The following is a 56,671-nucleotide window of genomic DNA, read 5'->3' on the forward strand; positions in this document are numbered from 1 at the left end:
TCTGCGAGTTGGCCGGGTCGTAGCCGCCAGTGTCGGGTGAGGTGTATGTGACGGTCCACTGCGGGACGGCCACCCATTCGGCGAGCGGAGCGCTGCGCAGGGTGTCTGCCGGCGGGGTGATGACGGGGTTGGTGCCGGAGTCTCCGAGGTTGACGGTGTCGGAGTACTGCTGGCTGAGGACCCAGGTGGCGGGGTCGTCGCCGCTGACGGACACCGGCACAATGTTTTCGATGCTGCTCACGTAGTCCACTCGGCGGGAGCCGTCGTAGGCGAAGCCGAGGACCCACAGATCGAACGTCAGGTGACCGAGAATCTCCCCGTTGGCCCTTTTGAGGGTCAGGTTGACGGGCTGGTGCACGCAGGTCTCGAAGCGGCTCTTGACCCAGCCAGTCTGCGAGTTGGCCTCGGGACGGTCGGCACATTCGGTGCGGAGGTCATCGGCTTCGGCAGCCAGCGCGCCAGTCGTCGGCTGCCGCAGCGGAGCGGCCGTCGCCGCTTCTGCTGTCGACGTCGGTCCTAGGATCGCCACGAGGGTGGCGAAGGCGGCTAGGACCGTGGTGATTAATCTTGACCCGTGGGCGAGGCCGGGTGCTCGATCAGCAGACCGGGAAGTGGCGCGACCGTTTGCGTGGAGTCGTATCAGCTGCACATCGTCCCCCAGCAGGCGTCGAGGAGTCGGCCGGTCACTGCCGAGTAGGTGGCTCGGAAGCCGTGGAACAGGCGACCGCGCTGCTCCAGGCCGTGCGTCGAGGACGGGGAATCCACGGTCCAGGTAGCGTCCATGGCGCCGGAACCAGCTGTTGAGAAAGAGGTTGCGGTGCTGTCCGCGGAGGTGACGTCCAACTCTTGGGCGGGCACGTCGAAGGACGCGGCTGCCCGTGCCAGGATCTGCTCGCGGCTGGCGCCGGAGGAGTTGGAAGCCGACGTCCGGGCTGCGTCCGTGTCCTTGGCCGCCAGCGCGGCTGCGTTGCACCGCTGCACGGTCTGGACGCACTGCGCCAGTCCGGGAACGGTGGTCAGGCAGTTGTCCGGGTTCTGCGCCATGCATGCGGCGAGCGCCGTCTGGTCGACCCCGTTATAGGTCCCCTGCGTCGCCAATGGTGTGGTTCCTGCTGCGGATGACTGCCCGCTGGGCACAACCTGTTTGGGGCCGGCGGAGCCGTCAGCTGATTGCAGCGTCGCCGGTCCCGGCTTGGCCACGGCGAGTTGCGTGAAGGTCGTGTTGTCGGTCAGTTGCATGTTGAAGCAGTAGGGCGCGGTGCTGCCCTGACCGCAGAGGCCCAGGGAAGCGACCTGTGCGGTGTTGGCGGTCGCGGCGCGGTACCAGGTCTTGTTCTCGGCCATGTACTGCACGCGGTTGGCGATCTGCGGAACCGTGAGGTACTGAGGGCCCATCACTTCCAGGCCGATGTCGATCCGGTTTGCGTTGCCCCGTGGTACGGCGAGCTGGTCGGTGGTGGAGCCGACCCAGTTGAAGTCGTAGAGCACGTCCCACTGGTCGGTGTTGCCCTGGCGCAGCACCATGTACGTGTGGTTCGTTCCGTCCGGCGTCGAGGGATTGGTGCCGGCCGTGATGGCTTCCGTGCGACCGCCGCTGTCACCCAGCTCGGTCCAACGCGGGCCATAGGTGGATGTCGACGCCCCCGTCTTTTCGGCGTAGAGACCGACCTGGACGTAGTTGGCGAAGAGGCCGCCCTCGGTGTTGGGCGTCATCGTGAGGTAGTTGGCCGCAGACACGGTCGTGTCGCCGGTGGAGCCGCTGGTGAACGTGATGGGTGCGTTTCGCCAGGTGGCGAAGGCGCCGATCACCGGTTCCCCCGGCTGTGTGCAGGCGACACCCCAGAAGATGATCGAGGCTTCGTGCTCAATCTGGCAGCTTGTCGCCGGCGGGCTCGCCGCCGCCGGGGACGCGGTGGTCAGTGGCAGAACAACGGCGGCTATGGCTGCGGACAGGGCGGTGACAAGTCTTCTTCGCACGCGCAACGCTCTTCCATTCGGTGATCGAATAAGCGATCGAGATCCTGTCCGGTGCGTGCATAGACCACACACACGTGTCGGAACATGGCTGAAACCACCGGGACGTGCGCCTCGGCGATCAGGTGCAGATCGTGACCGGGTGTCCATTCACGGACGGCACGGTGGTTCAGGCTTCACCGCGCTGAGACGTTGGAACTCGCCCCATCGCTCGGGATTTCGAAGCCCCGCCGCACAAGTGATCGCCCATCGTTGAAGGCATGGGACAACAAGCGAGCGAGGGCTGAAACCCGTCCCTCGATCTGGCCGGTTCGCGAGCGTGATCAGAAGGGATGCTCGCGTGAGGCGATCGCACACGAAGGCGGGTACGCCCCTGGCTTCAGTCACTCGTGACAAATCACCCGTGCGTCTGCCCTCCGCGATGTCCCAATGACCGTCGCGGAGGTACCTGCTCGCCGCCACAATTGCGAACGCGGCGGCGGCCGTCGGCCACCCCAACCTTCCTGCACCTACCCACACTTCGCCACGTTGCGCGCCGTAGAGGCTCACCGTGGTGCGAATGGATCTTGACAAAACTGATTCCACATAATCGCCAACGCCTACCTCACGGCCCCCGACGGTCGGGTGCGCCTGGGGTACCTCCCCGAGGGCGAGGACGACGGCCTGTGGCGCATCAACGCCTACCGCGACGCCTTCGGCCCGCCGGTCTGGGGCGTCTGCTTCAACGCCGACGCACCGACGGAGTTCGTCACCGCTTTCACCACCGCCCTCGCCGCCGCGTATCGCGACGGCCCGGACCGCTACCTCGCCCGCCCGGTCGTCGGCAGCCTGGAGCGCGACCCGTTCCTCGCCGTCGACCCGCTCATCGCCCACAGCTGGCAGTTCGACCGACCCAACCCGGACACCTTCGCCATCACCTCACCCGACGGCCTCGCCACCCTGGAGTACGCCATTGGCCCCCTCGACGCGAAGAGCGAGCTGGACTCACGCAGCGCCCGCTGGCACCTGTGGTCCGGCACCAACGTCGACCGGCCCTTCTGGTACGCGACCGCCAGCACCGACACCCCGGCCGCCCTCCTGCGCGCCGTCACCGAGTCCGTAGCCGACCCCGCGCCGCTGCTGCGGTGGCGGCAGGCGACCCACAGCTACGTCAAGGGCCGCGCCCAGCTCACCCCCGTCCTCCCGCCCCGCCGAGTCCGACTCCGCTCGATGTCCAGCGGGCCCTCGGCGCTCGCCGTCCGACCGTGGTGCCGACGGCCAGCGTCCCGCGCTGGAGCACCACCAGCCGACCCGCCCGGCCGCCGCCGCTGACACGCCCACCCGCCGGAGTCCACCATGTCCCTCCAGGCTCCCGAGTTCTTCGCCGAGCTCTGCCTTCCCTTCGCCGACCACGCAGTTGTCGGCAACACCTATTACGCCGCCCCGACCCCGGGGAGCCCCCTGCGGCTGCGCATCGACTTCAAGGGCGCTCTCTACGCCGGCACCTACGGCGGCCTGCGCCTGGCGGTCCTCCACCCCGACCGCGGCAAGATCGACGCCGTCGTCCTCAGCTTTCTCGACCACGGCACCTTCCACCGCCGCGACGAAGCCCACGGCACCCGGCCAGGCACCTCGCGGTACGCCACCTTCGACGGGCACCACCAACCCGGACGCCCTCCCTGGGACGGCGCCGTCACCACCGGGCTGCGCGACGCCATCGAGCAGTACACCGCCGTCTGGTTCCCCGGCGCCCGGACCGCGAACAAGCCCCGCCGCACTACGGGCCGCACCGCGCAGCCCGCTCCGGCCGAGCCGGTTGCCCGCAACAGCTCGCGCAACCGCTGAGCCCTGCTCCTGTCCGCCTCGATGCCCTGGCCACATCCGACGAACGCCCTCATTCCCGCCCCTAGGAGCCTCTTCCTCGTGCACGCACGCCTCATCCGATCCGCTGCTGCTGTCGCCTTCGCGGCGGCCGGCACCCTGACCTGGGCACCGGCCGCCAGCGCCGAGCCCGCCGAACCGACCCCCTCGGCCTCCGCCGCTCCCACCGAGACCCCGGCTCCGGACGCGGGCAGCGTCGAGATCATCGCGAAGGACGCGGCCGGAGACGCCCTTCCCGCCGCCACGTTCCTGCTGCTCGACTCCGCCGGCCAGGAAGCCGGACGCGGACAGACTGACGCTCAAGGGAAGGTGACCTTCTCCGACGTCGCACCGGGGGTCTACCGGCTCAAGCAGACGACGACCGGCAGCCCGCTCCACGAGGTCGTCGCCGACCAGGACGTCATCGTCACCCCGGGCGCGACCACCCGGCTGACGATCACCGACCCGTTCAAGGCCGCCAAGGTCCTCCTGCAGGCCAAGGACGACAAGACCGGCAAGCTCCTGCCCGGCGCGACCGTGAACATCGGCACCGACACCTCCACGCTGCTCACCCTGACCACGGGCGCCCAGGGCACCGCCTCCGGTGAGCTGCCCGTGTCGAGCCGAAGCACGGAGTTCTGGGTCAAGGAGATCAAGGCGCCAACCGGTTACGACCTCTACAAGCCGACGAAGACGTTCACCGCGGGCCCCGGCGCCCCGGTCACCGTGACCGTCACCAAAACGCACACCGACCCGAAGCCCGACCCCTCAGACAAGCCGACGCGCAAGCCCACCCCTTCCCCGTCCAGCCCCGGCAAGCCGAGCAGCGGCAACGGAGGGACGGCCCCCTTGGCCGGAGACAGGCCCACGCCGGAAGCCGACTCCTCGCCTGACGCCGACCCTTCGTTCGTGGCCGCGGCCCCGGTCAAGAACTCCACGCCGAAGGCGCCGACGGGATCCCTCGCTTACACAGGAGCCGACGCCACGCCGTGGCTGATCGGCGGCGCGACGGCACTGATCGCAGCAGGTGGAGGCGCTCTCCTCCTGACACGCCGCAGCCGCACCGGTAGCCACGCCGACGACTCCACCGAGAGCTGACCCCTCTCCCCACTCCACAACTTCGAGCCCCCGGATTCCACTGACTGGATTCCAGGGGCTTCGTCTTTTACTGCGGCACATGCTGGCGGGCCGACGCTTCACGGCACGGGCCCAGGCCGAGGGGGAGAACGAGCAGTTCGCCGGGGGCAGACAGGAAAGATCGCGGAAGGACTGGCCAACGTGCGCGAGGGCATGTCAACGTAGACGATCTCGCAAGAAACCGCAGGTCAGATAGGTGATAGCCCGTGACCGTAGCCCCCATGAGTCCCGGTTTCTCCACCACCGTCGAAGCGCTCCGACTACGGCAGTGGCAGCTCGGTCCCGGCCAGCCGACCCTGGTCATGGACCAGTTCTCCGCCGAGGACTTTCACCTGGTCGTCGATGACCGTGCGGACGTACACGTCAGCAGCAAGGACGGCCGCTTCTACCTCGGCTGGTTCCCGCTCGGCCGTCCCGGCACGGACCGCGAAGGTTGGAAGATCGCGGTCACCGGCACCGCCAAAACGCCCGGTTACCAAGTCTCCTTCGACGTCGAGACGCCGGCCGACATCGTTGCCGCAGCCGTAGCCCGTGTACTGGAGACCTCTCGCCTCCTCTGACCTGCGGGGGCTGCCCGCTCGCATGCCGCCGGCCGAACCGAGTGCCGGCCGCTGTCCCTTCCCTCGTTCTCTCGCCCCAAGGAGGATGCTCGTGACGTCTTCGGAAATGACCGTCGCCGACCTCATCGACCTGCTCGCAGCCTGCGACCCAAGTGCTCCGGTGCGCCAGGCCATGAACCCCTTCTTTCCGATGGCCCATCGCTTGGCACAGGTCCTGCAATCGGTCGACGAGACCGGCCGGACCGTCGTCTACCTCGCCGAAGGACGCGAGGAGGACGCACAGCTCGGTCACCTGCCGCCCGAAGTCGCCATCGAGCTGACGTGGCAGGGCCCCGTCCAGGCGCCCCCGCGCCGCCCCCGCCGCCGCGCCGGCGGCAACTAGAAACGCACCGAGCCTTTGGAGGCGCCCCTGTACTCCCACCTTCAGCCCGACCCGTCGGCCCCACCCGCGTTCTGGGTCGGCCCCCGCCACCTGGCAGGTGACGACGGGCGCCCGTACGACGCCGTGGCCGACGCTCTTGCGGGCCTGGGCTGGACAAGCCTGACGATCGTCCGCGGACGGCTCGAGCCGGACGAGGCGGAGCAGGACCGTCAGGTCCTGCGCAGCACCGTCCTGCACATCAGCCCCGACGGCCTGCGCTGGGCCCAGTGGTGCTTGGCCGACGAGCCGTTCCACCTGGGTGAACTGCCCATCGCCTGGCAGATCTCCGCCCGTGACCGGGCGAACAGCCACGCCTGCTGGTCGGCCTACTTCACTCGCGATGTCCCCGGCGAGGCGGTTGCCGACTTCCTCCTCGCGCTCGACGCCCACGACCAGCCCACTGTGCCTCTGGCTTGCGCCGAGGCCGTCCTGGACGCCGTCGCCGCCCAGGGATGGTTCCGCGACATCGACCAGCCCCAGGCCGCGGCGATGGATCCGACGGGCGCCTCACACATCAGCCTCGGCGAGGTGCCGCCCCTCATCCAGGACGGCGACCCGCGCGTCCTGGTCACCGAATCTGACGAGGTGGGCCCGGCCGGATGGCAGGCATGGTCCGAGCCCGTGCTCGGCGCGCCCTACCTGTGGGTGGCCTCGTTCGCCGCCGGCGTGCCGCACGATCTCGTCGCCGTCTTCGCCGCCTCCCTCAGCTCGACCGCACCGGTCCTGCGCCAGGTACTGCCCGAAGCCACCCAGGAGCGTCTTCTGCGCGCGCCGGCCACCTGACCGTCTCGCCGTTCCGAAACGAAAGAAGCCCGGCTCCCTCCCCGGTGGAGGGCGCCGGGCCTTCTTGCTTCCCGGACACCGTCGTCCCATCTGCCCCGCAAACGCACTGCTGCCTCCGACCTTCCCGGGTCGGAGGCAGCAGTGGGTTACGGGTGCAGATCAAGGCGTTGCGGTGGCCATGGCGAGGGCCCGATCGAGGTGGCGGTCGACGAGGGCCGGAGAGCCGGAGACGACGAGCAGCAGGCTGCCGTCGCGGATCGCGGTCTGCTTGAGGACCGTGCTTCGTCCACCGGCGGTGAACGTCAGGAGCTGGCTCCACTGCTCATCACCGCGGTCCTGGGGTGCAGACAGCTTCTGCGTGGCGATGTCGATCGGGGCGCTGCCCGCGAGGACCTGATAGGTCGGGCAGCCGGTCATGGCGTCGAAGATCCGGTTGGTGCCGTCTGACAGCTTCGTCGGGCTGTCGCTGTAGAGCTCCTCGGAGATCCCCGAGGAGCTGCCGCCGTAGGTGAAGTCGGCCTTCGCCTTGTGCGGGAAGGTGAGCGTGCCACCGGTCGCCACGTCGCCGCCCAGCTCGCTCAGCGCGGGGCAGCCGAGGACGGTGACATCGTCGTGCTGAGCCGTACGCTGCGGCTTGGGCAGGTAGCCGCTGCCGAGGTCAGCCTCGGTGAGCAGGCGTGACGCCAGCGCTGCCGAGGTAAGCGTGGCCGGTTCGCGGTGAGCGTCGGCCAGCCTACCGGTTCGGCTGGAGGAGGCGGTCTGCTGGTCGACTCCGTCGGTCTTGGGGGAGCAGGCGGGCAGGGCGAGGAGGGCGGCGGTGATGCCGAGGGCGGTGGTGGCGACGCGAACGCGCATGACGGAACTGACCCCTTGGTGTTAGGTGACGGGTGGTCAGTGCGGGCCCGGGGGCCCGGTGGGGTCGTAGGGGTGGTGGTCAGTGCCCGAGGTGGCGCAGGCAGTCCTCGAACGTTTCGTGCGTCGCGTCCGCCGGTCCGCTGTTGCGGTTGTACCAAGCGGTGTCCAGGCGGGTCTCCCGCTGCTGGTGGCCGGCCCTGCATCGCAGCCAGATCTGGTCGCGGGTGGAGAGGATGAGCCAGTCCCGGTAAGCCCCGCACTCGGCACAGGCGGTCATCTCGCCGTCGAAGACCAGGGGCTGCTTCCAGGGCATCATCTTGCCCTCGACCTGGTCGTGGCTCGGCACGCGCAGCTCCGGCGGAAGGAAGTCCGGTGCCGCAACGGTCGGCTCGTCGCTCTGCGGTGCGTCCGTCGGCGCCCCGTTCCACGGCGGCATCTGGTGGTGTCGTGCGACCAGCTCGGCGAGCTGCCGCTCCACTTCGCTCGGCCCCTTGGCCCGGCGGCGTATTCGGTGAAACACCCTGGCGTCCTCCTCTGCCTCGTCACCTCGTCCTGCGCGCTTCATGATCGTGCCCCACGCCCCCGCTGGCTTCAATTCACAAAGTCCACAGTCTCCTCCGACCAGGTCAGCAGGGGTGCTTGGGTGCATCGAGCGGGCCTAACGGCCCGGGCGGGCGGCTTCTTCGCCGCTCCGTCGCTTGCCGGGCGCGGGGCGGCTCGTCGCCGTCCCGCGCTTCGTGGACCGGGTGGTTGTGGTGCCGGTCTCGGGCAGACGGGAGGCGTCGGCGGGCAGGTTTGCGGCTCGCCGCATCCGCCACACGAGCACGTCGCTGAGGGACTCCGCGGTGCCGAGTTCACGCCCAGCGGCAACCTCGGGGAGCAGAGCGGCCGGGTCGTAGCCGGCGGCATCGGCTTCCGCGACGGTGGCGGCCAAGGCGTACCAGCCGGGCTCCGCGAGGATCTGCTCGGCCAGATCCGGCAGGGCCTCGCGCAGCAGCGCGGTCTGGTGCTGGAGCATCGGCCGGCTCAGGCGCCGACCGCGCTCGTAGAGAACCCCGAAGGGCTGCGCGGCGGCGGCCTGGTAGGCGGCGCGCAGGTGATGAGCGGCTCGGGTGGCGGCCTCGGCCTGCTGGGCATGGCCCTTGCGAGCATGCCAGTGCGCGGCGGCCGTGATCAGGAAGAACAGCATGTCGATCGCCATCGCCGTGGTGGCTCCGTCCTCACCGCGGCCGAGCGCCGGGCCGCCTTGGACGAGCTCGCGAGCGGCCTGCCGTAGAGCGCGATCGTGGCCCCGTACGGCACGGACGTGGGACCGCGAGGCTCGCTCAAAAGCTGTTGCCGCGTCGCGAAGTTGGCGGCGGGTGTGGGCGGCGGACGTCTTCGCGAGGGCGTCCAGGACCTCACCGGCCGCGGCGATGTGGGCGGCGGCGACCGCGTCCTCGTCGTGCTCGAAGACGAGCACGGCCTGCCACAAGGCCGAGGCCGTTCCGCGGCGTGCAGCGGCCGGACCGTCCGACCCCGGATGGATCGCGTCGTTCTTGGGGGTAGCCAGGGCGTCGGCGGACCAGCGTTCGCGGATGCGGGGCAGCGACAAATCGGGAGCCAGACGGGCGCCAGGGTAGAAGACCGGCTCGCCGTCCTTGTTCAGGTCGTCGGGTAGCGCGACCTTGTATCCGAGCAGGTCGCCGGAGGGTGCGGCGCGCTTTCGGATCAGGAGGCCGGCGGCGGCGAGCCGGTCGAAGAACTCCTCATCGCTGCGCGCGCCGCTCACCGCGCGTCGTACGGCTTCGCGCAGTTCCTCGCGGGCGGTGCGCTCGCGGCCCTGCCGCTCGGCCTTGTGGCGTTCGGCGCTGGTGGGACGCTTCGCTGCGGTGCCGTCGCCGGGGGCGACCTGGTGGAGGCCGAGTTCCTTCTCGATGAGGCGGGCTTCGGCCTGGGCGCGGGCACCGGAGCGAAAGTCGTCGGGGCGGTGGCCGTCCTCGGTGACGAGGGTGGCGACGATGTGGATGTGGTCGTCGGCGTGGCGCACGGCGGCCCAGCGGCAGCCGGACTGTCCCTCACCCGGGTCAATGCCCGTGGCGGCGACGATGCGACGGGCGATGCCGGCCCATTCCTCGTCGGTCAGGATCCGGTCGCCCGGGTCGGCTCGTACAGAGGTGTGCCAGACGTGCTTGGCCAGGCGGGCGTGCCTGGCCAGGGCCATCATCGGCTGGTCCAGGAGCCGCTGGAGGTCGGTGAGGGTGGCGTTTGGGTCGCGGCCGGGGTCCGGGGACATGCCGTCGAAGGAGGCGACGAGGTGGGGATCCGTGTGGTCCTCGTGCTTGCCGGTGTCGTAGAGGTAGTAGAGGAGACCTCGGGTGTCCGCTCCCGACGGGTTGACACTTGGGATCATGAGCCGTGGTGCTCGATCAGACAGGTGGCGGCCTGATGGGCGGTGTCGGCGGCACGCCGTACGGCGGCGATGGCCGCTTCGAGGTGAGGAACGTCCACGCCGGAGTTGAGCGCCTTGACTGCCTGGTTGAGGTTGCTGCCGGCCCAGCCGAGCCGACGCCGGCTGTCGAACAGGGCGGTGATCACCTCGCGTTCGTCGGCGATCTCTGCGCTGGTACGGCTGAGGTCGCGGGCGGCGGCGAGCGCGGAACGGGCGAGGAACCCGGCGACGGACAGATTGCACTGGGCGGCGGCGGACTTGATCAGGGCGTACTCGTCTTCGTTGAATCGTACGTTGGGCTGGTGCAGGCGCTTCTTCTCGGGCGACTGACGCGGACGCTGACGGGCGCGAGGAGCGCGCTGTCGGGGCGCGCGCGGCTCGGTCGGCTTCTCCTCCTGCCCCGGCTTCGATCCGCCCTCGGTCGAAGCCCGAAGGACCTGCGCCCCCCGGTGCAGGTCCTCTCCCGCCCCCTCGGGGGCGGGTTCGGCGGAAGCTACGCTTCCGCCCCAACTTGCTCGCCCCGGGACCGAGTTGCTGTCGCGATCAGGTTCCGGGGTGGTGTCGTACATGCGGGCGTTCGTCATCGAGATGCGGGCCTCTTGGAGCGGGGGGAGTGGTGGATGGTTGCCGCCGGCGCGGTGACGTGAACCGGCCCGTCAGGGCGGTCCTGGACGAGCCACTGCCCGGTCGGTGTACGCAGCGCGCGGACGACGTCCGCCCAGGCATCGGCCTCGGCCACGGTGGGTTCGGAAGAACGGGGTGGACGTGGAGTCACGGCATACCTTCTGAGCAGGGGCGGTGGCCCGACGTGGAGCCGGGCCACCTGTGCTGGTAGGGGCCTTGAGCTGGCGGCCTTCAGGGTCAGCCGCACTCGGGGCAGCGCCCGATGTGGCTGTTGAGCGCGCGGGCCATCCGCTGTTTCGCCGAGGCGGCCTGCTTCGCGCTGGACTTCGCCGCCGGTCGGCCAGCGTGCCGTTCGGAGTGAGCGAGCATGAAGCCGATCTCTCGCTCGTACTCGGCCCGGACGGTGTTGAACTGGTGGCAGGTCTTCATCGGGAGGTGCTCCTCGTCGTGGTGATGTCCGTGTTCCGCAGCTCCTGAAGGACCACCCCGAGGCGGTCGTTGCCGACTCCCGTGAGGCCCTGGCGGCGGATGATCTCGCGCAGCTGCACTCGGGTGATCGCTCCGTTGCCGTCTCGTTCGAGCAGGGCGGGCACGTGAGGGCGTACCTCGCGGACGAGCTGGCGCTCGGGCTCGCCCAGCTCGCGTGCCGGGCGTTCCGTCTGGGGAGAGCGGGACCTGGTGCGCTTGTTCTTCGTCGTCCGGCTGGTCCGCGTCGTCTTCCGGCGGAGAGGGACCTTGTGTCCGCGGTCCTGGGTGGTGTCGGTCCCGGACTCGGGGGTGGTCGGTCCGCGGTCCTGGGTGGTGTCGGTCCCGGACTCGGGGGTGGTCGGTCCGCGGTCCTCGGTGCTCTCGGTCCCGGACTTCGCGACGTCAAGTCCCTGGTGGGAACTTCGGCCCTGAGCTGCTATTTCGCTCGCATTACGCTCGGTCTCAGTGACTTCTGCAGCGGTCCTTTGGACCGCACCGTCTGCCTGCTGCTTGGCCTCCCTCGGCACTCCTGTCTGGGCGCCCCTGGTCCCTGCGCGGACCGCTTCTTCCGGAGCTGCATCGTTGGGGACCGGTCCCCGCGCAGTCCTCGGTCCTCGCTTCGGGACCGGCCTATCGGAGTCATCAGGATCGGAGCCGGGGACCGGAAGGTCCGGGACCAGCTCTGGGGGGATGATGGCCGCCGACGCACTGCTGTGCGCCGAAGACCAGGGAGAAGGAAGCGGGACCGTGGCGAGCGCGAGCGCGTGTCGACGGGCGGCGAGTTGATCAAGCAGCTGTGCCCGCTGGAGGGGGTCGGTCCCGACCGAGGCCCTGCCCACCGCCTTCGACAGGCGTCGAGTCAGACGCCGGCCACGACGGTTTCGCTGCTGCTCGGGTGTGCGCTCGGCGAGGCGGGCAGCGAGGGTGACGGCGCGGGCGGTGGCTCGGTCCCGGGTGATCTGTGCGGCGTCGCGGTCTCGCGCGGCGATGCCCAGACGGGAGAGCAGCCGTTCGCGTACCTCCCGACCCAGGACGGCGACGAGCCCGCTGGAGGCGGCATCGGGGGTGCGCAGGCGCAGCTCGATGCCCATGGCCAGGTGCCACAGCATCGCGGCCATCACGGGGCCGACGAAGGCGCGGACTGTGCCGCCGATGGGGCCGCTCTCGGCGTAGGCGGGGATCACCTGCACCGTGGTGATCACCCAGACCAGCGTGCCCGGCAGTCCGGGGGCGCCCTGGACGGCGAGGTTCTGCCGTGCCATCAGCGCGGTCGCGAAGAGCGCGAGTTCGGCGGCGGCGAACATCCCGGCGCGCTCGGCGGTGCCGGCCATGTCCAGGTAGTCGGCGGCGAAGCGCCAACTCGTGTCGGCGCTGTACGCGGTGCAACCCAGCGCGGCGATGGCGGCGACCTTGACAGCGGGGCTGCCGAGACGTTTCTGCGTTCGAGTTCCCCGGCGTCGGATGGTCCAGGCGGTCAACAGGAGCGCGAGGGTGGCGGGCACGACGGCGGCGAGGAGGAGCGGGAGGTCCGAAGCGGCACCGAAGTGGGTCATGCTGCCTTTCCGAGAGAGGCGGCCGCCGAAGTCGACGCCGCCGGGCGGGCTGCCGGCTGCTGAGCGCTGGGAGCTGCGGGCGCAGGCGTGTTCTTGGAGGTCTTCTTCCGCTTCTTCTTGAAGCGGGGGATGCCGTAGTTGCGGTCGCGGTCGAGGACCTTGTTGGCGGCCTGGCGCAGCAGGTCACGGGCGTGCTTGGGGCTGATCTGCAAGGCTGCGGCAAGACGGTCGGGCAGCCAGCCCCGGACGTAGGCGTGGTCGATGGCAACCTGCCGCTCAGCCTCGGTCAGGTGCACGTCACGGCCCTGGAAGAAGGCGATCACGCGGCGGTGGTCCAGGCGTCGATGCAGGTTGTCGTGCAGGGGACGCCGTTCGGCTTCGGTGAGGCCGCCCCAGACACCCTCTTTGAGGACGTTCTCCAGGGCGTAGTCCAGGCATTCACGGCGGACGGGGCACCAGCCGCACAGCTCCTTCGCCTCCGCGATCTCCTCGTGGTCGCGAGGGCCGGGGAAGAAGACGGCGTCGGCGTCCTCGACGTCCATGCCGTGGCACGCTCCGCGGGTGTGCCAGCTGGTGTCTCCAATGCCGCGCAGGCCGGTGGCCGGCGCGTCGTGGGTGGTGATGTGGCGCAAGGCGGGTCTCCGATGTGCTGCCGCGTCGGCAGGCCGAGGCGGTGCTCGGCGGGGCGCGGCGTGGGTCCGGCTGCGGGGCGCAGTGGGTGTGCGCCCGGCAGCCGGAGCGGGACGGTGATGTCGCGAGGCGGCGCAGCAGCGGGCTGCAGGCGCCGGGTCAGCGGATCAGGCCAGGGCGGGCTGCTGAGCCTGCTCGGTGCTCTGGGCCTGCTGGGCGGCGGCGAGATCGAGGCGGCCGGGGTGTGGAGTGGCACGTGGAGTGATGGCGCGTACTCCGTCGTTGGGGCCGATCCGCCGGCGTCGGCACGGTTCGCCGGGCTGGGCCAGGCACCACTCGCACCGCACGCTCAGGGCATCGGGCAGCCCCTGCTCGACCGCGGCCTCCCGGGCTGCGCGCGCGGGCCGGAAGGGTGCGAGAGCTGCACGAGCGGCGGGCGGGATGGGGGATCCGATCGCCTTCAGCCGCGCCTTCAGTGCCGGGTCCATCCCGTCGCGAGCGCTGGTGATCGCGAGGGCCTGTGCGGGCTGGGCGGTGCCGGCGGCGACGGCGCGGCGGTTGCCGACCAGCTCGGCGGTGTAGGCGGCCTGGTCGTCCGGGTCGGCCGTGGGCGTGGGGTCGGAGTGCCGAGCCAGTCGCTCGCGCCGGTAGCTCTCCCAGGGCCGGCCCACGTCCGCCGGGAGGATCGCGTACGGCGAGGTGCGGTAGTGGTGGCGGGCGACGGCCAGAGCGTCCCAGCCGTGCGGGGTGGCCACCGGCACGTCCCCGAGCAGATGGTGCCACTGGGCGAGCTGCTCGCGGGCCTCGCCTTCGTCGGTGCGGGTGGTGCGGGGGTCCAGGCGGCCGATGTAGGCCAGCAGGGCGGCGATTTCGCGGCGGTCCACGGTCAGTCCTCCGTTCCGGTCGGCTCGTCCAGGGCGCGGAGCAGGGCAGCCTGGTGGGCTTCGGTGCGGGTCATGCCGTGCGGCGGGCGGTGGCCGTTGTCGGGCACGGCGTGCAGTCCGCGCCGGGCCGGGGGGTGCTCGCGGGTGATCCAGGCCCGCCAGTCCGCGGACCAGGCTCCGGCGGAGCGAGGCGTCCAGTCGGAGCGGTGCAGGCGCCACTTCGCGTCGGCAGCCTTCAGCCCTTCCTCGCCGAGGCGGTCGAGGTGGCCCTGCTGGCGGGCCCAGGCGTGGGTTGCCGGGTCGACCTGCCACTCGCCAGCCGGGACGACGGCCGCACCACTACTGCTGTACCTCCGGTTCAAATCACGTTCACTAGGGTTCTGGGGGTTGGAATCCGTACCGTGAGGGGTTCGGATTCCTGCCCTTCGACGGGTCGGATTCCGTCGCGAGGGTGTGGAATCCGACCCGGTCGGATTTCTGCGCGAGGGGTCGGAATCCGCGCTCTGTCGGGGCCAGATTCCGTACCGCTGCAACCCCTTCTCTGCGTCGGCGTCGAGGTCCGGAACGGGGTCGGAGTCCGTCGGGGGCTCGACGTAGGCGTCGGGGTCCTCGTGGCGCACGGCTGCGACCTTGGCCAGCCAGGAGGCCGCTCGGGGCAGGCGGTACACCGAGCTTCGCTTGGGGCCCTGCAGGTGTCGGCGCTCCACCAGCTCGCCGCTCTTGTCCAGCGCGGCCAGAGCGTCGCGAACGGCGGTGCGGCTGGCGTTCGTCCGCTTCATCAGGTCGGCTACGGAGGCCCAGACCACGCAGCGCTCGTCGGGAACGCGATCCGCGACCGCCAGGAGGACCAGTCGCGCGGTGCCCCTACTGGAGCTGTGGTCGAAGACCCATTCACGTACGTCCTTGCTCATCGGCCGCCCCGATCGAGCGAGCGGTGGTGGCCGCGCACCAGACCGGCGCCGGCAGACCCGGTGCGTGGGCTGGAGGGTGCTGCGGCCAGGGTGGCTGCCGCGCGGACAGGCCGGACGGGCCTTTTGCGCAGGGCGGGACCCATGTAAGAATCTCCTTTGGTGTTGCCACGCTGAGACGCCCCGTGGAAGGGATCAGCGTGGTGATGGTGGCGATCACCGCCCTTGCACGGGCGGTACAGCCGTTAGCGTCCGGCGTCCGGGAGTTGCACCTCTCGGGCGCCGCCGCTGTATCAGGACCTATTCGGTCCGAAGTTTCTGCACGTCACAGCTCTCTGTTCGCGTCGGTCGGGCTTCTGGCCGACTGGGGACGACGAACATACGCACGGCTTGGCGTCAAGGTCCAGAGTTGGCTCTTAAACCCTGTAGAAGTCGCGGGAGCGGGCGCGACGGCGATGGAGCGATCATGGGCGGATTCCCTGGCGGGTGCGTCTGGCGTGAGGTCGGCGCGGCCCTTCCTGGGCCTCACCAGCAGCTCAACACTTCAGTGAAGCTGCGATCGGAAACCTACGCCACAGTGATCCCTTCTTGTCAATACTGAAGTGAAGCACCTTGGGTGTTGGCCCCTGAGGCTGCACTGCAGTACAGTCCGGGGCTCAGCGTGCAGATGGGAGGAGTCGGATGGTGGAGTCCAGCGAACCGGTGGGGGCGCCAAGCGGCGCGGCCGGCGCTCGGCGCTCTTTGGCCGACAAGCTCAACCACCTCTTCGAGACTAAGAAGAACCCTGCGACCGGCAGGCCCTACACCAATGCCGAGGTGGCCAGGGCGACCTCCATGTCGGAGAGCGCGATCAGTCAGCTCCGGAGCGGGGCCAAGCCCAACCCCACCCTCACGACGGTGGAGAGGCTCGCCGGCCACTTCCATGTGAAGGCGCAGTACTTCTTCTCGGACTATGACGCCGAAGAAGCCGAGAAGGTGCGCGCCACCATCGAACTGATCGAGGCGGTGGCCGACAGTGAGGTCCGCGGACTAGCGCTTCGCGCCAACGGCCTCTCAGCGGACAGCCTCAAGATGATCACTGACGTGATCAACCAGGCGCGTCGCTGGGAAGGGCTCGACAAGCCCGCTCCGTGACGTGACCCTTCTCACCCACTGGGCGGATTTGGCCTATATGCCTTCTAGGTCCTTCAAGATCACATTGAGGGGCCGTCTTGTCGTGTGCAAAGCTCCGCTGGAACCACGCGGAATGATGGGTTCCGGTTAGTGCGGGCCGCGCCAGCGCCGACTCGGGGGCTACAGCAAGGATCTCGTCCATGTTCAATCGGCGTTTCGCGCGCAAAGAGGCGCAGCTGAGGCGACTCTGTGAGGAGCAACTGCGAGGGATCGAGATATCGGATCCTGATGCGGTGGATGAAATATGCCGACAGCTCGCTATCAAGCGGGGCCGTCCGCTTTACCTCCACGAACTCCCTGAAACTGGCGGGGCGAACGCTCCCTGCGGAATGGTCCTGTCATTCGACCATGGGGATTACGTGTTCCACGTGGCGGCAACCAGTGAACGGCATCGCGCGCAGATTGTGCGTCATGAGCTGGCCCATCTCCTCCTCGGACATGCCGGGACCAACGAGAGCGTTGTGAAAGCGCTGCTGGGCGTCCTCCCGGACGGGGTGGATCCTGCGGCCGTTCTCTCGGCCCTGGGCCGGACAAGCTACGACAGCGAGAGCGAGTACGACGCCGAGATGGCCGCCTCCTGCCTCGGAGAAATCTTCCGCGACCTCGCTCACTCCGGCCGCGAACACGGCCGCTCCGGTTTGGTCTCGCGGCTCGACGACGCACTGGTCCACCCGCGGAGGAACCGCCGATCATGACCACACCGACCATCATCGCCGGCATCCTCTGGCTGGTGGCTCTCTGGCGGCTGCCCGCGATCCGGCACTCCCACAAGCAGCGGAGCCTGGCGCTGACCCTGGTGGCCCTCGCGGCTGCAATGACCTTCGAGGTGCCCCAGGTCAAGGAGATGGTCGATGCCGTCGTGGGGGCCGAGGCCAGGCTGTCACCGCTACTGAAGCACCTGCTCGGTGTCACCTCGGCGGCCTACCTGCTCGACTTCGTCATTGCGGTTGTCCGACCACAGGGCTTGGCGCGCCGTACGCGGCTGGTGGCCGCGGGCGTGACCCTGCCCCTCATGCTCACCTTCTACGCCTTGGCGAACTGGACTCCCGGCGGACCGGTCCGGCTCGGTGAAGGCCGCGGGGCCCTCTTCCCCGTTCTCTACATGACCGTCTTCACGCTGTACATCGGCATCGCGATGGTCGTAGCCACATGGCTGTTTCTCGGCGGGGTCCGCCACAGTCGGACCTTCCTCGGGAAGGCCGGCCTCGGCTTCCTGGGCCTGGGAACTCTGCTCGGAAGCCTCTACGCCCTCCAGCGCATCGTCTTCGTGACGATTCAGCTCAGCTCCGGAACCCAGTACCCGGGCCTGGCGAATTCGCTGTCCACGACGCTCAAGCAGGCCACGGTCCTATCGGTCGCGGTCGGCGTGTGCCTTCCTCCGCTCTCCGTCGCCGTGGAGTACATCGCTGCGGCGATCACCCTGCACAAGTTGCGCCCCCTCTGGGTTCAGCTCACGGAGGCGGCCCCGCACGTGGTACTGACGACCTCCGTACACAGGAGGCGCATCCCCTTCCGGCTTGAGCGTTGCGTCATCGAGATCGAAGACGCCTGCCTGGCGCTTCGGGAGTACGTGTCGGTCGACCTTTACACGTCGGCGCAGAAGTTCGTCCTTCACCGAGCTGTCCACCCGCAGCATGCTGATGCGGTCGTGGAAGCCTGTTGGCTACGGGTGGCCGTCCAGTCCTCTCGGAATGGCGAGCGCCTACGAGGTGTGGAATACCCGCCTCTGGGCGTTACCGGACGGGACAGAGAAAGCGAGCTGTCGTGGCTGCGCCTCCTTTCCCATGCGTACTTCTCCTCACCAGTCGCTGCAGAATTCGTCCGGAAAGAACAACCGTCCAATACCCCTGCGCAGGGTAATTCGGAGGGATCTCCTCACAATGACCACTGACGTTCGCCCCCACGAGTCACTGCTGGCCCGACGGATCACTGACTGGCTTGAACCGAAGAACTGGATCATCGCCGTCACCCTGCTGGTGGGTTGGCACACCGCGCACTGGACGGGAGTGGCCTGGGGAGTCGTCGGTGCCCTGTTCGCAGCCGTCATCCCGATCACCTTCATCAAGTACGGCATCCGCAAAGGCCACTGGGGCGATCGTCACGTCGGCGCGAAGCCAGCCCGACTCGTCGTGATGGCCGTCATCCTGCTCTCGGTAGCTACCGGCATCGTCCTGATGCTCGTTGCAGGAGCGCCGCGAACGATGGTCGCGCTCATCGTCTCGATGCTGGTGACCCTGGCGATCCTCGCCGCGATCACCTTCGCCTGGAAGATCTCTGTTCACCAAGCCGTATCCGCGGGCGCGTGCGCGATGCTCGTGCAGACCTACGGCCCATGGATGGCGCTCGGCTTCCTCCTGGTCATCGTCGTCGGCTGGTCCCGTGTCGAACTGCGCGACCACACCCGGAACCAGGTGATCGCCGGCACAATCCTCGGCACCATCGTGGCTGCAGCCGTCTTCCATCTCGCTGGCTGACCCGCTTTCCGGTTGGCGACTTCACGCATGAACGAGTCCGGAAGCCGCCATGCCGGACGGACGGTCTCTCCGTTCGTCTTGGACCCGCTGGAGACCGGGTGCTCGCACCCCCGCCGGGGTGGGAGCGGTCGCGTGGTGGGCCTCGATCTCAGAGCACCTGACCCGTTCCGGGACGCGGAGTCTGAGTTAGGGGCTTGCCGGTGATGAGGTACGTGGGCCCGTCGCCGGTGCGGGCGCGTTCGACGGCCGCCAGGCGGGCGTAGGGCACTTCGCCCATCAGCTCCCGCCACTGGACGAGGTCATGGATGGCGTGCAGGTCGTGTTCGGCCGGGTCAAGGCGGATGGCGCGCAGCTGGTGGGGGGTAAGGCGTCCGCCGTCGAAGACGAACCCGACCTTGCCCATCGGCCAGTGCAGTCCGGGCAGGAGGTAATGGGTCAGGAGCAGGCGAGGCTCACCGTGGCCGAGGTCGAGTCCTGTCTCCTCGGCGGCCTCGCGACGTGCGGTCTGCAACGGATCCTCGCCGGCGTCGGTGTTGCCGCCGGGGAACTGCCACAGCCGGTTGCCATAGATCGAGCGCAGTTGAACGGGGCGGTCGTGAGTGTCGCGGACGTACAGGCAGCCGTAGACGGTGTGATGGGGAACCGTCTTGACGTAATCGGCCCCGGACATAGGCAGCGGGCGTCCCGGGCGTCCTGGGCGGTGGTCGAAGGGGATCGCCAGGACGCCCAGGTCTTCCTGCTCGGGCGAGTAGATGGTGCGCAGAGTTTGCAGAAGTTCGTCGGCGCTGGCATCGGCGTCGATGCGGCGGAGGTCCTGGGCGCGGAGCAACTCTGCGAAGGAGGCGTGTAGCGCGGGGGGTCCGGCGATGACGTCGAGCTGCCGGTCGCTGCCGCGGTCGTGGAAGACCAGGGTGTCTCCTTCGGCGATGGCCTGCCTGCGGGATGTGGCGGTGCGCACCTCGATCGTTTTGCGGCCGGCCTCCACCTGGGCGTAGTAGCGGGGGAGCAGGTGCATGTGGTGCTCCCGCCGCGACTGGTGCGGGGTGGGCTGAGGAAGAGGCGTGGGGGCGGACTGGGCGCTGTCAGACACGGTCGCCTCCGGCGAGCGCGGCGGTCTGGGGCTGCTGGGCAAGGGGCGGGGTCGGCCACTGGAAGACGAGGCGGGAGGCGGTCTTGTCCACGACGACGCCGTCGGCGGGGAGGTCGTGGTCGGGGGTGGTGGCCGGGTGGACGGTCATCGGGGGGTATCCGGTGGGGCGGATGTGCTGGTCCCAATCCCGTACGCACTGGGCCAGGCGCTCGGCCATCGCGGGTCCGGCCGGTCCGTGCGACCAGACCACGAACTCGTACCGGGACTCCTGCGGCGTGGCGCCCTGGCGGCGGGGGACGCAGGTCAGGTAGGCCAGGGACCCCTCGGCCACGAGTGCCGGCAGGTGCTCGGCGCCGGCGGCGAGCAGTGGGGTGTCGGTGGCGCGGTCGCAGGTGAGAGCGCAGGCGCCGGGCAAGGTGGTGGTGGCGTAGATCTGCAGGGTGTCGTACGGGCTCTTGCCCGGGAGCAGCACGCCGGTGGGCAGTTCGTGCCGCTCGGCGTGGAGAGCTTCCTCCAGTCCTTCGCTCTGGGGTGGGGGGCCGTCGTGGACGTGCACCTGCACCCGCCCGTCCGTCAACATGAGTACCGGGCTGGGACGGGTAGCGACACCGCGGTCACGGACGAATCCGCACACCGTCCAGCCCCGCGCGTGCAGTACGTCGCCGCGCCGCTGGAGCGTGACGGCGCGTGTGTAGCCGTGGATCGACAGCGGCAGCACCAGGTGGCCGCCCTCGGCGAGCTGGGCGCGCCAGGCGGGAGCGACGTCCCAGCAGTTGTAGGTGATCATGCTGCCGTCGAAGCCACCGCGCGGTACGAGGTGGGCCGGGGCGCCGAGGGCCGCGTCGCCTTCGACGACGCTGACAGCTCCGCTGCCGGCCTCCGCGTTGAAGGCCCGGGTACGGCGTACGACCCACGGGTCGATGTCGACGCTGACCACGCGTCCTTCGGCTCCGGCGGCGTGGGCGATCAGCTCGGCGTTGTACCCGCCGGAGCCTGCCTCGAAGACGCTCGCGCCCGGCGTCAGGCGCAGGCTCTCGACCATGTCGGCCTGCAGCCACGCCGCGGAGACCGAGCTGATGGCCGTCCCGGTCTCGTCGCGTCGGGTGACGACGGCCCGGTCGCCGCCGTCGTACGCGTCCGCCAGGCTCACTTCCGGGGCGAACCGATGGCGGGGCACGGTCCGCAGCGCGTCGCGGACGGGTTCGGAGGGGGCCCAGCCGCCGTCGATCACCGTCTGGGCCATCTCCTGGCGCAGCCGGGCGGCCTCTTCCGGCTCACCGGGCACGGGCGGCCGCTCGGCGACGAGCGGGTAGGACACCACCGATGGCAGGTCCGGGATGACGCCAGGCCACACGCTGTCGAGCGCGAGCGCGGCCGGGACGAAGACGTCCCCGACACGGGCGAGAGCGTGCAGGTCGAAGAACTCCCAGCGGTCGAACTTGTCCGCCTCCGCGTTGGTCAGGGTCCCCGTCCACGCGGTGATGCGGACGACGGCCGTTAGCCTGGGGATCCCGTGGCTGTCGTCGACCAGCATCGTCACCACGTGCGCATCGCTCAGGTTGGCGACCAGTCCTGTCTCCTCGGCGAGTTCGCGCACCGCGGCGGCGGCGAAGCCCTCCGGGCCGGTGGTCTTGCCGCCCGGCAGCTCGAGCATGCCGCGCGTCGACCGGCCGAGCAGGACCCGGCCGGCGTCGTCGGTGACGACGGCGAGAGCGCCGGTCAGAGCATGACCGGTGGTCGGTCGCTTCTCGACCGCCCGGGTAGCGAGCGGGCGTGGCCCGCGCAGCACCAGGAAGGCCAGACCGTCCGCGTCCAGCCGCTCCACCGTCTCCCATCCCGCACCGAGCAGCGTGATCTCGTCCTCGTCCAGGGCGATCCCGCACCGCTCCGCAGGGGTGTTCTCGACGGTCGGGGTGATGACGACGAGCGCGCCGCCCTCCCGCAGCCGCCGGCTCAGCTCGTGAACGAGCCGGTTGCGGTCCCGCACGAACGGATACACCAGCCGCATCGTGATCAGGTCGTACCCGTCCTTGTGCAGCGGGGCCGGGTCGTCGCGTTCGATATCCAGCCGCAGCCAGCGCACGCCCTCGATGCCGGCGTGCTCCTCGCGGGCCCGGGCGACCGCGCTGTCCGCGAAGTCGACCGCGTCCACGGTGTAGCCGGCCCTGGCCAGGTGGGCGGCCAACTCCCCCGTGCCGCAGCCCACCTCCAGCGCCCGGCCGCCGCCCTCGGGTACCGGGACGTGCTCCGCAAGGAGGTGCCGTTCGCGCTCACCGAGCGGCCGCCACCCCTTCCCCTCGCCGTAGTGCTGCTCCCACTCGCCGCGCTCTGTGTACGTCAACGTGCTGCTCCTCGTGTCGGTCGGGTGGGGATCAGGGGCGCTGCGGGTTGCGCAGCCGGGCCAGGGTGCGCCGTCCGCGCTCGACCAGCTCGGGGTCACCGTGGGTGGTGCCGTAGGCGATGCCGGAGACGGCGTCGAGGACGGACAGGACCGTGAACTGGGCCTCCTCTGCCGGGGTGAAGGGGCGGCCGTAACCGTCCATCACGGCCTGGAAGAGGTCGGGCCGACCGTGCCAGGCGTCGGAGAGCCGGACGAAGTCCCGCACGGCCGGGCCGCCTTCGGCCCGTTCGAAGTCGATGACGTAGAGGACGTCGGCCCTCTCGTCCCAGCGCAGATTGCGGAGCTGGAAGTCCCCGTGCGTCGGCACGTTCTCCACGGGGGACAGGCCGGCGGCCCTCTGGACGGTGGCTCGGGTGAACTCCTCGTCGCCGGGCGCGAGATGAGGCAGGGCGCCGGCCAGGTGCCGCTCCACCTTGCCCAGCGGCAGGGTGTCGGCGGCGGGCCGGGGCGGGGTGCTGTGGTGGATGGCCGCCGCGAGCTGCCCGATGCGGTGGAAGATCCGGCGCTGCTGCTCGGGCGAGTGGACGGCGCCGTGCAGGGTGCGGCCGCCCACCGCGGTGAGCACGACGGCCCGCAGCGCGGGGTCGGCGGCCACCAGCCGGGGTGCGGCCGCACCGAGGCCGGGGACCCAGCTGCGCAGGGCGTCGACTTCGCGGTGGTGGAAGCGGTCGTTCTGGTGGATCTTGATGTACCACTCGCCGCCCTCGGCGCCGACCGCCCGCCATACGCGGCTCTCCTCCCGAGCCCAGGACACGTCCGTCCACGCGGTGATCCGCCCTACCGCCTGCTCAGCGAACGTGCGCACCGCCCGCTCCGGGACCGTGCCGCGCGTGGCAGGGTCCGGCACCAGGACCAGCCGGTCGACGGACCGGTCGTAGGCGATCGGGTCGCCGGGCTCCTGGAAGTGCACGGCCATCCGCGCGCCGGCTCGGTAGGCATCCAGCCCGGCCCGGCAGTACGCCGCCATCGGCTCCGGCAGGGCGTCGAAGGAGAACCACCCCATGGCGTCGCACACCTGGTGCTCCCTGACCTCCGGGGTGCCTTCCCACCGCCGCACCTCGAAGAACATCCCGACCCTGGCGTCGCCGCCAGGGGCGCGGTGGTGCACGGTGACGGCCGCCCGGACATCAGCCGGGTCGATGACGACACCGGACTCCTCCTCGGCCTCGCGCACCAGAGCGGTGACCATGTCCTCCCACGGGCCGTCCAGGTGCCCGGAGACGAGATGCCAGCAGCCGGCCGCGTACACGTCACCAGCCCGCCGGGACAGCAGCACCTCCGGCCCCGATGCGCCGTCGCGTACGGCGATCAGGTGGACGTCGAGCGGCTCGGTGTGCCGCCGGGCGCCGCTCACGCCGTACCGCCGGGGCGGCGCGCGAGCAGCACGGTGAACACCGCGTCCTCCGTCAGGACGCCGCCGTCGGCCTGGTCCTGGAGCAGCCGGAGAGCGACGGCCTCGAAGTCGGGGTGGCGGCCGGCGAACAGGGCGGGGCGAGCGAAGCTGGTGGTGCGCAGGTAGCCGATGACCTTCTCGGGCGCCCAGGTACGGGAGACGGGGAAGCGGTGCTCGGTCACCTCGCTGAACGCCGAGTCGGCCAGGTCGTCCTCGTAGGAGCGGCCCGGCCCGTCGTAGGTGCCGCGGGTGCCCGCGCGGCGGTCTTCGCCGAGGTAGCTCTGGATCAGCTCCCGTAGGGCGGCCGTCCAGTCGGCCTCGTGGGTCCAGAGGCTGCCGTCGCCCATGATCGCCATGACCGCGTGGGGTGCGGCGATCCGGTCGGCCATGGACAAGACTTCCGGGCGGGCCATCCAGTTGGTCGGCGCGCTCACCCTCTTCACCAGCCCATTTGGGAGTAGAGGCGGCCTTCAGCGATTCCGGTGATGGCCGTGCGGGTGTAGGAGACCAGGCGGTCCGGGAGCTCGTGCCGCGGCCACCACTGCCAGGTCAGGCACTTGTCGGGCTCGCGAACCTCGGGGGCGCCCTCCCATCGGCGGGCCTGGAAGATGAGCTGCAGCAGGGGCTGGCTGCCCGGGGCGTCGACGACGTGGACGACGTGTGCCAGCTCCACGTTCACGGGGTCGATGACCAGCCCTGCTTCCTCCCACGCCTCGCGGACCAGGCACGCGAGGGCGGACTCTTGCTCGCACCGCCCGGCGAGGTAGTGCCAGGTGTCACCCGCGTACTTCGAGTCGGGGTGACGCAGTCCGAGAAGCACACGGCCCTGGGCGTCTTCGATGTGGAGGTGTACCCCGACGCCGTTCAGCACCACCCGGCTACCCCCGTCCCACACGGGAGGAGCCGGGGCCGGCTTGTTGTCCGGGGGGTTCTCGGCCGCGTGCCGGCGAATCAGGTCCCGGGTGGCGGGGCTCAGGCGCAGCCGGTCCAGCTCGTCCACTACGAACCAGCGCAGCAGCACACCCTCGTGCAGCGCGAGTCGGTCGGGGTGGCCACGCCACTGGCCGACGAAGACTTGGATCGGGACGCTGAGGCCGTCGATGCTGGTTGCGGCCTCCACGGCGTAGGGCCGTACGTTTTCGAGGCGGAGGCCGGGTACCTCCTCGGACAGTTCGCGCAGGAGGGTGCCCTCAAGGTTCTGGTCGTCGCGTGTGCGGCCGCCGCCGAGAAGGGCGAACGCCCCCGACTCCCAGATGACGCCGGGCTTGTGGTCGCGCAGATGAAGCAGGTAGCGGCCCTGTCCGTCGTGGATCAGCGCGGAGGCGTTGACGGGCTCCGGCCTCCCGTCCAGACCGTGGGCGCGGGCCTCCAGGAGCTTGCCGCGCAAGGTCGAGGAGTGGACGTCGGCGAACTCGAGCCAGCGGGCGCTGGAGACCTCCTCCTCCTGCAGGGTGAGCCGGGGGCGCTGCTCGGGCACAAGGCAGAAGACGAAGCGGAAGTCGAAGTGCTGGTGGGCGCCCTCGCCCTTGGCCGGGTTGGCGTCGATGTCGTGTACGTCGATGTCGATCGGGGCGCCGAGGAACTGCGGGGTGAGACAGAGGTCCCCCGGCCGCAGGCCGGTTTCCTCACAGACTTCCCGCAGGGCCGCCGCCAACAGCGTTTGGTCCTTCTCGATGTGGCCTCCCGGGGTGAGGAGCAGCCCCGTGCCCCGGTGACCGATGTGGAGCACGCGCTGTTCACGGTCGATGACGGCCGCGCTGCACGTGACGTGGCCGGGGAGCGTCGCACGGTCGGCTGGGTGGTCGTCGGCCTCTAGGAGGGACAGCAGTCCGGCGAGGGAGTCCTGTTCGTGCGGATGCCGGGCCAGGTACGCCTCGGCGGTCGTGCGGATGTGGGAGCGGCTGAGCGGCACGTCATCACCTCGGGACGGCAGAGGAGGAGCAGGGGTGTCCGCAGCGGCGGCCGGGGTTGCGGCGGGGCGCGCGGAGGTGGCGCCAGGGCGGCTCACGCGGGGGTCTCGTGCTTGTCGCCGTCCGGTTCGGACGTGATCTGATAAGACAGCAGCTTGCGGAACAGGCCCGGCTGTTGGGATAGCTGGGCATAGGTGCCTTCCTGGACGATCTTGCCTTCGTCGAGGACGACGATGCGGTCGGCGATGGCGACGTTGGTGATGCGGTGGGTCACCAGCAGCACCGTCCGGTCCCGGGCGAGGGTCCGCAGCCGCTGGAAGATCCGGTACTCGGCGCGGGGGTCGAGGTTGGCCGTCGGCTCGTCGAGGACCAGCAGACCGGCCGGGCGGAAGAACGCCCTGGCCAGGGCGATGCGCTGCCACTGGCCGCCACTGAGTTCTTCCCCGTTCAGCCATTCGCGGGCCAGGAGGGTGTCCAGGCCAGCGCCGAGCTTGTCGACGACCTCGTCGGCGTCGGCCGCCTCGCACGCCTCGCGGACCGCTGCGTCGCCGCGCGCGGTGGGCTGGCCCTGGGTGACGTTCTCGCGCACGGTCAGCGGCCAGTGCGCGTAGTCCTGCGGCACGAGGGCGACCTGCCGCCACAGGGCCTGCGGGTCGGCATCGGCGGTGGGGACGCCGTCCCACAGCACTTGCCCGTCTGTTGGGAGGTAGAGGCCACTGACCAGCTTCGACAGCGTCGACTTCCCTGAGCCGTTGAAGCCGACCAGCGCGGTGACCTCGCCGCGCCGCAAAGTGAGGGAGACGCCGGACAGGGCGTCGCGGTCCTTACCGGCGTAGCGGTGGGTGATCGCCTTGACCTCGATCGTCTCCGGCGGTGCGGGGTGGTGCGGGCCGCGGCGCATGCGGAAGCCGCCGGCCTTGTCGAGGAACCCGGTCCAGTCGTCCATGTACAGCCCGGTACGCACCGCGCGGGCGCCGACCGCCACCAGGCCGCGGACCGACATACCGGCGGTCTGCAGGGCGAAGACGGCCGTGCCGGCATGCCCGACGGTGATCCGGCCGGTCGCGAGCAGCCACACGACCGCCGCCCACACCACCGCCGACCCCAGGCCGCCGCACACCGCGCCGACCAGCGACATGCGGGCGCCCTGGTCAGCCGCGGCCCGGTCCTCGCGGTTGATCCGGGCAACGGTGCTGCGGTAACGGCCGGAGAGGAAGGGAGCCATGGTGCCGGCGCGGATCTGGTCGGCGGCGTCCTTGGTGTAGATGTGCCAGCGCAGGACCGACAGCATCCGGTTGTCGCCGTTGCTGCGGAGATTGGCCAGATAGCGGGCACGGGCGGCGCTGACCTGGGCCACGGCCTGCGGGAGGCTGGCGGCGACGAGGAGGGGGAGGAGGACCCAGTGCACGCCGGCCAGGACGATCGCTCCGGCGAGGAAGGCGGCGGCCGAGGCGATCAGGTCCTGGCCCTCGTTGATCAGGTCGCCGGTGACCTGGGCGCCCCGGTCGGCGGCCTCGCGGTCGCGGTTGAAGTCGGGATCGTCGTAGGCGCACAGCTCGACCTCGGCGCAACCGGTGAGCAGCATCTGCTCGGCCTCGCGGGACATCAGCGGGCCCAGCCGGGAAGAAAGCCAGTTGACGGTGATGCCCAAGAGCGCGCGTACGCCGGCGGCTCCGGCGAGCAAAGCGACGGAGGGCCATGCCTGAAGGAGGCGGTGGTAGACGTCGCCGTCGCGCAGCAGGGCGGTCAGGGTGCCGGCGATGGCGACCAAGCCCAGGGCCTGCATCACGCCCGTGATCAGCTGGCACAGCAGGAGGCCGACGGTCGCGCGCCGGTCGACCCGCCAGGCCAGGGCCAGCGAGCGACGGACCAGTTGCGGCAGGCGCCGAGCCATGTCGCGCATCCGGATGGAGCGACCGGCTGCCTCGCGGCTGCCGGTCAGGTCGACGTACCGCATCTGCGCCTCGGGCGCGGTGGCCGCCGCCGAGGGGGCGGAAGCGGAAGCGGAGGAGGGGGCGGGCGACGGCGCGGTGGTGGTGCGCGGGCCCGGAACGCTGTCGGCTGATGCATCGGTGGGCTCACTCACGCCGCCCACCCCGTATCCGAGCGTTCTGAGGTGCGCGTGCCGTCAACGCTGAGAGAGGGAAGGCCGGGCCGCCGTTCGATTCCGGGAGGCTGCTGCAGGGGGGTGGGGGTGGGGTGCATGGCGTCCTCCGTCTGGGCGTCGGTGTGGCACTGATGCTCTAAAAACGCGGTGGATCTGGTCCCGTCACGGCCTGTTCAGAGGGCATTTGGTGAACGTGAGTTCTAAAGCCGGGGTTGGGCCGTGCGGGCTCCGGGGTGTCGTCGTTCAAACTCGTTCGATCAGGTCAGACCACCCCTTCGGGGGGTTGCGGACAGCACGAACCAGGGCCGCGGCGTACGACGGCGGCCTGGGGCGGTGATCGGAGGTGGAAGGGCGGGAGCGGGTCAGGTGTCGAGGACGGTGAAGGCGACCGCGGGGAAGCGGCGGCCGTTGACCTGGAGGGCAACGGAGTAGGAGCCGGGGGAGACCTTCCAGCGTGCGGTCGAGCGCAGTGGGTGCGCCTTGGCGAGTCGTAGCTCCTGACCCGGCTTGGCGGTGGCGCGACGCACGAAGGCCACCTTCTCCCGTGGCCGGCCGCTCGGTCCCGTAGTCGCGATCACGATCATCACGTGGACGGGAGTGGTCGCAGTGGCGGTGAGCGCGGCGGAGAAGTCCAGGGTGTCGCCGTCGCGGAGTTCGGTGCTTTGCAGGATGAGCGGCGTGAGGGAGATCGGTGCGTCGTGGGGGTAGCCGAGGAGGGCGTAGGCGGGCGGCCAACCCTCCTTCAGCCGGTTCATCAGGGCGTTGCGGGCGAGGAAGGCGAACTGCTCGCCGTTGACCCGGCCCGAAGCCTTCCACCGGTGGAGCGTGGCCAGCGCGAGGTCGGGCTGGGCGGCGGCGATGTCTCCGAGGTGGTTGGCCACGGAGGTGCGGACGTAGAGGTGCGGGTCGTCGTAGAGGGTCTCGAGGACGGGTAGGCCCGCGTCGGCGGGGAGCCCGATCCGTGGGGCCCAAGGGAGCAAGGGCCGGGTGGCCTCGCTCGCCAGCCGCCGTACCCGGAAGTCCTCATCGCGGCTCCACGCGTCGACGGCCTTCATCGTCTCGTCGGGGAAGTCGGCGAGAAAGTGCCGTACCGGGAGCTCAGCGGAGAAGTACCCCGTCATGCGGGCCAGCGCGGCAAGTGACCGTTCAAGATGCTCGGCGGTGCGCAGGTACCGGGAGACGTAGTCGGAGTGCGGGCTGTAGAGGTGCAGCCCGAAGTCGTTGGTCACCCTGGCGGCCGAGGGCGTCGGGGGCAGGGAGCGCAGCAGGATGTCGAGCGCGTCGGGGCCGCCGGCCGGGAGGTGGTCGTGCAGGCCCTGGCTGGTCCGGGCGATCCGGGCGCTCAACTCCAGCCGGGGAAGGTCCGCCATCACCGATGCCACGAAGCCCTCAGTGTCGAACTCAGGCCACACACCGTGGACTTCGCGGCCGATACGGGCGATGCGCTCGGCGTTGAGAGCGGTCTCTTTCAGGGGAACCTTCGCGGTCATGGACAAACCCTAGGGCTGGCTGCGGGGGCATCCCTCGTGTTCTCGCCGCAGGTCATCCGGCGGTGTGAACGCGGGGGTTCTCGGCTATCGGACGGCGGCGCGGTACAGCAGCCGGCGGTGCCGGGAGCTGTCGCAGGGAGAGGCGGTGTGGAGGGTGGCGAGGTTGTCCCACACGACCAGGTCGCCCTGGCTCCAGCGGTGGCTGTAGACGTAGGGCGCGCTGGTCGCGTGCTCCAGCAACTCCTCCAGCAGAGTCCGGGCCTCCTGCTCGGCGAGTGTGGTGATGCCGCTGATCACCATGGAACCGAGCAGCAGGGAGCGCGCCCCCGTGACGGGATGGGGCAGGACGAGCGGATGTACGACCTCCGGACTCGCGGCCAGGCTTCCGGTTACGATCGACGACTGCCCGCCGCTGGCCTGGCTCTGGAGCGCGCCGAGTTGCGCGAGCGAGTGCCGCGCACGCATCGGGCCGATCCGCTGCCGCACCGCATCGGGGAGGTCGGAGTAGGCGCGGGTCGAGTCGGCGAAGCGGGTCTCGCCGCCGCGCTGGGGGGTGATGACCGAGTAGAGCATCGTCGCTGAGGTGAGCTGAGGCTTGAAGCTGTTGTCGGCGTGCCATTCCTCCTCATGATCCCCGTCGTAGACGCCGATGTGTCTGCCGTCCTCGACGATGTTGCTGATGACGGTCAGGCCCGGGAAGCCGCCGACGGCGTACCGGCGATCGGCGCTGGTGTCGACCGTTCCGAAGCAGGAGGCGACGGTCAGCAGGTCGGCGTGGGTCAGGTGCTGGCGGGGCACGATCAGCAGCCGGTGCTGATGCAGGGCCGCGGCCAGATGGGGCGCGAGGTGCTCGGCGTCGGTCGCGAGGTTGGTGTCGACGACGGCGCCGAAGCCGCTCTCGTCGAGCGGGCGCAGCGACAGGTCCATCGTCACTCCTTCCGGACGGTAGTCGGGGCGGTCAGAACCGGGGCGAGGGCTGGAAGACGCTGATGTCCTTGACGCCGGAGGCGGCCATGCACAGTCGCTCGATGCCGATGCCGAGTCCGACGCTGCCGGCGGGGACGCGTCCCGTGTCGATCGCCTCCCTGGCCAGGGCCTGCTCGTCGTCGTACAGGTCCACCGCGCGGGCCCGGTCGACGAAGGCGGCTCCGTCGGGCTCGTCCTCGTAGCCGTGGACGACCTCGATGCCGTCGACCAGGACCTCGAAGCGGTTGAGGACGGCCGTCGTGCCGGGCGTCAGGCGGGCGCACGGCTCGTCTCCGCCGACCGGGTACTCGGTCAGGAACAGCGCGGCGCCGGCGCTCTGGACCTCGACCTCGCGCTCCACGTATTGCCCGAGCACCGTCTTGAACGGCACGTCCGGGCTCATGCCCAGGTGTGCGGCCATCCGCGCGGGCAGATCACCGAGGGGCTCGCGGTGCAGGTCGATGCCGAACTGGTCACGGATGTGGCCGACGACGGAGACGCGCTGCGGGGCATAGGGCAGGTGTGGGCGGATCAGCCTCTCGGTGAGCGCCAGGAGGAAGTCGAAGTCCTCGCCGGCGGCGTAGAGGTCGAGCATCTGGAACTCGGGCGCGTGCAGCTCGTCGGGCTTCTCGGGCCGGAAGCATGCGCCGATCTCGAAGACGCGCGGGTGATGCTCCAGGTTCACGCGCAGGGCCGGGCCGATCATCGCCCGCAGGAACCGCCCGCCGTCGTGGTCCACGGGCAGACGGCGCCCTGGACCGAGGTCGGCTCGGCGCATGGTCGGGGTAGTCACCTCGACGAAAGCCTCGGCGCGAAGGGTGTCCCGGAGGGTGAACAGCAGGTCGGACTTCATGACGACGGGGTTGAGCACGGAGGCTCCTCAAGGCCGTTGTTTCCGGGCAGAGTTCGCGGGAAGCCGGGCCCCACGGTGATCTGGGACTCGGGCCCTCGGCGAGGCCACAACGTAGCCGCGCCCCGGCGAACAGCAGAAGCCCTCCCACCCCTCCGGCCGCGGCCAACGGGCCCGAAACGGGGCCCATCCAGGAACCAACTTCGGCATAAGAGCAGCTCAGAAGCGGTGTGCGCGCAACAGTGACGCAACGGTTCCGTGCAACCGGCGCAACGGCCAGAGCTGTTGCGGCCCTCCTCGGCCGAGTTCTAGCGTGACTGGCCAAGCGCCCGGCGTGACCGCCACGCAACGCTCCTCCACAGGTGGAGGGGGCGTGCTGAGGCGAGGCCCTCTTCACCGGCGTGCGCCCACGCCACGGCGTGCCGAGCCGACGGTTCAGCACCTCACCGGACCCGCGGCCCGGCAGTTCCACAGCCCGATCACCCGGACTCGCGGATCACCCGCGACCGAGCAGGGAGAACTCGATGACCGCTACGGCTGGAATGACCCCGGACACCGACCTGAAGGCCGGCATGCGCCCCGACGCGGCGGACCTGAAGCTCGGGATGCGCCCCGACGCCGAGCTGAAGGCCGGCATGCGTCCGGACGCCTCCACCCTGAAGGTCGGCATGCGCCCCGACGCCACCGTGCTGAAGGTCGGCATGCGCCCCGACGCCGCCGACCTGAAGGCCGGCATGCGCCCGGACAGCGCCCTCGTCGCCGCCTGACCGGCGGCTGATCCACCCCTTCGTCGTACTCCGGCGCGCCCGCCCAACGGCAGGCCGCCCGTGCGGTCCGCCCTGCGGGGGCGCGCCGGAGTACGGCCCCGCTCTCATCCGCACCGCGTCGACTGGAGAACCTGATGGGCAGCCCCGCCGCCGGCAGGACCCGCAACGGCACCGGAGCCTCCGGCCCGGTGCGCAAGGCCCTCGGCCAGCAGCTCATCGCCGACCTGGAGAAGCTCTGCGGGCGGCCGCCCATCGGCCTGTGGGACGTCGCCTGGGACCTCATGGCCATCGCCGCCGCGGCGATCGCCGGCCACCTCGTCGGTCACGTCGCCGGCCCCCTGCTCGCGGTCTGCTACATCGGGGTGCGCCAGCGCCACCTGTCCAACCTCGGCCACGAGTGCGTGCACTCCAAGCTCATGGCCACCCGCCGCGCCAACCGGATCGTCGGCTACCTTCTGACCGGCCTGCTCGGCGAAGGGTTCGAGCCCTACCGCAGCAGCCACTACGTCCACCACGCCAAACTCGGCTCCGACGACGACCCGATGTTCCAGTCCTACCGCGCCGGCAACATCCGCGCCGCGGGCCGGGCACCGAGCCGCCGTGCCTTCGTCCTGCGGGTCATCGTGCGCAACGCCCTGTGGCGGCTGCCGAAAACCGCGGTGCTGACCCTGCTCACCCGCGCGCCGGGGGAAACCTGGCGGGCCCTCGCCGCCCGGGCCGTGCTGTGGGCGGGCGTCGTCGCCGCGCTGTGGCCCGTGGGCGGCGCGCCCTACCTGCTGCTCTACTGGCTGCTCCCCCTCGTCCTGATACGGCCCGTCGTCACCTGGATCACCGATCTCGGCAACCACGCCGGGCTGATCGAGAACGGCGACATCCTCCTGCAGACCCGCGGCTGGACCTCCCACTGGCTCACCCGGCACCTGCTCGGCGGTCACCTCGACGACATGTTCCACCCCATCCACCACTGGTGCCCGCAGATCCCCTGGCGGCGCCTGCCCGAGGCCCGCGCCCTGGCCGCCGAGCACCTGCCGCGCTTCGGCGAAGTGCCGTGGTGCTCCGGCTACTTCTTCCGGCGCCGCGCCACCCCCGACCAACCGTGCGTGATCGAGGACATCATCACCCGGCTCGCCGCCCCCGCCGCCTGCACCCCGGCCCGGCACGCCTCGGCCGCCTGACCTGATCCCCGCCCGACCTCCGAACCCCGTACGGCACCACCCCGCCCCGGCCGCGCATCTCGCGCGCCGGAGGCGAGGGCGCGCCGTCGCCCGCCGCCGAGGAGGCGGCCCACCATGCCCCAACCCGCGCCCGCCTCGCCGGCCTTGAACAGCTTCGACGAGTTCACCCGGCTCGACGAGGTCGTCCTCGGCCGCGCCGAGCACTACGACGCCCACCACACCGACACCTCGTGGCGGCTGTTCTTCTACGACAACGTCGCCCCCGTCCTCGGCCGGCACACCAGCCCGACGGGGGAGGAGCTCCTGCCGATCCCCGCGCAGCTGGTCGACGAGCTCAACGAGGACATCGCCGGCCTGGCCGACGCCCTGACCGGATGCGGGGTGAAGGTCCTGCGGCCCGCCGCCCCGGGCAAGGACGTCGACATCCGCTCCCCGCACTGGGATGCCCGGGCCACCCCGCCGCTCAACGTCCGCGACCAGACCATCATCCTCGGCAACACCATCGTGGAGACCGCGCCTCATGTCCGGGCCCGGATCTTCGAGAACGACCTGCTCAAGCCCGCGTTCTACCGCTACTACCGGGACGGGGCGAACTGGGTGAGCATGCCGCGCCCGGCCCTGGCCCGCGGCTCCCTGGACACTTCCTACTTCACCAGCCAGGACCTGGACGTCAGCCGCGCCATGGACGGCGAGAGTGCCGGCGCGATCGAGGGCCTGGGCCTGGAGATGGTCTTCGACGGCGCGCAGTGCATGCGCCTGGGCCGCGATGTCCTGGTCAACGTCGCCAACCACAACCACGAGCTCGCCTTGCGCTGGCTACGGGACAACCTCCCCGGCCTGCGGTTCCACCGCCTGAACGCCATGGCCGACAACCACATCGACAGCGTCCTGGTCCCGCTGCGCCCCGGCCTGATGCTGCTGCGCTCCCCGGACTACCTGAAGTACCTGCCCAGGGCCATGCAGTCCTGGGACGTGATCTACGCCCCCGACACCGACGACAGCAACTTCCCCGACTACAGCGACCTCGGCTTCGTCATCCCCGTCGGCAGCCGGTACATGGACATCAACCTGCTGTCCATCGACGAGAACACAGTCGTCGTCAACTCCCTCTACCCGGAGCTGATCGAGGTCCTGGAGCGCCGCGGATTCACCGTCGTCCCCGTCCGCCACCGCCACCGGCGCCTGTTCGGCGGCGGCTTCCACTGCTTCACCCTCGACACCGTCCGCCGTGGCGGACTCGAGGACTACCTCAGCTGACCCCCGCACCCCCTCCACCGCGCCCCCGAACACGGCAGTACGCCCCGACGTCAGGAGACCCTTGATGGAGATCGTCTACCCCTGGCCGCCCGACCACGCCTTCTGGACCGGCACCTTCCCCGACCAGACCACCGGGCGGACCACGCCCTTCCTGTTCAAGGGCATCATCCCCGCCACCGCGGCCGGGCCGGACGACGTCCTGGCCGGATTCGAGGCCATCCGCCGGGCCCACACCGCCGACATCGGCATCAAGGCGCACGCCCGCGTCTACGTCGGCGAGGACCGCCGCGACGACCTCCTGCCCCAGGCCCTGACCGCCCCGGCCTGGGACGGCGGCGTAGACGCCTTCGTGCCGTGGATGCAGGACCTCGCCGGCGCCGAACGTTTCTCCCTGGTCATCAACAACCTGGAGACCGTCAGCCCCGCCCTCGCCGCCGGCCTCGGGACCTTTCTGAAGTCCCTCATCGACGGGTGGGGCCTGCCGCTGGGCGGCGCCGAACAGGTCGCCTTCGCCGGGAACTACGCGGGCACCGCCTTCGGGATCCACGAGGGCTACGAGGACGCCTTCCTCGTCCACCTCGGCCCGAACGCCAAGAACTTCTACTGCTGGCCCGCCGAGCAGTACGAGAAGCTCACCGGCGGCAAGGAGCCCACCTACGGCGACTACCGGGTGCTGCTGGAGGAGGCCGAGCACTTCCTGCTGGAGCCGGGCGACGCCCTCTTCCTGCCCCGCCGCGTCTTCCACGTCGGCACCCAGGACACCTTCTCCGTCTCGGTGGCCATGCCGCTGTACACCTACCCGTACGCACAGCTCCTGCAGAGCCGCATCATCCCGGACGTCCTCGCCGACCTGGCCGGCGACGGGCCCGACGACCCGCTCAACGAACCCTCCGCGATGGCGGACACCACCGCTGGGCCGGGCGCCGTCGCCGACCGTCTGGCCGGTGTCGGCCGCGAACTCCTCACCGTCGCCGCCGACCGCGTCCGCGGCGCAGCCCGCGAGCACACCGAGCAGCGATGGGCCACGCTGCTGAGCAACGGCGGCTGGGAGCTCGTCGAGGGCGACCTCTCCCGCCAGGAAGCCGCGGACGCCTTCGACCCCGAGCAGGTCATCCCGGGCGCCGGCATCCGCCTGATCGCCCCCTATCAGGTGACCATCCTCCTCGACGGCGGCTCCCAGGAGGTCCTGCTGCGCGGCCACCAGCCGGGGGTCGCCCTCGGTAGCGCGGGCCTGGATCGGGACACCGTCACCGCCCTCAACCGCGGCGACACCCTCGTCCTGCCCGACAGCGCCGAGCTCCTGACGGCCGTTCGCGCCCTGGGCGCCACGGGCGGCCTGCACCTGACCCCCCGCCCCTCCGACACCAAGGACGTCGACGCATGACCCCCGACAACAGCCTCGTCCACGCCTACCTGAGGACCCACCCCGAGACCCAGAGCGCCGTCAACGGCACACTGCTGAGCAACTTCACCTCCGGCACCGCCCTGGTCACCAAGCACCTGGCCCCCCTGGTCGAGTGGGTGTATGCGCGGATCGCTGAGAAGGTCGGCGCCGCCGACCTCAACGAGCGCCAGGCCCGCATGTACATCGAGGAACTCTCGGTGTTCGCCCGCTACAACGCGCAGTTCCTCAAGACGGCTGCCACCGCCGTTGAGGGCTACTGCCCCGAGCTCGCCCACGAGCTGCGCCGCAACCACCTGGAGGAGGGCGGCGAGCGCGGCAAGGTGCCCGCGCACTACGTCCTGTACACCAATGCGCTCCTCTCCGACCTCGGCCTGCTCGTCAACGGCCATGTGCCCGCACCGGAGACGGAGACGCTGGTCAACCTCCACCAGTGGATGGTCGGCTCGCACATGCCCAGCCACATCGCCGGCGCCTACTACGCCACCGAGGCCGTGGCGATCGCCGAGACCGAGATCCTCCGCGACATCACCAACCGCTACGGCGAGCTGACCGGCGCCGGCAGCGGCGGCGAACTCAAGGCCCTGAAGTACTACTACGACCTCCACCTCGACGACGGGCACGAGGCCGCCCAGGTCGGCGGCATGAGCGTCGAGGCCGCCCACATCGAGGGCCTCGCCAGGTTCATCAAGGAGAGTGAACTCTTCCGCATCGACCTGCCCCAGGCCCTCGACGGATGGCTGACGATCATGGAGGGAATGACACACTGGTGGGCTCAACTGGCCCACCGCGCATCGGAGATGAACTGATGAACGCCACCCCCGGCATCGTCGCCGCCGCCCAGGGGCGCACCGGCGGATGCCTGTGCGCAAAGATCCGCTTCACCGTCACGGGCGAGGCCGTCTACCCGCACACCTGCAGCTGCAAGCACTGCAAGAAGCTGGGCGGCGGCCCGATGATGTGGTGGGCCGGCTTCGCCCCGGAGAACGTCACCTGGACGAACGGCGTCGAGCCGACCTGGTACACCACGTTCGAGGGCGAGGCCCAGCGCGGCTTTTGCCCGGACTGTGGCAGCCGCCTCGCGGCGATCGACAGCGACGTTCCCGAGCTCGGCATCGTCGTCACGGCCCTGGACGACACCAGCGGCGCCGATCTCGTCCCCGTCAACCAGTCCTTCCGCGACGACGCCGTGGCATGGCTGGACCAGGTCCCCGACACCACCGAGAAGAGCCCCGTCGGCTGACACCCGCGCCTCCGGAGGCCGGCAGCCCTGATTCTGCCGGCCCCCGGACTCCGCACCCTCCTGGGACCGTCTGCGCCGCGTCCGGCTCACCTCCGATCCGTCCCGCACCCCGCCCAGGAGACCCCTCGTGCTCACCCCGCACGCAACCAGCGAGTACGGCGCCCTGCGCCACGTCGCCATGCGCTACGCGAGCGACCTCACCCCCGATCTCGACGGCCCCGACATCCACCCCGTTCTGACCCGCCAGAAGACCACCAGTTCCTGGCAGGCGTACGACCCGGCCACCGTCCGCACCCAGCAAGACACCCTCATTGGCCTGCTCCGCGGACGCAGCATCGAGGTGACCCTTCTCGATGCCGCTCCGGGCTCCCCGGTCCAGCACTACCCCCGCGACATCGCCTTCGTCATCGACCACGTCCTGGTCATGGCCCGCCTGAACGCCACGCACCGCCGCCCCGAGGCTGACGCGCTCGCCCCGCTGCTGGCCGGCGCCCCGCACGTCGCCCACCTGGACGAGGGCACCATCGAAGGTGGCGACGTCGCCCTGCATACCGGAACCGTCCTGGTCGGCCTGGGCGAAGAGACCTCACCCACCGGCGTGGAGGCTCTGCGGCGGGCGCTGGCCCACCACGGTGTCGACCGCGAGGTCCGCCCGGTCCACTTCGCCACCCACGGCATCGTCCACCTGGACGACCATTTCGCCATCGTCGCGCCCGGCACCGCCCTCATCCACCGCGACGTCTTCCCGCCCGCCGAACTGTGCTGGTTCGAGCAGCACTTCGACCTCATCGACGTCACCGGCGCAGAGGCGCGTGCCGTCCAGACCAACGTCCTGACGATCGCCCCGGACACCGTGATCGTCGCTGCCGGCAGCGACCGCATCAGGGAGCAGCTCACCGCCCGCGGACTCGAGGTCCTCACCGTCGATTACCGCGAGGTCACCCGGATCCCCGGCTCCCTGCGCTGCACCACCCTGCCGCTGACCCGCGCCTGATCCACCCCCATACCCGCCCCGCACCCGGCCGCCGGCCCACACAGTGCGGTCCTTCGCCGTCGCCCGACTCCTGGAGCTGTCGTGCCCGACCCGCTGCTACCCGTGCTCCTCGCCGTCCCGGTCGTGCTCCTCGCCTGCCAGGCCGGCGGGCGAGCCGTCAGGCTGCTCGGCCAGCCGCCGGTCATTGGCGAAATCCTGGCCGGGATCCTGCTCGGCCCTTCGCTCCTCGGCTGGCTCGCCCCCACCGCCCAGCAGCACCTCCTGCCCCCCTCGGTCCTGCCGGTCACCTCCGCGTTGGGCACCCTCGGCCTGATGGCATTCCTGTTCCTGATCGGACTGGAACTCGACCTGCGCAGCCTGCGCACCACCCGTGGTGCCGTCGCCGCAGTCAGCCTCACCGGTCTTCTGCTCCCCATGGCCCTCGGCGCCGCCCTGGCCGCCGCCCTCTACTCGACCTTCGCCCCCGACGGCGTCGACCGGCTGCCGTTCACCCTGTTCGTCGCCGTCGCCCTGAGCATCACCGCCTTCCCGGTCCTCGCCCGGATCCTCGCCGACCGCGGCCTGGAGACCACACCCCTGGGCGCCTTCGCCCTGGCCTGCGCCGCCACCGACGACGCCCTCGCCTGGTGCCTGCTCACCGCCGCCGTCGCCCTGACCACCTCAGGCACCGCCCTGTCGGCCCTCACCACCCTCGCCCTCACCGCCGCCTTCGCCGCCGCCCTCGCCCTCACACGCCCCCTGCTGCGCACCCTGCTCAAGCGCGCCGGCCGCACCGGCGACGAGCTCGTCCTGGCCCTGCTGTTCGCCGGGCTGTGCCTCAGCGCCTACACCACCGACCAGATCGGCGTGCACCCCGCCTTCGGCGCGTTCCTGTTCGGCACCGCCGCCCCCCGCGGCCTCCCCGCCGTCGAGCGCGGCGCCGCGCGCATCCGCGCCGTCGTCCTGCCGCTCCTCCTGCCGCTGTTCTTCGTCGGCGCCGGCCTGCACACCGACTTCTCCCACCTGCCCGCAGGACAGTGGGGCTGGGGCGCGGCCATTCTCGTCGTCGCCGTCGTCGGCAAGTGGGGCGGCGCGGCCGGCGCGGCCCGGCTCACCGGCTCCGACTGGCGCTGGTCAACCGCCGTCGGCACGCTCATGAACTGCCGTGGCCTGACCGAACTCGTCGTCCTCGGTATCGGCCTGCAGACCGGCGTCATCACTGAGGCCCTGTTCACCCTCCTGGTGATCATGACCGTCATCACCACCGCGGCAACCGCCCCCATCCTCCGATGCGTGGCCGGCGACGACCCGAGAATGACCCCGCCGACGCCCCACGACAACCCTGACCGCGCCCCGGCCCGGGAGACGACCCGATGACCCGCCCGAACTCGGTCCTGGACGCGGTCCTCACCCGCCGCAGCGCTCCCCGTCTGACCGAGCCCGCCCCCGGCTCCGCCGACCTGGAGTGCCTCGTCCAGGCCGCGGCCACCGCCCCCGACCACGGGCGGCTGCGCCCCTGGCGGCTGGTCGCGGTGAGCGGCGACGAGCGGGCCCGGCTCGGCGATGCGCTCGCCGAGGCCGCCGACGCCCCGGAGCAGGCCCGCCGCGTCGCCGCCAAGCCCTTGCGCGCGCCCCTGCTCCTGGCGATCGTGCACCGGCCCGTGCCGGACCACCCGAAGGTCCCCGAGTGGGAGCAGCTGGCCGCCACCGCCGGCATGGTCACCACGCTGTCGCTGCTCCTGCACAGTCACGGCTTCGCGTCGATCTGGCGCACCGGACCCACCGTCCAGGTACCCCAGGTCCGCAAGTACCTCGGCGTCGAGGACGACGAACAGCTCCTGGGCTGGCTGTACGTCGGCACCCGGGAGGGCGAGGACGCCGCCGACCGGCGGCCTCTCGACATCCCCGCCAGGATCACCTGGCACACGACCGGCATCTGAGCCCACCACCCGGCACGCGACGCGCCCGGCAGCGAGCCGGGCGCGTCGCTGTACCCCGCTGCGATAGGCGGACCATGCGCGACATCCAGCACATCGAGACCCCCGGACACACCCTGAGCGTCCGCGTCGATCCCGGGAGCGAGTGGGAGGGCCGCCCCGCCCTGTGGCCGAGCGTGGGAGAGTACCCGATCTACGACCCGTTCCTCTACACGACCATGACCACCGACGACGAGCGCAACCGTCGCTTCCGCGCGGCCCTGGCCCGCCTGGCGCGGGACCGGCGGATCCTGGACATCGGGACGGGACAGGACCTGCTCTGGGCACGCGAAGGCGTGCAGGCCGGAGCTCGGCATGCCGTAGCCATCGAGGTCATCGAGGACGCCTTCCACAAGGCTGCCGCCAACCTGTCGACCCTCGCCTTCCCGGACCGGATCACGCTGCTGCTCGGCGAGTCGACCAGTCTCCGTTTCGCCCCCCGCGCCGATGTCTGCGTCGCCGAAATCATCGGTTCGCTCGCCGGCGCCGAAGGCGCGGCCGCCGTCCTGGCTGACGCCCGCATCCGTCTCATGGAACCTGGCGGCATTGCCGTACCCCACCGCGCGGTCACCCTGGCCGCCGCGGTCCGCCTGTCCGACCTGCTCCCCGACCAGCCCGTCGCGTTCGCCGAGGCCGCGCTTCCGTACCTGCGCAGCATCTTCGACTGGCACGGCGGCCTCTTCGACGTGCGGCTCCGGGTCGAGAACCCGCCCGTCGACGCGCTGCTCTCCGAGGGCGCTCCCGCCGAGGTGCTCGACTTCAACGGTGACCTTCAGACACAGCAGAGCACGACCACGCGCTTGGTCATCACGCGGCCGGGCCTCGTAGACGGCGTGCTCACCTGGCTCAACCTCTGGTGCCTGCCGGACGAAGAGCCGCTCGACGCGCTGCGCATGCAGACGAACTGGGCCACCATCTACCTGCCACTCTTCGACCGCCCCTGGCCGGTCGAGCCAGGAAACGTCCTGGAGCTCACCTTCGCGGCCAACCTAAGCGACGACCGGGTGCACCCGGACTATCAGCTCCGGGCCGTCCTACACACAGCCGACGGGCAACAGCACCGCGGCTCTCTCGTCTCCCCGCACCACGGCGGTGCCTTCCGGTCCCACGCGATCTACTGGCATCTCTTTCCCACGGGCTGACCGGTACCGGGCCGGGCGCCCCAGGCCCATCGCGGACTCCTCCGCAGGCTGCCTGGGACGCGACGGCGGTTGGGATGGTCAGAAGTCCCGTAGCGACTCGCCCGCGTTCAGGTGGTCCAGGCGCTCGGAGAGCCGTCGGCTCATCAGGTGCTGTGACGCCTGGGAGGCACGCTTCGCGGCCGCCGTGTGCTCCGCCGAGGCACCGCGCAGTCGCGCCAGCTCGGCTTCAGTGATCAGTAGTTCCACTGTGTCGCGCGTGCGGTTCGAAGGAAGGGCCGACGCCTCCTTCAGCGCCTGAGCGCCCTGTTCGGCCAGGCCAGCGACGGCGAACGCCCACGCCGCCTGTCCTTCCAGCTCACGCAGGTCGAACCACTCCAACCAGGTCGGACCGGAGTTCCTCTGCGCGCGGACGAAGAACTCGCGGGCCCGCCTCACCGCCGCCACGACCTGATCCGCCTGGCCATTCAGGGCCCATGCCCGGGCTTCGGTCACGCAGGCGTAGGCCCTGACCAGAGGAGGCGAGCCTTTGGCCGCCAGCACAGCACTGCGCGCGTGCGCGAGCACGTCGGCCTGCCCTCCCTGCGTTGCCGCCAGCCGGGCCTGGTGAATGTGGACCCGGGTGATGCGGGCGCGGTCGCCGATCGCCTGGGCCAGCCGCATCGCCTGAAGGTCATAGCGCTGGGCGAGACCGGGAAGCTGGTCGTCGTAGGCCATCGACGCCATCGCGAGGACGGCATCCACCACGCTGCCGTACAGCCGACGCCCGGTCCGCGCGGAGAAGCCCCCGTTCAGCATCGGCGTGGCGTGCGTGTCCATCATCGACGCGAACACGGAGCGGAACTTGCCTCCACCGTGCTGAGAGTCGAGCTTGCCGTACAGCTGCGTCTGCTCGTCGAGAAGGTCGATGTCCGCCGCGCTCACCTTGTGCTGCCCGAGCCCACCGAGCACAGAGTCGGCCGGCATGACGAGCGCCTCCCTCGAGGCGGGACCGAACACGCTCGGAGAGAACGCGCTCTTGACGACGCTCCGCCGCCGCATCGCGTCCAAGGCCCACAACTTCGAGAGCATCCGTACGGCGTGCGGCACATCCAGGTACTCCAGCGACTGCGCAGCGACCAAGCCGGTGTCCGACGGCCAGCCCAAGCTCTCCGGCGTCACCACCCGGTTAAGCGCCTTAGACAGCACATGACACGCGGCGGCCGCGAGGTCGTCGCTGGGGGTCGCCCCCTTGCACCACCGCGAGACGGTACTCGTGACCACCGTGTACGGCAGGTGGGTAGCCTCGCAGCGCGCGGCGATCCGGCGGGCGAAGCCGCTGATGGACCACTCCAAGGTCTCCAGGTGTTTGAATAAGACCTCGTTGCGCTCAGCCTTCGCTGGTCTCGGTCTCGTCATCGTGCCGTCCATCGAGGCGAAGTTGGCAACGAGGACGACACCCTCCCAAGCAGAAGCGCGGTTGTGGACGTGGGCTCCCGCAATGAGGTGGCCGGGGTAAATGGGAGACCTCTGGGGTTCGCCTTGGCCGCCAAGACGAACGGGATGATCAGAACGCCCATCAGGATCACAGTGAGGCTGCCGCCGAGGTCGCGAAGCGCCGACCCGAGCGGGCCCTCGTGCCAGGATCGTCCGATATGGGACAAGATGTCATCTCCTTGGTGGGATGGCGGCTGGCAGGACTGATGGGAGTGCGTTCGAGGCTGGCCGTCACGGCCTGCCGGACCTCGGTCGCGCAATCAGGCGGGGCTTCGGTCAAGGAGTTCGCAGACGAGCACTGCGAGACGGGCGGTGCACCACAGCGGGCTCGACGCGACGCCGGTCGTGTCGAGAACGAGAGCAGCCGCGGAAGGTCTGGGTGTGCTCGGCGTTACGGCCCTGGCGCACACGGACGGCGTCAAGCTGGTTGCTGACGCGTTTGACCGAGTGCGCGGCGGACTGGGTCGCGCCGGCGATCAGTTTGCGGGCGAGGTCGCAGCGCTGGGGTCCGGCGGTGGTCATGCGCTGCCCCGATCGTCCGGGGCCGTCTCCGGCGCGTGGACGCGGCAGGCGATAAGGGTGCTCAGCCCGGCCCTTTGCTCGGCGGCGAGTTCGAGGCGGGCGACTCGCTCACCCTCTCGTCCTGTCCCGGAACCCCGGATGACCCAGCCCCTGTCGGTGAGCCGACGCAGTAGGGCGGCGATGGGGTCGGCATCCAGGGGGTGGCGAGCCAGGGCCTCGGCGCGGACGGCGGGCAGGCCCTGCCGGGCGGCGAAGTCTGAGGCCCACAGGGTGATCAACCGCATGATGTCGTCGGGTTGGTCGGGCAGGGTGTGGACACAGCCGAGGAAGAGGCAAGGGCCTTCGCCCCAGCCGAGGCCGGGGTCGCGCTGGGGGATCAGGCAGGCCAGCAGCTTCCCGTCCTCGAACAGCCCGGCCGGCTTCGTCTGCGGGTTTCGGAAGTGGGCCGGGACGTCGGCTTGAGCGGGCACCGGGAGACCGCGCATGGCGAGCTGGCGCTGGCGGTCCTGGACAAGGGCGGCGGCCTCCTCGCGCTCGGCGTCCGTGCGTAACGTGCGCATCTCGTACACGGCGGCCAAGGGCGGCGTGGTGAAGGGTGCCGCAGTTGGCCGGCCCTGGTGGGTCGTGGAGGCCGGGTGCCGGTTCACTGGCCCGCTCCCACGCGCGTCGGCTCGGCCGTCAGCAGGTTCCATCCGTGCGCCAGGATGACCAGCTGGGTGGTGTCCTTGGCGCTCGTGTCGACGAGTAGCTGGTCGAGCGCGGCGCGCAGGTCGGCGGGGGCGAGCTTGGCGACGAGGGCGACGTCGCGGGGGTCGCTGTGCTCGGCGACGGCTCGCAGCAGCAGCAGGTCCTCGGGACTGAACTGCGGCGCCGGCCGGTCGGGCGCGGGAACGGCCACCTGCTGGGTGGCGAACAGGCGGTGCACCATCACCGGGGGCTTGCAGCGCGGCGGGCAGTGAAGGCTCTCGCGGATGTCGCGCATGTACTGGCGGACGGTTTCGGCCGACAGCCCGGTCTGTGCGCCGATCTCCTTCGGCGCAAGGCCGCCTGCCAGGTGCTGGGCGACGCGCAGCAGGGTCGGCGTCAGCGGAGTGATGGGTGCGCTAGTCGTTTTGGACGGGGTCACGATGTCTCTTTCTCGGCTGGGGTGGACGGTCACCGGGGGAGGTGCCGCCGGTCCCCGCGGGGGACGGGGGCCGGCGGCACGGACCCGTGCGCGGCGGTGCGGATTCACGGGGTGCCGCGCACGGGGGTCTAGGCGGCGGTCGGGCCAGGGCGGGCCCAAGCGGCCTCGGCTGCCAGGCGTTCGGACCACTGAATGTGGTCCTCGTCGAAGGCGGCGTCCGCCAGGCGTATTCGCTGTACTTCGCCGGTGCCGGCCGGTGGGTAGGTGTGCTGGATGTCGCGCCAGAAGCGCTGGAGGACGTACTCGCCGTCGAGGGCGTGCGCGCCGTGCAGTTCCATGGCGTCCTGGGCGGACTGCGCGGCCCACTGGTGGCCGAGGTACTTGGAGTTGATCAGGTCGGCGTCGCAGGGCAGGCCCTGGTCGAGAAGGTGCACCGCCTGGTAGGCGAGTATCCGGCCGGCACGAAGGCGGGCCTCCATGGCGCCGATGCGGTCCCGAAGAACGGGCAGGTCGGACAGGGCGCCCCGGTAGCGGGGGCGGGCCTTGAGCCGCGTGGTGGTGGTGTTCACGACGGCCTCGTGGATGCCGAGGCTGACGGCGGCCAGGTTGGAACGGCCGTACAGGATGCTGCTGCTCTGGGCCACGGCCAGGCCCTGGCCGACTTCGCCCACCACGGCGTCCTCGGGAACGCGAACGTGGTCGAGGTCGAGGCGGCCGGCGGAGAAGCCGTGCAGGCCGAGAGCGGCCTGGTGGCCGGGGATAAACAGGCCGGGGCGGTCGGCTTCGACCATGAACGCGGTCAGCGCCTGGGAGGTGCTCACGCCGGGCCCTGCGGTGCGGGCGACGACGAGGTGGGCGCCGGCGAGGTGGCTGTTGCCGATGTGGATCTTGCTGCCTGTGATCACCCACTCGTGGCCGGCGCGTTCGGCGGTGGTCGCCATGCCGCCGATGTGTCCGCCAGCGAGCGGTTCCGTCACGGCGATCGACAGCAGCAGGGAACCGTCCGCGACCCGGGGCAGCCAGCGGCCCTTCTGCTCGTAGGTGGCGAAGTGGAGAAGGGCGCCGACGGGGATCAGGGTCGCCTGCAGTATGGCCGCGGCAGCCGCCGAGACCCGCGCGATGCGGTGGATCAGGATGGTCCTGGCCACGTGGCCGGCGTCCAGCCCGCCGAAGGCGGCCGGGACGGTGACGGCGAACCAGCCCCGCGCGGCCATCAGGTCGGCGGCCTTGCGCTCCACTTTGCCCGGGGCGGCCTCCATCCGTGCAGCGCGCGGCGCGATGTGTTCGGTCGCGAAGGCGTCCGCATCCTGCCACAGCAGGTCGTGGCGGGCGGTGAGGTAGGGACGCAGCGAAGGTGGCGGTGCGGTGGGTGCGGCGGACATGGTCTCCCTCTCCCTGGGTGAAGGTCGCAACGCGGAGCGGGTGGGGGGAACGGCTTAGCGGGCGGGGGCGCGGGCGATGTGGTCCATCACCTGCGCACTGGCGTTGATGACGATGTCCCGCAGACGGCGGGCTTCGGCCAGGGGCCGCTTCTCGGGGTCGATGACGCACACCGTGCCCAGTACGGTGCCGCTGGCGTGGATGAGCGGGGCGCCGAAGTAGGACCGGATCCCGACGGCGTCGACCACCGCGTTGCCGCTGAAGCGCGGGCTGGCGTGCACGTCGTGCAGCGGCAGGGCCTTCCGGCGCGCCATGACTTCCGGGCACCAGCCGTGGTCGCGGCTCATGGTGCGCCCGACGATCACGAACCCGCTGTCCGCCGGAGGCTGGTGCAGCCCGACGAAGGTCTGCTGCTCCAGGAAGAGGTTGACGAACCCGTAGAGGAACCCGGCCTGTGTGGCCATGTCCCGGGCCAGATCGTCGAAGTCCTCGTCGGCCGTGGTGGGAACGCCCAGGCGGTGCAGCAGTTCGTAGCGCTGCGCCAGCTCCGGCGCCTGCTGGGCCGACTGGCTGGGGAGGGCGGTGTCCGGCGGGGTGAAGGGGCCGCGTGCGGCCTCCCGCATGTCGCGTCGCGGAAGAGACTGCGCGGGCGGTGCAGCCTGCGGCGTGCGGTAGGGGTGCTGAGACATCAGGCTTCCTGGAGGGTGGTGGGTGCGGAGTAACCGCGCCCGGCGGAGGTGCGGGTCTCGGCGTGGCCGACGAGGGTGAGCAGGACGCCGGCGACGTGGTTGCGGTCGCGGGCGTCGCAGGCGACCACCGGTACGGATGCGGGGAGTTCGAGGGCGGTGCGGACCTGCTCGGGGTGGTAGCGGTGTGCGCCGTCGAAGTGGTTGACGGCGACGACGAAGGGCAGGCCGATGTCCTCGAAGAAGCTGACGGGGGTGAAGCTGCTCTCCAGACGGCGGGTGTCGACCAGGACGACCGCCCCGACGGCGCCGCGGGCCAGGTCGTACCAGAGGTCGACGAATCGGTCCTGGCCCGGCGTGCCGAACAGGAAGAGCTCCAGGGGCATGGGCGCGTCGGGCAGGCTCAGGCGGCCGAAGTCGAAGGCGACCGTGGTGGTCCGCTTGGCCTCCAGGCCGGCCAGGCTGTCCACGTCCGCGCCGGCCTCGGTCAGGTACTCCTCGGTGCTCAGCGGCGTGATCTCGCTGACGGCGCCCACGGCGGTGGTCTTGCCCGCGCCGAAGCCCCCGGCGATCAGGATTTTCAGCACGATCGGCGCGGTGCCGGCGGGCGGGCGCGGTGAAGGATGCAGGAGCACGCGGGAGTCATCCGGCCTGGGGGTAGCGGGTGGCATTGGGGAACTTCCTCTTCAGGCCGGCGGAAACGGCCGCCAGCAGCTGGGTGGAGGGGCCCGCATCCGAGTCCGAGCCGGATGCGGCATAGGGGGCGGTGACGGGGACGACCAGGGCGTCGGCGTCCAGCAGGTCGGAGACGAGGATCTTGACGACGGTGACCGGCCGGCCGAGGCGGCCCGCCAGTTCGGTCACCGACCGTCGGTGTGCCCGGCACAGTGCGAGGATCTCCGCGCACTCCTCGGCCTGTGCCGGGCCGGCCCGGCCCGACCCCGCTTCCAGCACCGTGTCCAGACCGAGCAGATGCCTCGGCTTGGTGCGCCCACGCGTCAGGGTGTAGGTCCGCACGAACGTCGATTCCTCGGCCGCGCGGCCGTGCCCGGTCACCGGACGTCGCCGCTCGTGCCGACCCGGACGGGGATCTTCATGTAGGGGGCGAACTTCGCCACGAGGCGGCCCATCTCGAAGCCCACGGAGCCTGCGTCAGCGTCCGTGGTGGCGACGACGAGGAGGATCGTCTCCACCTCACCGCGCTCGTTGCCGGGGCGGTTGTCGAAGGCGGCGCTGCACCCGGCGCTCTGGACGAAGTAGAGGCAGTCGTCCCGCTCGATGATGATCTGCCGGGCCGGCCGCTTCTTGTGGCTGGGGCCGGTGATGTTCGAGGCGAGAGAGGCGACGCCGCTGATGGCAGCCGACAGCTCGTCCGCCCAGTCCTTGTCCACGTCGCTGTCCAGCAGACGCAGCCCGTCCCGTGACAGCAGGACGGCGTGCGTGACGCCCGGGGTGTCGCCGGCGAACTGACGCAGCAGCCAGGCCATGTTGTCCCGCTGGCCGCTCGGGCTGTTCTCGGGCGCGGACACGCCGGTCACGGTGCCGGTCTCGTGGTGGGTGCTCATAGGGATCGCTCCAGAAGGGGGGAAGGGCCCGACGCGTGGGAGTGGGCCTGCAGGAATGGGGGCCGTGAATGGTTCAGGGGTTGGGGTGCTCGTCCGGAGCAGGGGGAGAGGGGGTGGTGCCGCCGGCCTGGATGCCGGAACGGAAGGCGGCGGCCAGCCCCGGCGTCGGCGCGGCCACGGGCGCTTGCTCGCGGGGTGGTCGGAACGCGCCGGCCTGACGGGTGCGGGTTGGTAGGGCGGGCGCGCCCCCCGAATGACCTGCCGCAGCGGGGCTTGGCGTGCCAGGGGGACCGGGGCGGGTGGCATGGCCTGGAGAAGGGGCTGCCGGGGCTGCGGTGGTCTGCCGCACCGGCGGAAGGGCGGATCGAGGCTGCCCCGCGGGCATGCCGGCGTCCTCGACGGGGGGAATCGCGACGAGGAGTCGCCCGGGGATGACGACGAGGGCGGTGGTGCCTCCGGTTGCGTTCTCCTGCAGCACGACGGAGAAACCGTGCGATTCGGCGATCTTCGCCGCGACCAGCAGCCCGAGCTGCCCGGCACGCACCTGGCCGCTCACGTCGACTTCGCTCGGCGCCTTCAGGAGGTGGTTCATCTGTGCCCGCGTCTGCGGGTGCATGGGCATGGCCCGGTCCTCGACCTCGACCGCCAGTCCGTTCGCGACCTGCTGTGCACGCACCATCACCTTCGTCGCCGGGTCGGAGCTCTCACAGGCGTTCTCGATCAGCTCTGCCAGCAGGTGAGTGAGGTCCGGACCCACATGGCCGGGGAGGCCGAGCTCGGCGCCTACCGACCCGGCGGCGACGGCCACGCGCGGATACTGCACGACCTCGGAGACCGCCCCGCGCAGCGTGGTGGTGACGGGCACGGGCTGACGTGTGCTGCGCAGGGACTGCCCGCCCAGCACCGCCGTGCTCTCCACCTGACGCCGCATCCGCGTCACGAGGTGATCGATCTCGAAGATCTTGGCCAGCAGCTCCGGGTCGTCGGTCAGCATCTCCAGCCGACTCAGCGCCTGGAGTGCCTTGCCGACCAGGGCGTGCTCGCGCATGGCCAGGCGGCGCAGCACTTCCAGCAGGACGACGGATTGGGACTCGTCGTGGACGCGTATCAGGGAGGCGATGGCCTGCACCTGCAGTGCACCCAGCGCGTTGTTGATGCCGTCGTTCGCGCCGGCCGGTGGCGGCGTCTGTGGGTCCTGCAGCGTGGGGCGCCCACCGCGGCACAGCTCGTCCGCCGACCACTGCACCGACTTCTCGACGGCCGCCGCCGCCTCCGCCACGGTCGCCAGCGCCGCTGCCCGGGCCCCCTCCACGGCCGTCTGCGCTGCCGCCTGGGCTTCCTCTGCTGCCGTCTGCACGGCTTGGGCGAAGGTGCGTGCCTGGCGAGCCGCGATGGCTGCGACCCCACCCAGTCCACAGACCAGACCGGTCAGGAGCCAGCCGGAGCCCACCGCGGAGACCGACCGGAGGGCGAAGGCGGCTACCAGCAATGTGCCAAGGAGTACCAGGGGCACGGCCACGGCGCGGCGGGCACGGTGCAGCGTGATCGCGTCGACCGGAGGCCGCCGTCGGCGGTGGTCGGTAGCGGCCGGCCGTGCCGGGAAGGCGCTGTCAGGCATGAGGATCCTCGTCAGGCGTGGGTGGCGTGCTGCGGCGTCAGGTCGGGGCTGGTCGTGCGCGTGCTGGAGGCGGCCGAGCGCGGCGCTGGCACCGAGACCGGGCCGTGGCGGTGGGCAGGTCCCGCCGTCAGGACCTGAAGGAGCCGGGCGCTCTCGATCAGCCCCATGTGGCTGAACGCCTGCGGGAAGTTCCCGAGCTGGCGCCGCTGGACGGGGTCGTACTCCTCCGCCAGGAGTCCGAGGTCGTTGCGCAGTTCCAAGAGGCCCTCGAACAGGGCACGGGCCTCGTCGATGCGGCCGGTCAGGGCCAGGCCGTCGACGAGCCAGAAGGAGCAGAGGAGGAAGGCGCCCTCATCGCCCTTGAGGCCGTCCACCCCGGTGCGGTCGCCGAGGGTGGGGTACCGGCGCACGAGCCCGTCAGGGGTGGAAAGCTCACGGCGTACCGCGTCCACGGTGCCGACGACGCGCGGGTCGCTGGGCGGCAGGAAACCGACCCGGGGGATCAGCAGCGTCGCGGCGTCCAATTCTTGCGAGCCGTAGGACTGGGTGAACGTGTTGCGCACCGGATCGAAGCCCTTGGCGCAGACCTCGCGGTGGATCGCCGCCCGCAGCTCGACCAGAGGGGCCGAGTCCACGTCGAGCGCGCCGGCCTCGGCCAGGCGGATGGTGCGGTCGACCGCCACCCAGGCCATCACCTTGGAGTGGACGAAGTGCCGGCGTGCCCCGCGAATCTCCCAGATCCCTTCGTCGGGCTCCTGCCAGCGCTGCGCCAGATGTTCGATGAGCCGCCGGTGCAGGACCGCAGTGTCGGCGCAGTGGGCGACACCGCTCTGGTGCGCGAGGTAGAGGGTCTCGATCACCTCGCCGTACACGTCCAGCTGGAGCTGGTCCGCAGCCTCATTGCCGACCCGCACTGGGGCCGAACCCTCGTACCCAGGAAGCCAGGGAAGCTCCCGCTCCCGCAGATCACGCTCCCCGGTGATCCCGTACATGATCTGCAGGTTCTCCGGATCCCCGGCCACGGCCCGCAGCAGCCATCGCCGCCACGCCTGCGCCTCCTGCCGGTACCCGGTCCCCAGCAGCGCGGCCAAGGTGGTGGAGGCGTCACGCAGCCAGGTGAAGCGGTAGTCCCAGTTCCGGTCGCCGCCGATCTCCTCGGGCAGCGACGTGGTCGGTGCCGCGACGATCCCGCCGCTCGGCCCATATGTCATCGCCTTCAGCGCAATCAAGGACCGGACCACGGCCTCGCGGTAGGGCCCGTCGTAGGCGCACTCCTGTACCCAGTCCTGCCAGAAGGTGAGCGTCTCGGCGAGCGCGGTCTCCGAGTTGGGAACGTCCGGTGCGGCTGCGTGGGACGGGCACCAGCTGAGTACGAACGCCATACTCTGTCCGGCGGTGACGGTGAAGGCGCTGACGACGACGCCGTCCTTCTCGACCTGCGGGACGCAGGTGTCGAGCCATAGAGCGTCCGCGCCGGCCTCCGCGACCATGCGTCCGCCGACCTCGTGGATCCACGGGCTGACGCTGCCGTATCCCGGACGCGGACGCATGGCAGAGACCATCTCCATCTCGCCGGCCAGTCCCTCGATGATCCGGATCACCTGCGGTGCCCCGTCGCGTGGCGGCATGAAATCCAGGACCCGGACCGAACCAGTCGGGGTACACCACAGCGATTCGAGAACGAGCGAGTCACCGCGGTACCGGCGCTCAGCCACTTTCCCGGAGCCGGACCGGCCTGCGGACGAGGCCGGGGCGATCTGCCAGGTGCCGTGTTCCTGTGTGCCAAGCAGGTCGGCGAAGACGGCTGGCGAGTCGAAGCGGGGCAGGCACAGCCAGTCGATCGAACCGTCGTCGCAGACGTGGGCGCTGGTCTGCGTGTCGCCGATCAGGCCGTACTGCTCGATACGCGGAAGGCGTTTCATCGTGTAGATCTCCGTTGAGCCCCGCGAACGGGGTGGGCTTCAAGGCCGTCAGGGGCGGCCGGTGAACTGTCGGTGAGGCGGGGCACCGTCGCGGCGGCGACTCGATCTGCGCCGGTGAGGTTTCCTCGCCGACTTGCGGGGACTGATGGCGCGGTCACCGCGGAGAACCAGCCACGCTGTGGGACCGAGGATCAGGGCGATCAGAACCGCTCCGGTGACGGTCATGCCCGCGGTACGGAGGCAGCCAGGACGAGGCAGGCGAGTGCGAGGGCGAAGACCGCGCCACGCAGGACGTTGATTCGAGGCGTCCACCGACGCCGTTCCCCCTGCTGCTTCGCGCGGTCGCTGCCGCAGGTCTCCACTGTCGCGGTGAGTTCCTGGGTCGCCTTGGCGAGTTGGACCAGGTACACCCTGCTGGGCACATAGCCGTCGGGGACTCCCGCCGAGCCGAGCTGCTGGGCGTGGCGCAGCACCGGTGTCTCCTTCGGCACCATGACGCCGAGTCGGTGGATGTGACCCCGCAGACGCCTCGCGAGGTCTTCCACGTCGGCAGCGGTCTCCGGCAGCGGTGATTCCTCGTCCAGCACGAGCGCCACCGTCTCCGCCGTGGCCACCGTTTGATCGCGTCGCCGGACCGGCTCGTCAGCGACGCGAACCTTCCTGCTGGGCGCGGCGCGTTGACCGTCCGCCTGCCGTGGAGCCAGCGAAAGGCGCATGACACAACTCCTGTTCGGATCAAGCCAAGTTGACTGAGGTCTGCGGTGCGACGGCGTCGGTGCCGTGCAAAGTGAGTGATCTGATCGCTACGTTGAGCGAACCGTGAATCGCCACCGAGGGGTATGCCTGCGCGACTCCCGGGGCCGTCAAAGGCGTCAAAGATCATTTCGGAACCGAGGGGCAGCCCATGGCCCGTGCGCGAAACGAAGCCCTCGCCGCACTTCTGCGCGAAGCTGGCTGGTCCCAGCCACAAGCAGCCGCAGCGGTCGCCCGGGTGGCCGCGGAGAGCGGGGTGCGTGAGCTGGAAGCAATCTCCCGCTCGCACATCGCCATGTGGGTGCAGGGCACACAACCGAGCGGTCAGGCACCTCATATCCTGCGTGAGACGCTGTCCCGTAGACTCGGCCGCCATCTCACCCTGGCCGACCTCGGGCTGGAAGGTGAAGCCACAAGCCAAACCGACAGCGGTTCCGACTGGAGCGTCGACCCTCTGACCATGCTGGCCGAGCTGGGAAGCGACGACCTCGATATGCACCGACGTAAGCTGCTGGCGACCGCCGCGTACTCGGCCGCCGGCCTCGCTTTGCCCACCGCCTCGTGGTGGGCAGTCGCCCCCGCCGCGGCGGCGAAGCGGCCGGCGGTCTCCCCTCGGCCGGTGACCCAGGCCGACATCGATGATGTCCGGGGCTTGACGACTTTCTACTCCGCGCGCGACCAGCAGCGCGGCGGAGCCTCCGGTCGCTCGGCCCTGGCCGGCCACCTTCGCGACGAAGCGGTGCCCCTGCTCGGCAGCGGGTTTCGCACGGAACAGCTCCGCCGCGACACGTACTCGGCTGTGGCGGAGATGACCTACCTCGCCGGCTGGATGGCCTTCGACGCCTCCGAACACCGCACCGCCCAGCGCTACCTCACCCTCGCCACCCGCATCGCGGCCGAAGCCAGCGACGGACCGCTCGGCGGCCACATCCTGCGCGCCCTTGCCCACCAAGCCGTGGACCTCGGACATCCGCGTAGGGCACTCGCTCTGACTGACGCCTCCATGTCCCGCGACCGCTACGGTCAGGCGAGCCCCCGGGAGAAAGCCCTGCTCGCGATCGTCCACGCACGAGCCCTGGCGGCCGACGGTGACCGCCCCGCAACCCTCGCGGCCATCAGCCGCGCGGAACGGGACCTCGCTCGAGCCGACAACAACGAGGCGCCGGGCCGCGTGGGCTTCTTCCAGGAAGCCTCCCTTGCCCACGAGACAGCCTGTGCCCTGCGCGATCTGGGCCAGCCGCTCGACGCGGAGATCCACTTCAAGCGCAGCGTCGCCACCCGCCGCCGCCAGTACGCCCGCACCCACAGCGTGACCCTCGGCTACCTCGGTGCCGTACAGGTGCAACAGGGCCACGTCGACGAGGCGTGCGCGACCTGGAGCCGTGCTCTGGACGCCATGACCGGAGTGCAGTCCGGACGGGCCCGGGACGTCATCGTCCGCATGCGGAGTGACCTGTCTCCCGTGCGCGGCCGCGGCGGCCGTCACATCGCGGAGCTCGACCGCCGCGCCCGGGAGATGCTGCGAGCCATAAGCTGACACCCGATCACGTCGGCGTCCTGCTGCGAGGCGTCCGGCCGTGCCGGTAGTCAGAGGGATGGAGAGGGAAGAACGGTGCCCAGCTACGAGGTCAGCTCGATCGCCACGGTCGTCGGAGGTCATACCCAGGTCCTGGACGACTACCAGGGCGGCGTCCGCTCGATCATCCGGCTCAACGACGAGTACCCGCTGGAGACCCTCCAGGGCATCGAGGAGTTTTCGCACCTCACCGTGGTTTGGCGCTTTCACCGGGCGCGCCCCGAAGACGTGCAGTTGCACGCCCGCAGCCCGCGCGGCGACGCCCGATGGCCGGCGACCGGTACCTTCGTGCACCGCAACCACCGCCGCCCCAACCAGCTCGCGATCAGCTTCCCGCGCCTGCTCGACGTCGACGGCCGAGACCTTCACGTCACCGAACTCGACGCGGTCGACGGCACCCCCGTTCTGGACCTCGCCCCGTACTTCCAGCAGATGGGCCCGCGAGGCCCGATCCGCCAGCCGGCCTGGCCCGGTGAGATGCTCGCCCCGACCTACTGGAGCGACGCCAGCGAGCGCCCGTAGGCGTGTGGAGAGCAGCGGGGCACCCTTCAGGCGGCCACTCGGCTCGTCGAGTACGCACGGCATGAAGACTCCCGGTGTCACAGGAAGTTGGCAGGTCCGGAGGTTTCTCGACGACATGGGTTGTCACGCCGATCGGGAGAGGAGCTCGGCAGACTCCGGGCAACGGAAGACGGCCCACACGCCCTTACCGGTGACCCCTTGGGAGTTTTCTCGCGGCGCTGCCGTCCAGTAGTCGGCCACCGCGTCGACGAGCTTCAGACCGCGGCCACAAGTGGCATGCGGGGCAGGCCGAACGGTCGCCACGGGCGCCTCGTTGGAGTTGTCAGTGACCAGAACACCCAGCGCTCTGCCCGGCTTGAGGGCCAGCGCGATACCGACGTGCTCGCTGTCGTCCGTCGGCCGGGTCCGGCCGTGCAGCACCGCGTTGGTGACCAGCTCGCTGACAGCCAGTACCACCCCGTCGGTGAAGTCCCCCGCCTCGGGGAAGCGCCAGCCGAAGAGCTGCTGCCGGACGAAGGACCGCGCGTCGCGAACCGACGCCGGCGTGCTCTCGACCTCGATTGCCGCACGCTCGATTCCCTGACCGTCGGCCAGCTCCGCCAGGACCGTGTGGTACGGCGAGGACGTCATCGATCCACCTCCCTGTGGGTGACGAATGCCGCGCCTTCCCGCCGCAAGGTGCGGTGGGAGACGGCGGCGAACGCAGGCCCGGCGACCGGGCGTTCCACGCCACCGGCCGACGAGCAGTTCGTCGGGCTTCTGGGAGCAGCAAGGTTCGCCCCACCGGTATCGACGAACAACAGTCACCCTTCGCCGATCAGTCACTTCTTGCTTGCGGGTGACTGATCCGGTCGCCAGGCCGTCGAATCAGTCACTGATCCCGCGGATGGGGGAGTGCCTCACCGATACGCTGCAGGGAGTAGGAGCAGGGCGAGTTGGAGGAGGGGGCCTTGGACCACAAGCCGCACCGTCCGTCCTGTGCGCAGCGGTTACGCGAGGACGCCGCCGACCGTGGAGAGCCGGTCCAGGAAACCGCCCATCGGATCCACGCCCACTGCGGTGTGACGCTGCTCCGCGCGCATCGCCTGGCGCGGGGACTGACCCTGCAGGAGGCCGCCGACGGCCTCAACGATCTCGGAGCGCGGTACGAAGCAGCACCCCGAGCGGACGGTGATCAACTGGGTCACTGGGAAAAGGGCCGGCAGCCCCGCCCGGTCACCGTGGACCTGTTGTGCGAGTTCTACGCGAGCACGGCCCAGGGCCTGGGACTGCGCGGAAGCAGCCAGTCCTCCTCGCCGGACGAGCCTCCGGCTGAGGAGAGGGCGCCGGCACGGAGATCCCAGCAGGCACTCACCCCCGCGGTCGCCCCACGACGCGCGGCGGAGACGGTTCCCCTCTCCTTCGAGCAGCAGATCGACGCCGCCCGGCGGTCGGTCGACCGCACCCTTGCGGTGGGCACGGTGACGCCCACGCAACTGGACCTGCTCGACGAGCAGCTGCTGTGGGCACGCGAACAGTACGTCTACACGCCGCCCGCGCCGATGATCGAGATTCTGCTGGGCCACCTGTCCGAGGTGGAGGACATGGCCGCCCACCGTCAGCCAGCCGCCGTACAGGTCCGGCTCTCCGAACTCACAGCGATGATCGCCACACTGATCGCCGACGCCCTGATGAAACTCGGGCACCTCCGCCGGGCGCAATCCTGGTACGCCACTGCCCGCAACGCGGCCGACGACAGCGGTAACACCGAGCTGCGCGCCCGCGTCCGCGCACAGGCCGCCATGCTCCCCTACCACTACGGCCCGATCGAGGCCGCGGTCGCCCTGTCCAGAGAGGCACGGATCCTCTGCCGTAACCGGCCCACGCCCACCGCTGCCTTCGCCTCGGCTGCCGAGGCACGGGCCTTGGCGAAGCTTGGCCACGCGGAGGGAGCGGAAGCCGCCCTTCGGCAGGCCACCGAGATCTTCGAGCGAAGTCACGCCAGAGCGGACACGGGCAACGACGCCTTTGCCTTCCCCGAGCGGCGCTTCCTCCTCTACATGAGCGGCACCCTCACCGCCCTCCGGCGGACCGCCGAAGCCCGACGCGTCCAGGAGAACGCGCTCGCCCTGTACCCGGAAAAGACCGGCATCGACCCGGTCCTCCTCCACTTCGAGGCAGCCCTCTGCCTCGCCCACGAACACAGCACCGAGGAAGCATGCCAACTGGCGGCCGCCACGTTCCTACGGACGGATCCGGCGCATCGGACCCCTATTGTCGAGGAGCGTGCGCGGGAGGTCGTGGAAGTCCTGCCGCCGCGCGTTCGAGGCAGCCGTGTGGCGCGGGAATTGCGCGAAATTCTCGCGCTTCCTCCCGGCCAGATGTGACACTCGGCCATGTGTCCGCGAGCCTGGAACGCATGAGAGAGATGGCGCCGGCCCCCGGCGGGTACGACGAGGCCGAGATGCACCGGATCCTGGAACGGGCGTGCGCTGCCGCCGGCCTCGACAGCCGCGGTTTCCGCCTCCTCCGCGGCCACACCAACGCAGTTGTCCTGCTGGAGAAGGAACAAGTCGTCGCGAAGATCGCCCGCAAGGGCTCCCGGGTCGAAGACGTGACCCGCAAGGTCGAGTTCGTCAGGCGGCTCATGGCCGCGGGCTTCCCCACCGTTCCGCTCCACCCCGTTGACCAGC

General features: G+C 70.6%; 55 protein-coding genes and 1 pseudogene (2 of these 56 only partly in view). 24 read left to right on the forward strand and 32 right to left on the reverse strand.

The window, feature by feature from the left end; genetic code table 11:
* Positions 1-529, reverse strand: partial view of a NucA/NucB deoxyribonuclease domain-containing protein gene (locus ACH4N1_RS23305; RefSeq protein WP_398099726.1) — the 5' end (the start) only. The gene continues 560 nt to the left of window position 1, outside the view; the window shows 529 of its 1,089 coding nt (coding positions 1-529); the start codon lies at positions 527-529; the stop codon falls past the left edge of the window.
* Positions 530-639: 110 nt separating this feature from the next.
* The gene (locus ACH4N1_RS23310) at positions 640-1,977 is read right to left on the reverse strand and encodes a hypothetical protein (RefSeq protein ID WP_398099728.1); all 1,338 of its coding nucleotides are present in this window, start codon (positions 1,975-1,977) and stop codon (positions 640-642) included.
* 588 nt (positions 1,978-2,565) lie between these two features.
* On the opposite strand from ACH4N1_RS23310, the pseudogene ACH4N1_RS23315 reads away from it, so the two are divergent.
* From ACH4N1_RS23315 to ACH4N1_RS23340, 6 genes and pseudogenes are all read left to right on the forward strand, one after another.
* Positions 2,566-3,281: pseudogene (locus ACH4N1_RS23315) on the forward strand (DUF317 domain-containing protein); the annotation flags it as partial.
* A 28-nt stretch (positions 3,282-3,309) separates the two neighbouring features.
* A complete protein-coding gene (locus ACH4N1_RS23320) occupies positions 3,310-3,798 on the forward strand; it encodes a hypothetical protein (RefSeq protein ID WP_398099730.1) in 489 nt (162 codons plus the stop codon).
* Between the two features lie 78 nt (positions 3,799-3,876).
* Entirely contained in the window at positions 3,877-4,911 is a 1,035-nt protein-coding gene (locus tag ACH4N1_RS23325; RefSeq protein WP_398099732.1) for a SpaA isopeptide-forming pilin-related protein, read from the forward strand.
* Between the two features lie 245 nt (positions 4,912-5,156).
* Entirely contained in the window at positions 5,157-5,510 is a 354-nt protein-coding gene (locus ACH4N1_RS23330; RefSeq protein ID WP_398099734.1) for a DUF317 domain-containing protein, read from the forward strand.
* A gap of 91 nt (positions 5,511-5,601) precedes the next feature.
* Positions 5,602-5,892 carry a hypothetical protein gene (locus ACH4N1_RS23335; protein WP_384511419.1) on the forward strand — a complete coding sequence of 97 codons (291 nt, stop codon included), beginning with the start codon at positions 5,602-5,604 and terminating at the stop codon, positions 5,890-5,892.
* Between the two features lie 15 nt (positions 5,893-5,907).
* Positions 5,908-6,714, forward strand: a complete 807-nt coding sequence (locus ACH4N1_RS23340; protein WP_398099736.1) for a DUF317 domain-containing protein — start codon at positions 5,908-5,910, stop codon at positions 6,712-6,714.
* Between the two features lie 159 nt (positions 6,715-6,873).
* Here the strand turns inward: ACH4N1_RS23340 and ACH4N1_RS23345 are convergent, their stop codons facing one another.
* From ACH4N1_RS23345 to ACH4N1_RS23385, 9 genes are all read right to left on the reverse strand, one after another.
* Positions 6,874-7,569, reverse strand: a complete 696-nt coding sequence (locus ACH4N1_RS23345; protein ID WP_398099738.1) for a hypothetical protein — start codon at positions 7,567-7,569, stop codon at positions 6,874-6,876.
* Positions 7,570-7,648: 79 nt separating this feature from the next.
* Entirely contained in the window at positions 7,649-8,089 is a 441-nt protein-coding gene (locus tag ACH4N1_RS23350; protein ID WP_398099740.1) for a hypothetical protein, read from the reverse strand.
* A 138-nt stretch (positions 8,090-8,227) separates the two neighbouring features.
* A complete protein-coding gene (locus ACH4N1_RS23355; protein WP_398099741.1) occupies positions 8,228-9,961 on the reverse strand; it encodes a relaxase/mobilization nuclease domain-containing protein in 1,734 nt (577 codons plus the stop codon).
* Positions 9,958-10,569 carry a plasmid mobilization protein gene (locus tag ACH4N1_RS23360; RefSeq protein ID WP_398099743.1) on the reverse strand — a complete coding sequence of 204 codons (612 nt, stop codon included), beginning with the start codon at positions 10,567-10,569 and terminating at the stop codon, positions 9,958-9,960. The genes ACH4N1_RS23355 and ACH4N1_RS23360 overlap by 4 nt, the downstream gene beginning before the upstream one ends.
* 292 nt (positions 10,570-10,861) lie before the next feature.
* A complete protein-coding gene (locus tag ACH4N1_RS23365) occupies positions 10,862-11,053 on the reverse strand; it encodes a hypothetical protein (protein ID WP_398099745.1) in 192 nt (63 codons plus the stop codon).
* A complete protein-coding gene (locus tag ACH4N1_RS23370; RefSeq protein WP_398099747.1) occupies positions 11,050-12,645 on the reverse strand; it encodes a hypothetical protein in 1,596 nt (531 codons plus the stop codon). The genes ACH4N1_RS23365 and ACH4N1_RS23370 overlap by 4 nt, the downstream gene beginning before the upstream one ends.
* Positions 12,642-13,277: a WhiB family transcriptional regulator gene (locus tag ACH4N1_RS23375; RefSeq protein WP_398099749.1), complete on the reverse strand. Its 636-nt coding sequence runs from the start codon at positions 13,275-13,277 to the stop codon at positions 12,642-12,644. The genes ACH4N1_RS23370 and ACH4N1_RS23375 overlap by 4 nt, the downstream gene beginning before the upstream one ends.
* A gap of 165 nt (positions 13,278-13,442) precedes the next feature.
* Positions 13,443-14,159, reverse strand: coding sequence for a hypothetical protein (locus ACH4N1_RS23380; protein ID WP_398099751.1), 717 nt, complete (start codon positions 14,157-14,159; stop codon positions 13,443-13,445).
* A gap of 2 nt (positions 14,160-14,161) precedes the next feature.
* Positions 14,162-15,070: a helix-turn-helix domain-containing protein gene (locus ACH4N1_RS23385; RefSeq protein ID WP_398099753.1), complete on the reverse strand. Its 909-nt coding sequence runs from the start codon at positions 15,068-15,070 to the stop codon at positions 14,162-14,164.
* A gap of 678 nt (positions 15,071-15,748) precedes the next feature.
* On the opposite strand from ACH4N1_RS23385, the gene ACH4N1_RS23390 reads away from it, so the two are divergent.
* The 4 genes from ACH4N1_RS23390 to ACH4N1_RS23405 all read left to right on the forward strand — a co-directional run bounded on the left by ACH4N1_RS23390 (position 15,749) and on the right by ACH4N1_RS23405 (position 18,714).
* The gene (locus tag ACH4N1_RS23390) at positions 15,749-16,201 is read left to right on the forward strand and encodes a helix-turn-helix domain-containing protein (RefSeq protein ID WP_398099755.1); all 453 of its coding nucleotides are present in this window, start codon (positions 15,749-15,751) and stop codon (positions 16,199-16,201) included.
* 179 nt (positions 16,202-16,380) lie between these two features.
* The gene (locus ACH4N1_RS23395; protein WP_363087847.1) at positions 16,381-16,935 is read left to right on the forward strand and encodes a secondary metabolite protein; all 555 of its coding nucleotides are present in this window, start codon (positions 16,381-16,383) and stop codon (positions 16,933-16,935) included.
* Complete coding sequence (locus tag ACH4N1_RS23400; RefSeq protein ID WP_398099757.1) at positions 16,932-18,131, forward strand: MAB_1171c family putative transporter; 1,200 nt, start codon at positions 16,932-16,934, stop codon at positions 18,129-18,131. The genes ACH4N1_RS23395 and ACH4N1_RS23400 overlap by 4 nt, the downstream gene beginning before the upstream one ends.
* The gene (locus ACH4N1_RS23405; protein WP_361647045.1) at positions 18,121-18,714 is read left to right on the forward strand and encodes a hypothetical protein; all 594 of its coding nucleotides are present in this window, start codon (positions 18,121-18,123) and stop codon (positions 18,712-18,714) included. The genes ACH4N1_RS23400 and ACH4N1_RS23405 overlap by 11 nt, the downstream gene beginning before the upstream one ends.
* Before the next feature lie 148 nt (positions 18,715-18,862).
* Here the strand turns inward: ACH4N1_RS23405 and ACH4N1_RS23410 are convergent, their stop codons facing one another.
* The 9 genes from ACH4N1_RS23410 to ACH4N1_RS23450 form a co-directional block, all read right to left on the reverse strand.
* Complete coding sequence (locus ACH4N1_RS23410) at positions 18,863-19,804, reverse strand: NUDIX domain-containing protein (protein WP_398099759.1); 942 nt, start codon at positions 19,802-19,804, stop codon at positions 18,863-18,865.
* Entirely contained in the window at positions 19,797-22,145 is a 2,349-nt protein-coding gene (gene fxlM / locus ACH4N1_RS23415; RefSeq protein ID WP_398099761.1) for a methyltransferase, FxLD system, read from the reverse strand. The genes ACH4N1_RS23410 and fxlM overlap by 8 nt, the downstream gene beginning before the upstream one ends.
* Before the next feature lie 31 nt (positions 22,146-22,176).
* The gene (locus ACH4N1_RS23420; RefSeq protein ID WP_398099763.1) at positions 22,177-23,559 is read right to left on the reverse strand and encodes a phosphotransferase; all 1,383 of its coding nucleotides are present in this window, start codon (positions 23,557-23,559) and stop codon (positions 22,177-22,179) included.
* Positions 23,556-24,032: a hypothetical protein gene (locus ACH4N1_RS23425; protein WP_398099764.1), complete on the reverse strand. Its 477-nt coding sequence runs from the start codon at positions 24,030-24,032 to the stop codon at positions 23,556-23,558. The genes ACH4N1_RS23420 and ACH4N1_RS23425 overlap by 4 nt, the downstream gene beginning before the upstream one ends.
* A 5-nt stretch (positions 24,033-24,037) precedes the next feature.
* Positions 24,038-25,510, reverse strand: a complete 1,473-nt coding sequence (locus tag ACH4N1_RS23430; RefSeq protein WP_398099766.1) for an NUDIX hydrolase — start codon at positions 25,508-25,510, stop codon at positions 24,038-24,040.
* Positions 25,511-25,602: 92 nt separating this feature from the next.
* Positions 25,603-27,465, reverse strand: coding sequence for an ABC transporter ATP-binding protein (locus ACH4N1_RS23435; RefSeq protein ID WP_398099849.1), 1,863 nt, complete (start codon positions 27,463-27,465; stop codon positions 25,603-25,605).
* A gap of 512 nt (positions 27,466-27,977) precedes the next feature.
* Positions 27,978-29,105, reverse strand: coding sequence for a hypothetical protein (locus ACH4N1_RS23440; protein ID WP_398099768.1), 1,128 nt, complete (start codon positions 29,103-29,105; stop codon positions 27,978-27,980).
* Positions 29,106-29,189: 84 nt separating this feature from the next.
* On the reverse strand, positions 29,190-30,032 hold the full coding sequence (locus ACH4N1_RS23445; protein WP_398099770.1) for a TauD/TfdA dioxygenase family protein: 843 nt from the start codon (positions 30,030-30,032) through the stop codon (positions 29,190-29,192).
* 31 nt (positions 30,033-30,063) lie between these two features.
* Positions 30,064-30,942 (reverse strand): amino acid--tRNA ligase-related protein, encoded by an 879-nt coding sequence (locus tag ACH4N1_RS23450; RefSeq protein WP_398099772.1) that lies wholly within the window; start codon positions 30,940-30,942, stop codon positions 30,064-30,066.
* A gap of 503 nt (positions 30,943-31,445) precedes the next feature.
* On the opposite strand from ACH4N1_RS23450, the gene ACH4N1_RS23455 reads away from it, so the two are divergent.
* The 10 genes from ACH4N1_RS23455 (at position 31,446) to ACH4N1_RS23500 (ending at position 40,856) form a co-directional block, all read left to right on the forward strand.
* A complete protein-coding gene (locus tag ACH4N1_RS23455) occupies positions 31,446-31,688 on the forward strand; it encodes a hypothetical protein (RefSeq protein ID WP_398099774.1) in 243 nt (80 codons plus the stop codon).
* 134 nt (positions 31,689-31,822) lie between these two features.
* Positions 31,823-32,863, forward strand: coding sequence for a fatty acid desaturase family protein (locus ACH4N1_RS23460; protein ID WP_392245039.1), 1,041 nt, complete (start codon positions 31,823-31,825; stop codon positions 32,861-32,863).
* 114 nt (positions 32,864-32,977) lie between these two features.
* Positions 32,978-34,120 (forward strand): inosamine-phosphate amidinotransferase 1, encoded by a 1,143-nt coding sequence (locus ACH4N1_RS23465; RefSeq protein ID WP_398099776.1) that lies wholly within the window; start codon positions 32,978-32,980, stop codon positions 34,118-34,120.
* A 64-nt stretch (positions 34,121-34,184) separates the two neighbouring features.
* Positions 34,185-35,504 carry a JmjC domain-containing protein gene (locus ACH4N1_RS23470; RefSeq protein ID WP_398099778.1) on the forward strand — a complete coding sequence of 440 codons (1,320 nt, stop codon included), beginning with the start codon at positions 34,185-34,187 and terminating at the stop codon, positions 35,502-35,504.
* Positions 35,501-36,331, forward strand: a complete 831-nt coding sequence (locus ACH4N1_RS23475; protein WP_398099780.1) for a DUF3865 domain-containing protein — start codon at positions 35,501-35,503, stop codon at positions 36,329-36,331. Before ACH4N1_RS23470 ends, ACH4N1_RS23475 begins: the two co-directional genes overlap by 4 nt.
* Positions 36,331-36,765 (forward strand): GFA family protein, encoded by a 435-nt coding sequence (locus ACH4N1_RS23480; protein WP_398099782.1) that lies wholly within the window; start codon positions 36,331-36,333, stop codon positions 36,763-36,765. Before ACH4N1_RS23475 ends, ACH4N1_RS23480 begins: the two co-directional genes overlap by 1 nt.
* Before the next feature lie 127 nt (positions 36,766-36,892).
* A complete protein-coding gene (locus ACH4N1_RS23485) occupies positions 36,893-37,759 on the forward strand; it encodes a dimethylarginine dimethylaminohydrolase family protein (RefSeq protein WP_398099784.1) in 867 nt (288 codons plus the stop codon).
* A gap of 81 nt (positions 37,760-37,840) precedes the next feature.
* Positions 37,841-39,115 carry a cation:proton antiporter gene (locus ACH4N1_RS23490; protein ID WP_398099786.1) on the forward strand — a complete coding sequence of 425 codons (1,275 nt, stop codon included), beginning with the start codon at positions 37,841-37,843 and terminating at the stop codon, positions 39,113-39,115.
* A complete protein-coding gene (locus ACH4N1_RS23495; RefSeq protein ID WP_398099788.1) occupies positions 39,112-39,678 on the forward strand; it encodes a nitroreductase in 567 nt (188 codons plus the stop codon). The genes ACH4N1_RS23490 and ACH4N1_RS23495 overlap by 4 nt, the downstream gene beginning before the upstream one ends.
* Before the next feature lie 74 nt (positions 39,679-39,752).
* On the forward strand, positions 39,753-40,856 hold the full coding sequence (locus tag ACH4N1_RS23500) for a class I SAM-dependent methyltransferase (protein ID WP_398099790.1): 1,104 nt from the start codon (positions 39,753-39,755) through the stop codon (positions 40,854-40,856).
* Between the two features lie 78 nt (positions 40,857-40,934).
* On the opposite strand, the gene ACH4N1_RS23505 is transcribed toward ACH4N1_RS23500, so the two are convergent.
* The 11 genes from ACH4N1_RS23505 to ACH4N1_RS23555 all read right to left on the reverse strand — a co-directional run bounded on the left by ACH4N1_RS23505 (position 40,935) and on the right by ACH4N1_RS23555 (position 51,762).
* Complete coding sequence (locus tag ACH4N1_RS23505; RefSeq protein WP_398099792.1) at positions 40,935-42,263, reverse strand: transcriptional regulator; 1,329 nt, start codon at positions 42,261-42,263, stop codon at positions 40,935-40,937.
* 584 nt (positions 42,264-42,847) lie between these two features.
* Positions 42,848-43,420 carry a hypothetical protein gene (locus ACH4N1_RS23510; protein WP_398099850.1) on the reverse strand — a complete coding sequence of 191 codons (573 nt, stop codon included), beginning with the start codon at positions 43,418-43,420 and terminating at the stop codon, positions 42,848-42,850.
* 74 nt (positions 43,421-43,494) lie between these two features.
* A complete protein-coding gene (locus tag ACH4N1_RS23515; RefSeq protein ID WP_398099794.1) occupies positions 43,495-43,977 on the reverse strand; it encodes a LuxR C-terminal-related transcriptional regulator in 483 nt (160 codons plus the stop codon).
* A 128-nt stretch (positions 43,978-44,105) separates the two neighbouring features.
* Entirely contained in the window at positions 44,106-45,359 is a 1,254-nt protein-coding gene (locus ACH4N1_RS23520; protein WP_398099796.1) for an acyl-CoA dehydrogenase family protein, read from the reverse strand.
* 54 nt (positions 45,360-45,413) lie between these two features.
* Complete coding sequence (locus ACH4N1_RS23525) at positions 45,414-46,046, reverse strand: GAF domain-containing protein (RefSeq protein ID WP_398099798.1); 633 nt, start codon at positions 46,044-46,046, stop codon at positions 45,414-45,416.
* On the reverse strand, positions 46,046-46,630 hold the full coding sequence (locus ACH4N1_RS23530) for an ATP/GTP-binding protein (protein WP_363087870.1): 585 nt from the start codon (positions 46,628-46,630) through the stop codon (positions 46,046-46,048). The genes ACH4N1_RS23525 and ACH4N1_RS23530 overlap by 1 nt, the downstream gene beginning before the upstream one ends.
* A gap of 55 nt (positions 46,631-46,685) precedes the next feature.
* Positions 46,686-47,099 (reverse strand): DUF742 domain-containing protein, encoded by a 414-nt coding sequence (locus ACH4N1_RS23535; protein ID WP_398099800.1) that lies wholly within the window; start codon positions 47,097-47,099, stop codon positions 46,686-46,688.
* Complete coding sequence (locus ACH4N1_RS23540; protein ID WP_398099802.1) at positions 47,096-47,608, reverse strand: roadblock/LC7 domain-containing protein; 513 nt, start codon at positions 47,606-47,608, stop codon at positions 47,096-47,098. Before ACH4N1_RS23540 ends, ACH4N1_RS23535 begins: the two co-directional genes overlap by 4 nt.
* Before the next feature lie 73 nt (positions 47,609-47,681).
* Entirely contained in the window at positions 47,682-49,226 is a 1,545-nt protein-coding gene (locus tag ACH4N1_RS23545; RefSeq protein WP_398099803.1) for an ATP-binding protein, read from the reverse strand.
* A gap of 11 nt (positions 49,227-49,237) precedes the next feature.
* Positions 49,238-51,148, reverse strand: coding sequence for a glycoside hydrolase family 15 protein (locus ACH4N1_RS23550; protein ID WP_398099805.1), 1,911 nt, complete (start codon positions 51,146-51,148; stop codon positions 49,238-49,240).
* Between the two features lie 221 nt (positions 51,149-51,369).
* A complete protein-coding gene (locus tag ACH4N1_RS23555) occupies positions 51,370-51,762 on the reverse strand; it encodes a DUF6415 family natural product biosynthesis protein (RefSeq protein ID WP_398099807.1) in 393 nt (130 codons plus the stop codon).
* A 290-nt stretch (positions 51,763-52,052) separates the two neighbouring features.
* Here ACH4N1_RS23555 and ACH4N1_RS23560 point away from each other — a divergent pair, with 290 nt between their 5' ends.
* Both ACH4N1_RS23560 and ACH4N1_RS23565 read left to right on the forward strand, forming a co-directional pair.
* A complete protein-coding gene (locus tag ACH4N1_RS23560; RefSeq protein ID WP_398099809.1) occupies positions 52,053-53,438 on the forward strand; it encodes a Tat pathway signal protein in 1,386 nt (461 codons plus the stop codon).
* A gap of 75 nt (positions 53,439-53,513) precedes the next feature.
* Positions 53,514-53,999 carry an SAM-dependent methyltransferase gene (locus ACH4N1_RS23565; RefSeq protein ID WP_398099811.1) on the forward strand — a complete coding sequence of 162 codons (486 nt, stop codon included), beginning with the start codon at positions 53,514-53,516 and terminating at the stop codon, positions 53,997-53,999.
* Positions 54,000-54,122: 123 nt separating this feature from the next.
* On the opposite strand, the gene ACH4N1_RS23570 is transcribed toward ACH4N1_RS23565, so the two are convergent.
* A complete protein-coding gene (locus ACH4N1_RS23570; RefSeq protein ID WP_392245004.1) occupies positions 54,123-54,629 on the reverse strand; it encodes an ATP-binding protein in 507 nt (168 codons plus the stop codon).
* A 320-nt stretch (positions 54,630-54,949) separates the two neighbouring features.
* Between ACH4N1_RS23570 and ACH4N1_RS23575 the strand changes: the two genes are divergently transcribed.
* Together ACH4N1_RS23575 and ACH4N1_RS23580 are read left to right on the forward strand one after the other, a co-directional pair.
* Positions 54,950-56,365, forward strand: a complete 1,416-nt coding sequence (locus tag ACH4N1_RS23575) for an XRE family transcriptional regulator (RefSeq protein WP_398099813.1) — start codon at positions 54,950-54,952, stop codon at positions 56,363-56,365.
* A gap of 32 nt (positions 56,366-56,397) precedes the next feature.
* Positions 56,398-56,671, forward strand: the beginning of a protein-coding gene (locus ACH4N1_RS23580; protein WP_398099815.1) for a phosphotransferase. 632 nt of this gene lie beyond the right edge of the window; 274 of the gene's 906 nt are visible here — the first part of the coding sequence; it begins with the start codon at positions 56,398-56,400; its stop codon lies beyond the right edge, outside the window.

Source organism: Streptomyces sp. NPDC017202 (assembly GCF_044331705.1).
GTDB lineage: Bacteria > Actinomycetota > Actinomycetes > Streptomycetales > Streptomycetaceae > Streptomyces.

Coding starts and splice junctions, on each gene's coding strand:
- ACH4N1_RS23320 (WP_398099730.1), top strand. CDS start 3,310: ATGTCCCTCCAGGCTCCCGAGTTCTTCGCCGAGCTCTGCCTTCCCTTC.
- ACH4N1_RS23345 (WP_398099738.1), bottom strand. CDS start 7,569: ATGCGCGTTCGCGTCGCCACCACCGCCCTCGGCATCACCGCCGCCCTC.
- ACH4N1_RS23355 (WP_398099741.1), bottom strand. CDS start 9,961: ATGATCCCAAGTGTCAACCCGTCGGGAGCGGACACCCGAGGTCTCCTC.
- ACH4N1_RS23360 (WP_398099743.1), bottom strand. CDS start 10,569: ATGTACGACACCACCCCGGAACCTGATCGCGACAGCAACTCGGTCCCG.
- ACH4N1_RS23365 (WP_398099745.1), bottom strand. CDS start 11,053: ATGAAGACCTGCCACCAGTTCAACACCGTCCGGGCCGAGTACGAGCGA.
- ACH4N1_RS23370 (WP_398099747.1), bottom strand. CDS start 12,645: ATGACCCACTTCGGTGCCGCTTCGGACCTCCCGCTCCTCCTCGCCGCC.
- ACH4N1_RS23385 (WP_398099753.1), bottom strand. CDS start 15,070: ATGAGCAAGGACGTACGTGAATGGGTCTTCGACCACAGCTCCAGTAGG.
- ACH4N1_RS23390 (WP_398099755.1), top strand. CDS start 15,749: ATGGTGGAGTCCAGCGAACCGGTGGGGGCGCCAAGCGGCGCGGCCGGC.
- ACH4N1_RS23395 (WP_363087847.1), top strand. CDS start 16,381: ATGTTCAATCGGCGTTTCGCGCGCAAAGAGGCGCAGCTGAGGCGACTC.
- ACH4N1_RS23400 (WP_398099757.1), top strand. CDS start 16,932: ATGACCACACCGACCATCATCGCCGGCATCCTCTGGCTGGTGGCTCTC.
- ACH4N1_RS23405 (WP_361647045.1), top strand. CDS start 18,121: ATGACCACTGACGTTCGCCCCCACGAGTCACTGCTGGCCCGACGGATC.
- ACH4N1_RS23435 (WP_398099849.1), bottom strand. CDS start 27,465: ATGCGGTACGTCGACCTGACCGGCAGCCGCGAGGCAGCCGGTCGCTCC.
- ACH4N1_RS23440 (WP_398099768.1), bottom strand. CDS start 29,105: ATGACCGCGAAGGTTCCCCTGAAAGAGACCGCTCTCAACGCCGAGCGC.
- ACH4N1_RS23445 (WP_398099770.1), bottom strand. CDS start 30,032: ATGGACCTGTCGCTGCGCCCGCTCGACGAGAGCGGCTTCGGCGCCGTC.
- ACH4N1_RS23455 (WP_398099774.1), top strand. CDS start 31,446: ATGACCGCTACGGCTGGAATGACCCCGGACACCGACCTGAAGGCCGGC.
- ACH4N1_RS23460 (WP_392245039.1), top strand. CDS start 31,823: ATGGGCAGCCCCGCCGCCGGCAGGACCCGCAACGGCACCGGAGCCTCC.
- ACH4N1_RS23465 (WP_398099776.1), top strand. CDS start 32,978: ATGCCCCAACCCGCGCCCGCCTCGCCGGCCTTGAACAGCTTCGACGAG.
- ACH4N1_RS23470 (WP_398099778.1), top strand. CDS start 34,185: ATGGAGATCGTCTACCCCTGGCCGCCCGACCACGCCTTCTGGACCGGC.
- ACH4N1_RS23475 (WP_398099780.1), top strand. CDS start 35,501: ATGACCCCCGACAACAGCCTCGTCCACGCCTACCTGAGGACCCACCCC.
- ACH4N1_RS23480 (WP_398099782.1), top strand. CDS start 36,331: ATGAACGCCACCCCCGGCATCGTCGCCGCCGCCCAGGGGCGCACCGGC.
- ACH4N1_RS23495 (WP_398099788.1), top strand. CDS start 39,112: ATGACCCGCCCGAACTCGGTCCTGGACGCGGTCCTCACCCGCCGCAGC.
- ACH4N1_RS23500 (WP_398099790.1), top strand. CDS start 39,753: ATGCGCGACATCCAGCACATCGAGACCCCCGGACACACCCTGAGCGTC.
- ACH4N1_RS23505 (WP_398099792.1), bottom strand. CDS start 42,263: ATGGACGGCACGATGACGAGACCGAGACCAGCGAAGGCTGAGCGCAAC.
- ACH4N1_RS23520 (WP_398099796.1), bottom strand. CDS start 45,359: ATGTCCGCCGCACCCACCGCACCGCCACCTTCGCTGCGTCCCTACCTC.
- ACH4N1_RS23525 (WP_398099798.1), bottom strand. CDS start 46,046: ATGTCTCAGCACCCCTACCGCACGCCGCAGGCTGCACCGCCCGCGCAG.
- ACH4N1_RS23540 (WP_398099802.1), bottom strand. CDS start 47,608: ATGAGCACCCACCACGAGACCGGCACCGTGACCGGCGTGTCCGCGCCC.
- ACH4N1_RS23545 (WP_398099803.1), bottom strand. CDS start 49,226: ATGCCTGACAGCGCCTTCCCGGCACGGCCGGCCGCTACCGACCACCGC.
- ACH4N1_RS23550 (WP_398099805.1), bottom strand. CDS start 51,148: ATGAAACGCCTTCCGCGTATCGAGCAGTACGGCCTGATCGGCGACACG.
- ACH4N1_RS23560 (WP_398099809.1), top strand. CDS start 52,053: ATGGCCCGTGCGCGAAACGAAGCCCTCGCCGCACTTCTGCGCGAAGCT.
- ACH4N1_RS23570 (WP_392245004.1), bottom strand. CDS start 54,629: ATGACGTCCTCGCCGTACCACACGGTCCTGGCGGAGCTGGCCGACGGT.